The sequence below is a fragment of the Actibacterium naphthalenivorans genome, from assembly GCF_014196965.1.
GTDB classification, from domain to species: domain Bacteria; phylum Pseudomonadota; class Alphaproteobacteria; order Rhodobacterales; family Rhodobacteraceae; genus Actibacterium_A; species Actibacterium_A naphthalenivorans.
Genome location: NZ_JACIEQ010000002.1, coordinates 223,209 through 279,025, shown reverse-complemented (window position 1 = coordinate 279,025; position 55,817 = coordinate 223,209). Strand labels below are relative to the sequence as shown.

The 55,817-nt window shown below is 64.9% G+C and carries 55 protein-coding genes (2 of these 55 cut by a window edge); 23 read left to right on the top strand and 32 right to left on the bottom strand.

Annotated elements, in window-relative coordinates; genetic code table 11:
- Positions 1 to 36, bottom strand: partial view of an usg protein gene (locus GGR17_RS09720; RefSeq protein WP_054538819.1) — the beginning only. Its footprint begins 234 nt before the window's first position; only the first 36 of its 270 coding nucleotides appear in the window; its start codon is at positions 34 to 36; its stop codon lies off the left edge, out of view.
- A gap of 194 nt (positions 37 to 230) precedes the next feature.
- Between GGR17_RS09720 and gyrA the strand changes: the two genes are divergently transcribed.
- The 4 genes from gyrA to gluQRS all read left to right on the top strand — a co-directional run bounded on the left by gyrA (position 231) and on the right by gluQRS (position 5,817).
- A complete protein-coding gene (gene gyrA, locus GGR17_RS09715) occupies positions 231 to 2,966 on the top strand; it encodes a DNA gyrase subunit A (RefSeq protein WP_054538818.1) in 2,736 nt (911 codons plus the stop codon).
- Positions 2,967 to 3,142: 176 nt separating this feature from the next.
- Positions 3,143 to 3,544, top strand: coding sequence for a DoxX family protein (locus GGR17_RS09710; RefSeq protein WP_054538817.1), 402 nt, complete (start codon positions 3,143 to 3,145; stop codon positions 3,542 to 3,544).
- Between the two features lie 78 nt (positions 3,545 to 3,622).
- Positions 3,623 to 4,963, top strand: a complete 1,341-nt coding sequence (trmFO, locus tag GGR17_RS09705; protein WP_054538816.1) for a methylenetetrahydrofolate--tRNA-(uracil(54)-C(5))-methyltransferase (FADH(2)-oxidizing) TrmFO — start codon at positions 3,623 to 3,625, stop codon at positions 4,961 to 4,963.
- Positions 4,960 to 5,817, top strand: coding sequence for a tRNA glutamyl-Q(34) synthetase GluQRS (gluQRS, locus tag GGR17_RS09700; RefSeq protein ID WP_054540380.1), 858 nt, complete (start codon positions 4,960 to 4,962; stop codon positions 5,815 to 5,817). Before trmFO ends, gluQRS begins: the two co-directional genes overlap by 4 nt.
- A 46-nt stretch (positions 5,818 to 5,863) precedes the next feature.
- Here the strand turns inward: gluQRS and hisI are convergent, their stop codons facing one another.
- Positions 5,864 to 6,220 (bottom strand): phosphoribosyl-AMP cyclohydrolase, encoded by a 357-nt coding sequence (gene hisI / locus GGR17_RS09695; protein ID WP_054538815.1) that lies wholly within the window; start codon positions 6,218 to 6,220, stop codon positions 5,864 to 5,866.
- A gap of 66 nt (positions 6,221 to 6,286) precedes the next feature.
- Between hisI and GGR17_RS09690 the strand changes: the two genes are divergently transcribed.
- Positions 6,287 to 6,739, top strand: a complete 453-nt coding sequence (locus tag GGR17_RS09690; protein ID WP_054538814.1) for an iron-sulfur cluster assembly scaffold protein — start codon at positions 6,287 to 6,289, stop codon at positions 6,737 to 6,739.
- A 188-nt stretch (positions 6,740 to 6,927) separates the two neighbouring features.
- On the opposite strand, the gene GGR17_RS20495 is transcribed toward GGR17_RS09690, so the two are convergent.
- The 5 genes from GGR17_RS20495 to sciP form a co-directional block, all read right to left on the bottom strand.
- Positions 6,928 to 7,050 (bottom strand): hypothetical protein, encoded by a 123-nt coding sequence (locus tag GGR17_RS20495; RefSeq protein ID WP_255353419.1) that lies wholly within the window; start codon positions 7,048 to 7,050, stop codon positions 6,928 to 6,930.
- A gap of 108 nt (positions 7,051 to 7,158) precedes the next feature.
- Positions 7,159 to 9,249 carry an ATP-dependent DNA helicase RecG gene (recG, locus tag GGR17_RS09685; RefSeq protein ID WP_054538813.1) on the bottom strand — a complete coding sequence of 697 codons (2,091 nt, stop codon included), beginning with the start codon at positions 9,247 to 9,249 and terminating at the stop codon, positions 7,159 to 7,161.
- Positions 9,246 to 11,366, bottom strand: a complete 2,121-nt coding sequence (gene ligA / locus GGR17_RS09680; protein WP_054538812.1) for an NAD-dependent DNA ligase LigA — start codon at positions 11,364 to 11,366, stop codon at positions 9,246 to 9,248. Before ligA ends, recG begins: the two co-directional genes overlap by 4 nt.
- Positions 11,367 to 11,498: 132 nt before the next feature.
- A complete protein-coding gene (gene ctrA / locus GGR17_RS09675) occupies positions 11,499 to 12,212 on the bottom strand; it encodes a response regulator transcription factor CtrA (protein WP_037206591.1) in 714 nt (237 codons plus the stop codon).
- A gap of 97 nt (positions 12,213 to 12,309) precedes the next feature.
- On the bottom strand, positions 12,310 to 12,588 hold the full coding sequence (gene sciP / locus GGR17_RS09670; protein WP_037206593.1) for a CtrA inhibitor SciP: 279 nt from the start codon (positions 12,586 to 12,588) through the stop codon (positions 12,310 to 12,312).
- A 122-nt stretch (positions 12,589 to 12,710) separates the two neighbouring features.
- Between sciP and mnmA the strand changes: the two genes are divergently transcribed.
- Positions 12,711 to 13,859, top strand: a complete 1,149-nt coding sequence (mnmA, locus tag GGR17_RS09665; RefSeq protein ID WP_037206595.1) for a tRNA 2-thiouridine(34) synthase MnmA — start codon at positions 12,711 to 12,713, stop codon at positions 13,857 to 13,859.
- A gap of 3 nt (positions 13,860 to 13,862) precedes the next feature.
- Here the strand turns inward: mnmA and lpxB are convergent, their stop codons facing one another.
- The 13 genes from lpxB to pyrH form a co-directional block, all read right to left on the bottom strand.
- Entirely contained in the window at positions 13,863 to 15,044 is a 1,182-nt protein-coding gene (gene lpxB / locus GGR17_RS09660; protein ID WP_054538811.1) for a lipid-A-disaccharide synthase, read from the bottom strand.
- Entirely contained in the window at positions 15,041 to 15,874 is an 834-nt protein-coding gene (locus GGR17_RS09655) for an LpxI family protein (protein WP_054538810.1), read from the bottom strand. The genes lpxB and GGR17_RS09655 overlap by 4 nt, the downstream gene beginning before the upstream one ends.
- A 4-nt stretch (positions 15,875 to 15,878) precedes the next feature.
- On the bottom strand, positions 15,879 to 16,676 hold the full coding sequence (gene lpxA, locus GGR17_RS09650; RefSeq protein ID WP_054538809.1) for an acyl-ACP--UDP-N-acetylglucosamine O-acyltransferase: 798 nt from the start codon (positions 16,674 to 16,676) through the stop codon (positions 15,879 to 15,881).
- A gap of 6 nt (positions 16,677 to 16,682) precedes the next feature.
- Entirely contained in the window at positions 16,683 to 17,141 is a 459-nt protein-coding gene (gene fabZ, locus GGR17_RS09645) for a 3-hydroxyacyl-ACP dehydratase FabZ (protein ID WP_037205464.1), read from the bottom strand.
- A gap of 77 nt (positions 17,142 to 17,218) precedes the next feature.
- Positions 17,219 to 17,845 (bottom strand): OmpH family outer membrane protein, encoded by a 627-nt coding sequence (locus tag GGR17_RS09640; RefSeq protein ID WP_054538808.1) that lies wholly within the window; start codon positions 17,843 to 17,845, stop codon positions 17,219 to 17,221.
- The gene (gene bamA, locus GGR17_RS09635) at positions 17,845 to 20,175 is read right to left on the bottom strand and encodes an outer membrane protein assembly factor BamA (RefSeq protein WP_054538807.1); all 2,331 of its coding nucleotides are present in this window, start codon (positions 20,173 to 20,175) and stop codon (positions 17,845 to 17,847) included. Before bamA ends, GGR17_RS09640 begins: the two co-directional genes overlap by 1 nt.
- Before the next feature lie 130 nt (positions 20,176 to 20,305).
- The gene (locus GGR17_RS20490; RefSeq protein WP_255353417.1) at positions 20,306 to 20,434 is read right to left on the bottom strand and encodes a hypothetical protein; all 129 of its coding nucleotides are present in this window, start codon (positions 20,432 to 20,434) and stop codon (positions 20,306 to 20,308) included.
- Between the two features lie 90 nt (positions 20,435 to 20,524).
- Positions 20,525 to 21,862, bottom strand: coding sequence for an RIP metalloprotease RseP (gene rseP, locus GGR17_RS09630; protein ID WP_054538806.1), 1,338 nt, complete (start codon positions 21,860 to 21,862; stop codon positions 20,525 to 20,527).
- Between the two features lie 17 nt (positions 21,863 to 21,879).
- Positions 21,880 to 23,058 carry a 1-deoxy-D-xylulose-5-phosphate reductoisomerase gene (gene dxr / locus GGR17_RS09625; RefSeq protein ID WP_054538805.1) on the bottom strand — a complete coding sequence of 393 codons (1,179 nt, stop codon included), beginning with the start codon at positions 23,056 to 23,058 and terminating at the stop codon, positions 21,880 to 21,882.
- Positions 23,059 to 23,061: 3 nt separating this feature from the next.
- Entirely contained in the window at positions 23,062 to 23,853 is a 792-nt protein-coding gene (locus GGR17_RS09620; RefSeq protein ID WP_054538804.1) for a phosphatidate cytidylyltransferase, read from the bottom strand.
- Positions 23,853 to 24,599 carry a polyprenyl diphosphate synthase gene (gene uppS, locus GGR17_RS09615; RefSeq protein ID WP_052071258.1) on the bottom strand — a complete coding sequence of 249 codons (747 nt, stop codon included), beginning with the start codon at positions 24,597 to 24,599 and terminating at the stop codon, positions 23,853 to 23,855. The genes GGR17_RS09620 and uppS overlap by 1 nt, the downstream gene beginning before the upstream one ends.
- A 7-nt stretch (positions 24,600 to 24,606) precedes the next feature.
- Positions 24,607 to 25,173, bottom strand: a complete 567-nt coding sequence (gene frr / locus GGR17_RS09610) for a ribosome recycling factor (RefSeq protein ID WP_037205448.1) — start codon at positions 25,171 to 25,173, stop codon at positions 24,607 to 24,609.
- 58 nt (positions 25,174 to 25,231) lie between these two features.
- Positions 25,232 to 25,969 (bottom strand): UMP kinase, encoded by a 738-nt coding sequence (gene pyrH / locus GGR17_RS09605; RefSeq protein ID WP_054538803.1) that lies wholly within the window; start codon positions 25,967 to 25,969, stop codon positions 25,232 to 25,234.
- Positions 25,970 to 26,060: 91 nt separating this feature from the next.
- Between pyrH and miaA the strand changes: the two genes are divergently transcribed.
- The 8 genes from miaA to GGR17_RS09565 all read left to right on the top strand — a co-directional run bounded on the left by miaA (position 26,061) and on the right by GGR17_RS09565 (position 35,908).
- Complete coding sequence (gene miaA / locus GGR17_RS09600; protein ID WP_054538802.1) at positions 26,061 to 26,933, top strand: tRNA (adenosine(37)-N6)-dimethylallyltransferase MiaA; 873 nt, start codon at positions 26,061 to 26,063, stop codon at positions 26,931 to 26,933.
- Positions 26,934 to 27,056: 123 nt separating this feature from the next.
- Entirely contained in the window at positions 27,057 to 27,845 is a 789-nt protein-coding gene (locus GGR17_RS09595) for a helix-turn-helix domain-containing protein (protein WP_157445554.1), read from the top strand.
- Positions 27,846 to 28,092: 247 nt separating this feature from the next.
- Positions 28,093 to 29,751: an ABC transporter substrate-binding protein gene (locus GGR17_RS09590; protein ID WP_054538801.1), complete on the top strand. Its 1,659-nt coding sequence runs from the start codon at positions 28,093 to 28,095 to the stop codon at positions 29,749 to 29,751.
- Between the two features lie 119 nt (positions 29,752 to 29,870).
- The gene (locus GGR17_RS09585; protein ID WP_054538800.1) at positions 29,871 to 30,956 is read left to right on the top strand and encodes an ABC transporter permease; all 1,086 of its coding nucleotides are present in this window, start codon (positions 29,871 to 29,873) and stop codon (positions 30,954 to 30,956) included.
- A gap of 14 nt (positions 30,957 to 30,970) precedes the next feature.
- Complete coding sequence (locus GGR17_RS09580; protein ID WP_054538799.1) at positions 30,971 to 32,371, top strand: ABC transporter permease; 1,401 nt, start codon at positions 30,971 to 30,973, stop codon at positions 32,369 to 32,371.
- Between the two features lie 83 nt (positions 32,372 to 32,454).
- On the top strand, positions 32,455 to 34,539 hold the full coding sequence (locus GGR17_RS09575) for a dipeptide ABC transporter ATP-binding protein (RefSeq protein ID WP_054538798.1): 2,085 nt from the start codon (positions 32,455 to 32,457) through the stop codon (positions 34,537 to 34,539).
- A gap of 95 nt (positions 34,540 to 34,634) precedes the next feature.
- Positions 34,635 to 35,576: a DMT family transporter gene (locus GGR17_RS09570; RefSeq protein ID WP_173585961.1), complete on the top strand. Its 942-nt coding sequence runs from the start codon at positions 34,635 to 34,637 to the stop codon at positions 35,574 to 35,576.
- The gene (locus GGR17_RS09565) at positions 35,573 to 35,908 is read left to right on the top strand and encodes an antibiotic biosynthesis monooxygenase family protein (protein ID WP_054538796.1); all 336 of its coding nucleotides are present in this window, start codon (positions 35,573 to 35,575) and stop codon (positions 35,906 to 35,908) included. The genes GGR17_RS09570 and GGR17_RS09565 overlap by 4 nt, the downstream gene beginning before the upstream one ends.
- Here the strand turns inward: GGR17_RS09565 and GGR17_RS09560 are convergent, their stop codons facing one another.
- Positions 35,909 to 36,493, bottom strand: a complete 585-nt coding sequence (locus GGR17_RS09560) for a lytic transglycosylase domain-containing protein (RefSeq protein WP_054538795.1) — start codon at positions 36,491 to 36,493, stop codon at positions 35,909 to 35,911.
- Positions 36,494 to 36,639: 146 nt separating this feature from the next.
- Entirely contained in the window at positions 36,640 to 36,951 is a 312-nt protein-coding gene (locus GGR17_RS09555; RefSeq protein ID WP_054538794.1) for a PepSY domain-containing protein, read from the bottom strand.
- A 243-nt stretch (positions 36,952 to 37,194) separates the two neighbouring features.
- On the opposite strand from GGR17_RS09555, the gene ssb reads away from it, so the two are divergent.
- Both ssb and GGR17_RS09545 read left to right on the top strand, forming a co-directional pair.
- Entirely contained in the window at positions 37,195 to 37,689 is a 495-nt protein-coding gene (ssb, locus tag GGR17_RS09550; RefSeq protein ID WP_054538793.1) for a single-stranded DNA-binding protein, read from the top strand.
- 34 nt (positions 37,690 to 37,723) lie between these two features.
- The gene (locus tag GGR17_RS09545) at positions 37,724 to 38,803 is read left to right on the top strand and encodes a site-2 protease family protein (protein ID WP_054538792.1); all 1,080 of its coding nucleotides are present in this window, start codon (positions 37,724 to 37,726) and stop codon (positions 38,801 to 38,803) included.
- A gap of 109 nt (positions 38,804 to 38,912) precedes the next feature.
- On the opposite strand, the gene GGR17_RS09540 is transcribed toward GGR17_RS09545, so the two are convergent.
- From GGR17_RS09540 to GGR17_RS09530, 3 genes are all read right to left on the bottom strand, one after another.
- On the bottom strand, positions 38,913 to 39,320 hold the full coding sequence (locus tag GGR17_RS09540; RefSeq protein WP_157445553.1) for a hypothetical protein: 408 nt from the start codon (positions 39,318 to 39,320) through the stop codon (positions 38,913 to 38,915).
- A gap of 135 nt (positions 39,321 to 39,455) precedes the next feature.
- Positions 39,456 to 40,565 carry a 3-dehydroquinate synthase gene (gene aroB, locus GGR17_RS09535; RefSeq protein ID WP_054538790.1) on the bottom strand — a complete coding sequence of 370 codons (1,110 nt, stop codon included), beginning with the start codon at positions 40,563 to 40,565 and terminating at the stop codon, positions 39,456 to 39,458.
- Positions 40,566 to 40,567: 2 nt separating this feature from the next.
- Positions 40,568 to 41,113, bottom strand: a complete 546-nt coding sequence (locus GGR17_RS09530; RefSeq protein WP_082386580.1) for a shikimate kinase — start codon at positions 41,111 to 41,113, stop codon at positions 40,568 to 40,570.
- A 125-nt stretch (positions 41,114 to 41,238) separates the two neighbouring features.
- Here GGR17_RS09530 and GGR17_RS20485 point away from each other — a divergent pair, with 125 nt between their 5' ends.
- Genes GGR17_RS20485 through GGR17_RS09515 form a run of 4 tightly spaced genes read left to right on the top strand, consistent with a single transcriptional unit; the run spans position 41,239 to position 45,183 of the window.
- On the top strand, positions 41,239 to 41,373 hold the full coding sequence (locus tag GGR17_RS20485; RefSeq protein ID WP_255353416.1) for a hypothetical protein: 135 nt from the start codon (positions 41,239 to 41,241) through the stop codon (positions 41,371 to 41,373).
- Positions 41,363 to 42,892 carry a hypothetical protein gene (locus tag GGR17_RS09525; RefSeq protein WP_054538788.1) on the top strand — a complete coding sequence of 510 codons (1,530 nt, stop codon included), beginning with the start codon at positions 41,363 to 41,365 and terminating at the stop codon, positions 42,890 to 42,892. The genes GGR17_RS20485 and GGR17_RS09525 overlap by 11 nt, the downstream gene beginning before the upstream one ends.
- On the top strand, positions 42,889 to 43,821 hold the full coding sequence (locus tag GGR17_RS09520) for a site-specific tyrosine recombinase XerD (protein WP_054538787.1): 933 nt from the start codon (positions 42,889 to 42,891) through the stop codon (positions 43,819 to 43,821). Before GGR17_RS09525 ends, GGR17_RS09520 begins: the two co-directional genes overlap by 4 nt.
- Positions 43,822 to 43,872: 51 nt before the next feature.
- A complete protein-coding gene (locus tag GGR17_RS09515; protein WP_037205420.1) occupies positions 43,873 to 45,183 on the top strand; it encodes an HlyC/CorC family transporter in 1,311 nt (436 codons plus the stop codon).
- Positions 45,184 to 45,185: 2 nt separating this feature from the next.
- On the opposite strand, the gene GGR17_RS09510 is transcribed toward GGR17_RS09515, so the two are convergent.
- Positions 45,186 to 46,721, bottom strand: coding sequence for a helicase HerA-like domain-containing protein (locus tag GGR17_RS09510; RefSeq protein WP_054540378.1), 1,536 nt, complete (start codon positions 46,719 to 46,721; stop codon positions 45,186 to 45,188).
- Between the two features lie 429 nt (positions 46,722 to 47,150).
- On the opposite strand from GGR17_RS09510, the gene GGR17_RS09505 reads away from it, so the two are divergent.
- Complete coding sequence (locus GGR17_RS09505; protein WP_054538786.1) at positions 47,151 to 47,759, top strand: invasion associated locus B family protein; 609 nt, start codon at positions 47,151 to 47,153, stop codon at positions 47,757 to 47,759.
- Positions 47,760 to 47,842: 83 nt separating this feature from the next.
- Here the strand turns inward: GGR17_RS09505 and GGR17_RS09500 are convergent, their stop codons facing one another.
- From GGR17_RS09500 to GGR17_RS09485, 4 genes are all read right to left on the bottom strand, one after another.
- Positions 47,843 to 49,051, bottom strand: coding sequence for a beta-ketoacyl-[acyl-carrier-protein] synthase family protein (locus tag GGR17_RS09500; RefSeq protein WP_037205417.1), 1,209 nt, complete (start codon positions 49,049 to 49,051; stop codon positions 47,843 to 47,845).
- Positions 49,048 to 49,314: an acyl carrier protein gene (locus GGR17_RS09495; RefSeq protein WP_037205416.1), complete on the bottom strand. Its 267-nt coding sequence runs from the start codon at positions 49,312 to 49,314 to the stop codon at positions 49,048 to 49,050. Before GGR17_RS09495 ends, GGR17_RS09500 begins: the two co-directional genes overlap by 4 nt.
- Before the next feature lie 33 nt (positions 49,315 to 49,347).
- Entirely contained in the window at positions 49,348 to 50,439 is a 1,092-nt protein-coding gene (lpxD, locus tag GGR17_RS09490) for a UDP-3-O-(3-hydroxymyristoyl)glucosamine N-acyltransferase (RefSeq protein WP_054538785.1), read from the bottom strand.
- A gap of 77 nt (positions 50,440 to 50,516) precedes the next feature.
- The gene (locus tag GGR17_RS09485) at positions 50,517 to 52,130 is read right to left on the bottom strand and encodes a L,D-transpeptidase family protein (RefSeq protein WP_082386579.1); all 1,614 of its coding nucleotides are present in this window, start codon (positions 52,128 to 52,130) and stop codon (positions 50,517 to 50,519) included.
- Positions 52,131 to 52,460: 330 nt separating this feature from the next.
- Here GGR17_RS09485 and GGR17_RS09480 point away from each other — a divergent pair, with 330 nt between their 5' ends.
- The gene (locus GGR17_RS09480; RefSeq protein WP_054538784.1) at positions 52,461 to 53,027 is read left to right on the top strand and encodes a YcbK family protein; all 567 of its coding nucleotides are present in this window, start codon (positions 52,461 to 52,463) and stop codon (positions 53,025 to 53,027) included.
- Between the two features lie 63 nt (positions 53,028 to 53,090).
- On the opposite strand, the gene GGR17_RS09475 is transcribed toward GGR17_RS09480, so the two are convergent.
- Both GGR17_RS09475 and GGR17_RS09470 read right to left on the bottom strand, forming a co-directional pair.
- Positions 53,091 to 53,756 carry a cytochrome b/b6 domain-containing protein gene (locus tag GGR17_RS09475; RefSeq protein ID WP_207642701.1) on the bottom strand — a complete coding sequence of 222 codons (666 nt, stop codon included), beginning with the start codon at positions 53,754 to 53,756 and terminating at the stop codon, positions 53,091 to 53,093.
- Positions 53,749 to 55,392: a tetrathionate reductase family octaheme c-type cytochrome gene (locus GGR17_RS09470; protein WP_054538783.1), complete on the bottom strand. Its 1,644-nt coding sequence runs from the start codon at positions 55,390 to 55,392 to the stop codon at positions 53,749 to 53,751. Before GGR17_RS09470 ends, GGR17_RS09475 begins: the two co-directional genes overlap by 8 nt.
- 261 nt (positions 55,393 to 55,653) lie before the next feature.
- On the opposite strand from GGR17_RS09470, the gene GGR17_RS09465 reads away from it, so the two are divergent.
- Positions 55,654 to 55,817: the 5' end (the start) of an NAD-dependent epimerase/dehydratase family protein gene (locus GGR17_RS09465; RefSeq protein WP_054538782.1), read on the top strand. 1,057 nt of this gene lie beyond the right edge of the window; 164 of the gene's 1,221 nt are visible here — the first part of the coding sequence; the start codon lies at positions 55,654 to 55,656; its stop codon lies off the right edge, out of view.

Sequence of the window (55,817 nt, the reverse complement as noted above, 5' to 3'; positions counted from 1 at the left end):
GCCTTTCAAAAGCAACTCGGTCTCATTTCTGCTCAATGCATTTCTCCTTTGTCACATTTGTGAAATAAAGCATGCCCGAACTGATTTAGTTTTCAATTAAAACAGTATGTTATCACTCCATCCCGGCGGCTGCTTGCATTCCCCCGCCGCGCCCATTGCACCCCATATACAGGTTAAGATATAGTTCGGGTAACAATATATAGAGCGCGCAAGAACGGGCGGAAATAAACGTGAACGACACGCCGGAAACCCCTGAAAACGAAGACGAAAACACGCCAGAGCCGCCCCGGTACGACGGCCCGCGCATCTCCATCGAAGAGGAGATGAAGACGTCTTTCATGGATTACGCGATGAGCGTGATCGTCTCCCGCGCGATCCCGGATCTGCGCGATGGCCTAAAACCTGTGCACCGGCGCATTCTTTATGCCATGAATGAGGTCGGAAATACATTCGACAAACCCTACCGCAAATCCTCGCGCCCGGTGGCCGATGCGATGGGCAAGTACCACCCGCATGGCGATTCGGCGATTTACGACGCGCTTGTGCGGATGGCGCAGGATTTTTCGATGTCGCTGCCACTGCTGGATGGCCAGGGCAACTTCGGCTCGATGGATGGCGACAAGGCCGCGGCCTTTCGCTACACCGAAGTGCGGCTGGCGAAATCGGCGAACGCCCTGCTGACCGATATCGACAAGGAAACCGTCGATTTCCAGGACAACTACGATGGCAAGGACCGCGAGCCGGTGGTGCTTCCGGCCCGGTTCCCCAACCTTCTGGTCAACGGCTCCGAAGGCATCGCCGTGGGCATGGCCACACGCATCCCGCCGCATAACCTGGGCGAGGTGATCGACGCCACGCTGGCGTTGATCGACAATCCCGATCTGTCGTCAGAGCAGTTGACGGAATTCATCCCGGCCCCCGATTTCCCGACCGGCGGCATCATTCTGGGCCGCTCCGGCGCCCGCAAGGCCTATCTCGAAGGGCGCGGCTCGATCATCATCCGCGCCAAGACCCGCGTCGAAGAGATCAGGAAAGACCGCTATGCCATTGTTCTGGATGAGATTCCCTATCAGGTGAACAAGGCGGCGATGATCGAGAAGATCGCCGAACTGGTGCGCGAGAAAAAGCTGGAAGGCATTTCCCACGTTCAGGACGAATCCGACCGTGTCGGCGTGCGTGTGGTGATCGAGCTCAAGCGTGATGCCACCGCCGAGGTCGTGCTCAATCAGCTGTTCCGATTCACGCCGATGCAAACCTCCTTCGCCGCCAACATGCTGGCGCTGAACGGCGGCCGCCCCGAGCAGTTGACCCTGCGCAAATTCCTGTCCGCCTTCGTAAGCTTCCGCGAGGAAGTCGTTGCCCGGCGCACTGCATTCGAGCTGCGCAAGGCGCGCGAGCGCAGCCATATCCTGTGCGGTCTGGCCGTGGCGGTTTCCAATGTGGACGAGGTCGTGGCGACGATCCGCGCCTCCGCCGACCCGGCCGAGGCGCGCGAAAAGCTGATGACGCGCCGCTGGCCCGCCCATGACATCGCCGAATACATCCAGCTGATCGACGACCCGTCGCACAAGATGAACGAGGATGGCACCTACAACCTGTCCGAAACCCAGGCCCGCGCGATCCTTGAGCTGCGCCTGCAGCGCCTGACAGCGATGGGCGTGAAAGAGGTGACCGACGAGCTGCAGGAGCTGGCCGGCAAGATCCGCGAGTATCTGGACATCCTGCGCTCGCGCGAGCGGATCATGGGAATCATCTCCGACGAACTGCGCGAGGTGCGCGAACAATTCGCCGTTCCCCGCCGCACCGAGATTGTCGACTGGTCCGGCGACATGGACGACGAAGACCTGATCGAGCGCGAAGACATGGTCGTGACCGTCACCCAGTCTGGCTATATCAAGCGCACGCCCTTGCATGAATTCCGCGCGCAGCGCCGCGGCGGCAAGGGCCTGTCGGGCATGTCGACCAAGGAAGAGGATGTGGTCACCACCCTGTTCGTGGCCAACACCCACACCCAGCTTCTGTTCTTCACCACCGAAGGCATGGTCTACAAGCTGAAGACCTGGCGCCTGCCGCAGGGGGGGCGCACCGCCAAGGGCAAGGCGATCATCAACATCCTGCCGATTCCCAAGGGGGTTTCCGTCGCCGCCATCATGCCGGTCGACCGCCCCGAAGAGGAATGGTCCGATCTGCAGATCGTCTTCGCCACCACAGCGGGCGACGTGCGGCGCAACCAGCTTTCCGATTTCACCAACGTGAAATCGAACGGCAAGATCGCGATGAAACTGCCCGACGGCGTCAGCCTGGTGAACGCGCGCATCTGCACCGAGGATGACGACGTGATGCTTGTCACCTCCGGCGGGCGCGCCATCCGCTTTCCCACCACCGATCTGCGTATCTTCAAGGGCCGCGATTCGACGGGGGTGCGCGGCATCCGTCTGGCGGCTGGCGACAAGGTGGTGTCGATGGCCGTCATCCGGCATTTCGAGGCCACGTCGGAAGAGCGCGCCGCCTATCTGAAAATGCGCCGCGCGGTCGCGGGCCTGGCCGATGACGCCGAGGTGGAAGAGGATGAGGGCGCCGCCGCCACCGATTTCAGCCAAGAGCGTTACGCCCAGATGTCGGCGGCCGAGGATCTGATCCTGACGATCACCTCCGGCGGTGCCGGCAAGCTTTCGTCCAGCCACGATTATCCCGTGCGCGGGCGCGGCGGTCAGGGTGTGCAGGCGATGGACAAGGCCATGCGCGGCGGGCGGCTCGTGGCGGCCTTCCCGGTGGAAATGGACGACCAGATCATGCTGGCCACCTCGACCGGCCAGTCGATCCGCTGCCCTGTCGACGGCATCTCGTTCCGGTCGCGCAGCGCCGGCGGGGTAAAGGTGTTCAACACCAGCAAGGGCGAAGAGGTCGTCTCTGTCGCCTGGATCGCCGACCAGGGCGAAGACGCGCTCGAGAGCGGCGAAGAATAGCCCATCAGGGCCCACGATCCCCCGCGCCGGATACCGGCTGCGGGGGATCACAGCAGTCGCTCAGGCTGATCATACATTTTTGCGCATATTCTGTGCCTTTCTAGGCGTATCTCCACAAATCCGCACATGCCACAAGCTCCCCGTGACCCGAGAGGGCAAACATAGGGAACTGGAACATGACCGAACTCAAACCTTACGCAGACCTTCTGGCACGCGCCCTTCTGGCCGTGCTTTTCATTATCGCAGGCTTTGGCAAACTGGGCGATGTCCCGGGCTTCACCGGCTACATGACCTCGGGCGGCGTGCCGGCCTTTCTGGCCTGGCCGACGATCCTGCTCGAATTTCTTGGCGGCATCGCCATCCTCGTCGGCTTTCAGACCCGTATCGTGGCCTTCGCGCTGGCCGGGTTCAGCCTTCTTTCGGCGGTTCTGTTTCATCTGGTCCCGGCCGACCAGATGCAGATGATCAGCTTTTACAAGAACCTCGGGCTTGCCGGCGGCTTTATCCTGCTGGTGATCCACGGCGCCGGGCGTTTCTCGGCCGATGCCTATCTCGCGGCGAAATCGGCCATCGCCTGATCGCACCGAAACACGGGAAAGGGGCCGCCGGCGCGCTGCCCCTTTCCCTTTGCCGGGAACTCGCCTACATCGCGGCGCATGACAGATAAACTCCATATCATCGGCGGCGGCATGGCCGGCTCCGAAGCCGCCTGGCAGGCCGCGAACGCGGGCATCCCGGTCATCCTCCACGAAATGCGCCCCGAGACCGGCACATTCGCCCATCAGACCGGCAATCTGGCTGAAATGGTCTGCTCGAACTCCTTCCGCTCCGACGATGACGAACAGAATGCGGTGGGCCTGCTGCATTGGGAAATGCGCGCGGCGGGCGGGCTGATCATGGAAATGGCCGATGCGCATGCCCTGCCCGCGGGCGGCGCGCTGGCGGTGGACCGCGAGCAATTCGCGGCAGGCGTCACCGCCCGGCTGCAGGCGCATCCCCTGATCACGGTCGCGCCCGGTGAAATCACCGCCCTGCCCGAGGATGGCCACTGGATTATCGCCACCGGCCCGCTGACCTCCGGCGCCCTGGCAGAGGCGATCCGGGCCGAAACCGGCGCCGAGGCACTGGCGTTTTTCGACGCGATCGCACCCATCGTCTATGCCGACAGCGTCGACATGTCGAAGGCCTGGTTCCAGTCCCGCTACGACAAGGGCGAGACGGAGGAAGACCGCACCGCCTATCTCAACTGCCCGATGGATCGCGACACGTATGAGGCATTCATCGACGCCCTGCTCGCCGCCGACAAGACAGAGTTCCGCGAGGGCGAAACCGCCGGCTATTTCGACGGCTGCCTGCCGATCGAGGTGATGGCCGAACGCGGTCGCGAAACCCTGCGCCATGGTCCGATGAAACCGGTGGGCCTGACCAACCCGCACCAGCCCGAGATCAAGGCCCATGCCGTGGTCCAGCTGCGCCGCGACAACGCGCTCGGCACGCTGTTCAACATCGTCGGCTTCCAGACCAAGATGAAGTACGGCGCGCAAGCCGATGTTTTCAGGATGATTCCCGGCCTTGAGGAGGCAAGATTCGCCCGCCTGGGCGGCATCCACCGCAACACGTTCCTGAATTCCCCCACGCTTCTCGACGATCAGATGCGCCTCAAGTCCCGGCCGCATATCCGTTTCGCCGGCCAGATCACCGGGGTCGAAGGCTATGTCGAAAGCGCCGCCATGGGCCTGCTGGCCGCGCGCCTGGCCGTGGCCGAAATCCGGGGCAACGCCCTGCCGCCGCCACCGCCCGAAACCGCCACCGGCGCGCTGGTCACCCACATCACGGGCGGGGCCGACGCAAAGACGTTTCAGCCGATGAATGTCAATTTCGGCCTCTTCCCCCCGGTCGAGGGGCTCAAGGCCGGGCGGCGCGGCCGCAAGGATCGCTACAAGGCCTATACCGACCGCGCCAAGGACGCATGGAAAGGCTGGATGGCACTGTCGTGACCTACCGCACCCGCTTCGCCCCCTCGCCAACCGGGCCGCTGCACCTGGGCCATGCCTATTCGGCAATCCTGGCGCACGACCGGGCAAAGGCGATGCGCGGGCAATTCCTGCTCCGCATCGAAGACACGGACATCCAGCGCTGCCGCCCGGAATGGGAGGCGCAGATCCATGACGATCTGCGCTGGCTCGGCCTGACATGGCCAGAACCCGCGCGCCGCCAATCCGAACACCTGGCCGAATATGACAGCGTGCTGAACGATCTCGCAGAGCGCGGCCTGATCTACCCCTGCAGCTGCACCCGGGGCGACATCCGCGCCGCCCTCTCGGCCCCGCAGGAAGGCGCCCCGCCGACCGGCCCCGACGGGCCGATCTATCCCGGCACCTGCCGCCACCGGGCCATGGACACGCGACAACCCGGCGACGCCCTGCGCCTCGACATGCGCCGCGCCATCGAAAGCATTGGAAACACATCACAATTCGGATTTCAGGAAAACGGCCCGCTCTCCCCGGGCCACCATCGCCTGGATGCCGACACGCTGCTGAACGGCACCGGCGACGTGGTACTGGGCCGCAAGGAGATCGGAACCGTGTCCTATCTCCTGGCCGCCACCTGGGACGATGCCATCCAGACCATCACCGAGGTTGTGCGCGGCGCCGACCTGTTCGAGACAACCTTCGCGCAGGTCCTTCTTCAGGCACTGCTCGACCTTCCAACGCCAACCTATTACCATCACGCACTTATTCGCGATGAAACCGGCAAAAGGCTGGCAAAGCGCGACGACGCGCGCGCCATCGCCCATTACCGGGCTCAGGGCGCCACACCGCAGGACGTCCGCGCCATGATCGGCCTCTGACCCTTCATCTTTCCCGAAAATATCCCCGCCGGAGGCAAGAAATCTCCTACGCCTCCGGTGCCATAAGCTCCACCTCGCCCCCGTCGCGCACCGCCGTATAAAAGCAGCTGCGCCGATTGGTATGGCAGGCCGGCCCGGCCTGTTCCACCACAAGCAGCAGGCAATCCCGGTCGCAATCCACCCGGAAATCGATCAGCCGCTGCGTATGCCCGCTGGTCTCTCCCTTCACCCAGAACGCCTGACGCGAGCGGGACCAATAGGTTACACGCCCACTCTCCAGCGTCCGGACCACCGCCGCCGCGTTCATCCAGGCCATCATCAGAACCGTGCCGTCCGTGGCCTGCGCGATCGCCGGGATCAGACCGTTGGCATCATAGTTCAGCGTTTCTGGGTCGAAGGACATCACCGCGCTCCTTTGCAAATGCCGGTCATGGGGCTATCTATGGAAAAGCAGCCGAAAGGGAAAGCCATGAGCCCCGAGACCGACATGATCAAGCTCTACTCCCAGAGGATTCTGGAGCTTGCCGCCGACATCCCCCATCTCGGCCGGCTTGATGCGCCCACAGGCTCCGCCAAGCGGCGCGCGCCGCTCTGCGGGTCCACTGTCGCCGTCGATCTGATGGTCGAGGATGGCCGGATCACCGGTTTCGCCCAGGATGTGAAGGCCTGCGCGCTTGGTCAGGCCTCCGCCTCCGTGGTCGGCGCCCATATCATCGGACGCACACGCGCCGAGGTCGAAACCGCCCGCGATCAGCTCAACGCGATGCTCAAGGGCAACGGCCCCGTGCCGGATGCGCCCTTCGACGGTCTCGAGGTTCTGCTGCCCGCGACAGAGTACAAGAACCGCCACGCGTCGATCCTGCTGGCGCTCGACGCCACGCTCGAGGCGTTCGACGCGGCCGCCAGGACCGCCTGCGCCTGAGCATCCACCAAAAAAAGCCGCCGCGCTTCGGGGACGAAGGCGGCGGCAAGTGGCGTATCTGTGTATCCGGGCGGTTGGCAGAGCAAGAGGCACGCTCCGCTTTCTGGGACAGGCAGTGTCAGAAGCGGCGCATCCGGTGTTGGGGACAGGGATGCGCGGCCCGGAACAGACCGCAGGCAGTAAAGGGGTCAGACAAGGCCCGGCAAATGCAGGCTGACAATCAACATCACCACAAGGGCGGCGGCGCCGGCGGCATCCTGCACAAGCGTGTCGGACGAGCGGGTCAAAACGGCTTTCAGTTCACTCAGCATGGCGGGCGTTCCCTGCTTGGATTTTTCTGTTGCTTCTTTGTTCTCAAATTCTCCACTCAAAGTAAAGAACTTTTTAAGAACATTTGCGAACGTTCAGGAACAAACCCGTTAACCAACTGAAATCAAACGGATCGCCTTATCCTGTTCCATCAGCCACAGCAGCACCCGCGCGGCCTGTCCGCGCGGTGTCTCCAGCGCCGGGTCGTCGGCCAGCAGCTTGCGCGCGTCGCTTTGCGCCACCGCCATCAGCGCCGCCTGCCGCTCCAGATCCGCGATGCGGAAGCGGGGCAGGCCCGATTGCGCCGTGCCGATCAGATCGCCGGCGCCGCGCATCGCCAGATCTTCCTCTGAAATGCGGAACCCGTCCTCGGTTTCGCGCAGGATCTCCAGCCGCCGCCGCCCGCCCTCTGTCAGCGGTGGCCGGTACATCAGCAAACAGGTAGAGGCCGCGGCCCCGCGCCCGACCCGCCCGCGCAGCTGATGCAGCTGCGCCAGGCCAAAGCTCTCGGCCTGTTCGATCACCATGATAGAGGCATTGGGCACGTTCACCCCCACCTCGATCACGGTGGTGGCAACCAGCACCTTGGTCTCGCCGGCAACGAACCGCGCCATCGCGGCGTCCTTCTCGGCGGGCGGCATCTGGCCGTGCACCAGCCCCACCACGCCTTCGCCCAGGGCCGCGCGCAGGCGCTTGAACCGCTCTTCGGCGGCCGTCATCTCCACGACCTCGCTTTCCTCGACAAGCGGGCACACCCAATAGGCCTGCCGCCCCTCGGCGATGGCGTGGCGCAGATGCGCCACCACCTCATCCATCCGGCCGGCCGAGACCAGCGCGGTTTTCACCGGCACCCGCCCCGGCGGCTTTTCATCCAGCACCGACACATCCATGTCGCCATATTGCGCCAGCGCCAGACTGCGCGGGATCGGCGTGGCCGTCATCACCAGAACATGCGCGCCATGGCCCTTGGCCGAAAGCTCCATCCGCTGACCGACGCCGAACCGGTGCTGTTCGTCGATAATCGCAAGACGCAGATCGTGAAACACCACATCCTTTTGAAAAACCGCATGGGTGCCGACCAGAACCTGAATATCGCCCCGCGCCAGCGCCGCGAGCTTTGCCTTGCGCTCGGCGCCCTTGTCGCGCCCGGTCAGAAGCTCCAGCACCACGCCCGCATCCTCGGCCAGCGGCCGCAAACTCTCCAGATGCTGCCGCGCCAGGATTTCGGTGGGGGCCATCATCACCCCCTGGCCGCCCGCCTCGGCCGCGATCAGCAGCGCCATGAAGGCGACAAGGGTTTTCCCGGCCCCCACGTCGCCCTGCAAAAGCCGGTTCATCCGGCGGGGCCGGGCCATGTCATCGGCGATTTCCTGCATGGCGCGTTCCTGCGCGCCGGTCGGCTTATAAGGCAGCGCGGCCAGCACCCGCGCGCGCAGCCGCCCGTTGCCCTCGGTCGCGATACCCGCCCCGCGCCGCACCGCCTGCCGCGCCAGCGCGAGGGTCAGCTGATGCGCGAACAGCTCGTCATAGGCCAGCCTCTGCCGCGCGGGGCTTGTCGCGGCCAGATCGGCTGCGCCCTGCGGCGCATGCACGGCGTTGATCGCCGCGCGCCAACCGGGCCAGCCTTCGCGCGCCCTCAGTGCCGGGTCGATCCATTCCGCCAGATCCGGCGCACGCTCCAGCGCCGCGCCAACCGCCTTTGCCACCATTTTCTGCGTGATACCCGCCGTCAACGGATAGACCGGCTCATAGGCCGGGATCGCCTCCGCCTCCTCCACCCGCAGGATGTGATCGGGATGCACCATCTGCGCGACCCCGTCGAAAAGCTCGACCTTGCCAGAAATCACCCGGCGCTGTCCGGTCGGAAGCTGATTTTGCAAGAACGGCCCATTGCCGTGGAAAAACACCAACTGAAACCCGGTGCCGGCGTCCTGCACCTGTATCCGGTAGGGGCGCCCCTTGCTGCGCGGCGGGTGGTGGGCGCCAACCTCTACTTCCACCGTCGCGGTGCTGCCTGGCGTCACCTCGGTGATAGACGCGCGGCGGCTGCGATCCACCCCCGAATGGGGCAGAGTGAAAAGCAGGTCGCGCGGTTTTTCGACACCCATCTGCGCGAAATTCTTCGCCGTCTTGGGGCCGACCCCCTCCAGCCCGTCCAGCGCGGCGAACAGCGGAAAGAGGATATCGGGCCGCCCGCTCATGCGTCTCCGATCAGCGCGAGCCAGCCATCTTCGTCGATGGTTTCCACGCCCAGCTCGGCCGCCTTCTTCGCCTTAGACCCCGCCCCCGGCCCCGCGACCAGCAGATCGGTCCTGGCCGAAACCGACCCGGCCACCCTGGCCCCCAGCGCCTCGGCGCGCGCCTTGGCCTCGGCCCGGGTCATCTTTTCCAGCGTGCCGGTAAAGACCACGGTCTTGCCCGCCACCGGGCTGTCGACCGCGCCGCGCGCTTCCATGTCCTGCACGTTCAGCTCCGCGATCAGCCGGTCGATCGAGGCCCGTTCCGCCGCCTGATGAAAGGTGGTGACAACCGCCTCGGCCATCACCGCGCCGACCCCGTCGATGCCGATCAACGCCTCCCACTCGGGCCCTTCGCCCACCTGCGCGGCGGTCATCGCGGCCTCGAACGCCGCCCAGCTGCCGTAGTTGCTGGCCAGAAGCGTTGACGCGCTTTCGCCCACATGGCGGATGCCAAGGGCGAAAATCACCCGGTTCAACGGGATTTCCCGGCGTGCCTCTATCGCCTCAAACAGGTTTTCGGCGGATTTCTGGCCCCAGCCCTCGCGATTCCTGAGCTGCTGGAGGCCCGCGCCATAGCGCGCCTTCAGCGTGAAGATATCGGCCGGCTCCCTGATCCAGCCATCCTGATAAAAGGCCTCCACCTGCTTGGCGCCCAGGCCGTCGATGTCGAACGCGCCGCGCGACACGAAGTGCTTCAGTTTTTCCACGGCCTGCGCCGGGCAGATCAGCCCGCCGGTGCAGCGGCGCACGGCGTCGCCCTCCTCCCGGATCGCTTCCGAGCCGCATTCGGGGCAGTGGGTCGGAAACACATAGGGCGCCGCGTCGTCGGGCCGTTTCGACAGATCCACATCCGCCACTTTCGGAATCACGTCACCCGCGCGATAGACCTGCACCCAGTCGCCCTCGCGGATGTCCTTGCCGCCGCGGATCTCATTGCCCTTGGCGTCGCGCCCGGCGATGTAATCCTCGTTGTGCAGCGTGGCGTTCGACACCACCACGCCCCCCACCGTCACCGGATGCAGCCGCGCCACCGGCGACAGCGCGCCGGTGCGGCCCACCTGAATCTCGATCTTCTCCAGCCGGGTCCAGGCCAGTTCGGCGGGGAACTTGTGGGCGATCGCCCATCGCGGCGTCGTCGAACGAAAGCCCAGGCGCGCCTGAAGCGACAGGTCGTCCACCTTGTAGACCACCCCGTCGATGTCATAGCCCAGCGTTGAACGCTGTTCCTCGATCGCGCGGTAGTGGCGCAGCATCGCCTCGGGGCCATCGCACAGCACGGTCAGCGGGTTGGTCTGAAACCCCAGCTCCGCCAGCCTGTCGATCGCGCCCTTTTGCGTCGGCGCCAGCGCGGCGGAGAGTTCACCCCAACCATAGGCGAAGAAACGCAATGGCCGTTGCCGCGTTACATCCGCATCAAGCTGGCGCAGCGATCCCGCCGCAGCGTTGCGCGGGTTGGCGAAGGGCTTCTCGCCCGCCTCGGCCTGCCGCACGTTCAGCGCCTCGAAATCCACGTGGCTCATGTAAACCTCGCCCCGCACCTCCAGCACCTCGGGCGCACCGGCGAGACGCGCGGGGATATCGGCGATGGTGCGGGCATTGGCGGTGACGTTCTCGCCGGTTTCGCCGTCGCCACGGGTGGCGGCCTGGGTCAGCACACCGGCCTCGTAGCGCAGAGACAGGGACAGCCCGTCGATCTTGGGCTCGGCGGTATAGATCAGCGGCGCGTCATCGCTCAGCCCCAGGTATTTGCGGATGCGCCCGTCGAATTCCGTAATATCACCGTCGTCGAACGCATTGGCGAGCGAGAGCATGCGCACGGCGTGCCGTATCTTGGAAAACCCCTCGGCCGGGGCTGCGCCGACACTTTCAGAGGGGCTGTCGGCCCGTTTCAACGCCGGGAACGCCGCCTCGATTTCGGCGTTGCGCCGCTTCAGCGCGTCATAGGCCGCATCGGAGATTTCCGGCGCGTCCTGCTGATGATACAACCTGTCAGCGCGCGCGATCTGCGCCGCAAGCTGCGCAAGTTCCGCCGCCGCCTCTGCCGCCGTCAGCTGTTCGACGGGTTTTTCGCCTGCCATCCCGGCCTCTCCCCGAATGTCCTCCGAACGTGATAGGAGCACACCCCGGAGAGGTCCAGACGTCATGGGCGGCGGCGTGAAATTCGGGCGGCCCCTCAGCCCCGCAAGGGGCCGCCCTGCTGCATGGGGGTGTCAGGCGCCAAGCGCGATGCGGTGCTCTGCCTCGACCGGCTCGGGATCGCGCAGCACATAGCCGCGGCCCCAGACTGTCTCGATATAGTTCTCGCCCCCGGTGGCCTGGCTGAGCTTCTTGCGGAGCTTGCAGATGAAGACGTCGATGATCTTCAGCTCCGGCTCGTCCATGCCGCCATACAGGTGGTTGAGGAACATCTCTTTCGTCAGCGTCGTGCCCTTGCGCAGCGAAAGCAGTTCCAGCATCTGATATTCCTTGCCGGTCAGATGCACGGTCTTGCCGTCCACATCCACCGTCTTGGCATCCAGGTTCACGGTGGCGCGGCCCGTCTTGATCGAGGATTGCGCATGCCCCTTGGACCGGCGGATGATGGCGTGAATGCGCGCCACCAGCTCATCGCGGTGAAAGGGTTTGGTCAGATAGTCATCCGCGCCGAAGCCGAACCCCTTGAGCTTGTTCTCGGTGTCATCGGCACCGGAGAGAATCAGGATCGGCGTGTCGATCCGCGCGAGGCGGATCTGGCGCAGAACCTCATGCCCGGTCATATCCGGCAGGTTCAGGTCCAGCAGGATAAGATCGTAATCATAAAGCTTTGCAAGATCGATCCCTTCCTCGCCCAGGTCCGTCGTATAGACATTGAAGTTCGCATGGGTGAGCATCAGTTCGATGCTCTTGGATGTTGTCGGATCGTCTTCCACCAAAAGAACGCGCATCGTCAAATTACTCCGTTTGCTTCCCCAGATTTCCCCACCACGTTGGCTAACAATGGTTAATTACACGTTACCACTGCACGTAGCGTAGTAATACAATTCAAGGTTGTCTATAGCGTTGGACCTTGGTGGTTCTCAGCGCCTCTGTCCCATGACGCGAAATCGCGAGCCGCCAGCCATCCAGCTCTTCCAGCGAAAGCGAATAGCGCGCCAGCGCCTCGTCCTGCGAAATCAGGCCGGCGGCGATCGCCTTGACCACGGCGGCCTTGCGCCGCGCGACCCAGCGGACCGTGTCCACCGGCGGCAGATCGGCCCGGGTCATTTTGGTGCCATCGGGCAAGGTGACGGCCCGCGGACCTTCGATGCGCTTGATATACATGGGTCTCCCCTCACTCTTTGCGGGGCCAGCGTGAAGCGGCATGTTTAACGCGCGGTGAAACGAGGGCTTGAGACTGTCTCGCATTTTCCTATATTCCGACGGACTTCCCGAAAGGTTCCCTCATGCCACTCGACAGCAAGGATCATCCGCTGAATTCGCTGGGCTTTGCCAAGCCCCCGGCCGAAACCCGCGTGGTCGTCGCCATGTCGGGCGGCGTGGACAGTTCCGTCGTGGCGGCGCAACTGGCCGAGGAAGGCTATGATGTGGTCGGCGTCACCCTGCAGCTTTACGATCACGGCGCGGCGCTGGCCAAGAAGGGCGCGTGCTGCGCCGGGCTGGATATCCACGATGCCCGCCGGGTGGCCGAGGAGATGGGGTTTCCGCATTACGTGCTGGATTACGAGAACATCTTCAAGGACGCGGTGATCGACGAATTCGCCGACAGCTATCTGGCCGGCGCCACGCCTGTGCCCTGCATCCGCTGCAACGAGCGGGTGAAGTTCAAGGACCTGCTGCAAACCGCGAAGGATCTGGAGGCCGACTGCATGGCAACCGGCCACTATATCCAGCGCAAGATGGGCGCCACCGGGCCAGAGCTGCATTGCGCGGCGGATGCGGCGCGCGATCAATCCTATTTCCTGTTCTCGACCACGCCCGAACAGCTCGATTATCTGCGCTTTCCGCTGGGCCACCTGCCCTCGAAGAACGAAACCCGCGCCCTGGCGGCAAAATACGGCCTGCCCGTGGCCGACAAGCCCGACAGCCAGGACATCTGTTTCGTACCGAATGGCAACTATGCCAGTGTCATCGAAAAGCTGCGCCCGGGGGCCGCCGAGCCCGGAGAGATCGTTCACGCCGATGGCCGGGTGCTGGGCACGCATGACGGCGTGATCCATTACACCATCGGTCAGCGGCGCGGGCTGGGCATCGGCGGGCTGGCCGATCCGCTTTACGTGGTGCGGCTGGATGTGGACGCGCGGCGGGTGATCGTGGGCCCGAAAGAGATGCTTTCGACCCGGACCATCCCCGTGCGGGAGATCAACTGGCTGGGCGACGCGCCGATGACCGCGCGCGATGAATGGCATATCTCGGTCAAGGTCCGCTCGACCCGCCCCCCGCGCGAGGCGATCCTGCGGCCACTGTCAGAGACCGAAGCGCAGGTGGAACTGCTGACCGCCGAAGAGGGGGTCAGCCCCGGGCAGGCCTGCGTGTTCTATGAAACCGGCGGCAGCCGCATCCTTGGCGGTGGCTGGATCTGGCGCGGGGCCTGAGCTTTACGCCACCTGCGGCGGCAGACCGTCCAGAACCGCATGGGCCGCGCGCAGACCCGGCGGCGCGGTCCCCCGGCCGAGCAATGCCATGGTTTCATCCTCCGCCGCCACCTGGGCCGCGCGCGCTTGCGCGTCGTCAAGCAGCGTCAGAAGCGCGGCAGAGATCGGCCCGGGCTCGCAATCCGGGCCCAGAAACTCCGGCACCACCCGCATGCCGGTGATGATGTTGATCAGCGTCACCGTGTCAATCTTGGCCATGTAGCGGATGATCCGAAAGCTGAGCCAGTTCATGTTATAGGCGATCACCATCGGCGTGCGCGCCGCCGCCAGTTCCAGCGAGACCGTGCCCGAGGCCGCCAGCGCCACATCCGCCGCCGCGAAAGCCGCGCGCTTTTCCGCCAGAACCGCCGCACCGTCGCGCCCGCGCGGATCAAGCAGGATCGGATCGCCCGGCCAGTCGGCCACCATTCCGGCCACCTGCCCCGCCACCGATGGCGCCGCCGGAAGTACCACGCGCAGCGAAGGGTGCCGCGCCAGCACCGGGCGCAGCGCCGCGCCGAAAACCGGCGCCAGCCGCCCGACCTCGCCCAGCCGCGATCCCGGCAGCGCCAGCAGCAGCGGCGTGTCGGGCCCAAGCCCGTGCGCGGCGCGGAAGGCGGCGATCGCCCCGGCATCCGCCCGCGGCTGTGTAACCACGGGATGGCCGACGAAATCGCAGCGCAGCCCTTCGTCTTCCATATAGGGCGGCTCGAACGGGAACAGCGCCAGCACCTGGTCGATCACGCCGACCATCTTGCGCGCCCGCCCCGACCGCCACGCCCAGACCGTGGGCGCGACATAGTGAACAGTGCGGATATCCGACGCCGCCTTGACCCGCCGCGCCACCCGCAGGCTGAAATCGGGGCTGTCGATGGTAATCAGCGCGTCGGGCTTTTGCGCCAGAACCGCCGCCGCGCATTCCGCGATCCGGCGTTTGAGCTGGCGATAGCGCGGCAGCACCTCGGCCAGCCCCATCACCGAAAGCTCATCCATCGCAAAGAGACTCTCGAGCCCCTGCGCCGCCATCAGCGGACCGCCGACACCGGCAAAGGCCACATCCGGGTGCAGCTCTTTCAGCCCGGCCATCAGCGCCGCCCCGAGCGCGTCGCCCGAAGGCTCTCCCGCGATCACGAAGAACCGCCTCACGGCCGCCGCGCCCAGATGAACAGGCCTTCGGCCTGCGCCGCGGCCAGTGTCGCCTCACGCTCCAGGATCATCACGCCGCCGGCCTCGATCACGATGCCGGCCAGCCCGGCCCGCGCCACCCCCGCAACCGTGCCGGGGCCGATGACGGGCAGATCCACGCGCCGGTCCTGCCCCGGCTTCGGCGCCTTGTAGAACACGCCCTTCGCGCCAGCGGCATCGGCACGGCAGCCGCCCGCCACATCGGCCAGCCAGCGCAGCATCGCGTCGGTGCCCGGCAGGGTCTCGACCGCAAGGCACAAGCCCTGCGCCACCACCGCGCCCTGCCCGACGTCGATCGCGCCAAGCGCCGTCACGATCTGCGCCGCGCGGGCGGCATCGGCCCGGTCATCCTCCGACGGCTGATCCGGGGTCAGAACCCCGTCGCCCGGCACAAGCTCGGGCGCGATCGCATCGGCGCCGACCACATCGAAGCCGGCATCCTCGAACAGCCCGATCACGGCGCGCAGCAGCGCGTCGTCCCCGGCCTGAAACGCCGGAATGAGCGCAGGCAGCAGCATCGCCGATTTCGGATCGATCCGCCCGGGGTCCAGCGCCGGGCGGCTGACCGCCCCGGCAAAGACCACCCGCGTCATGCCCAGATCCCGCAGCCGGTCGAACAGCAGTGCCAGGCGTTCCACGATGAAGCGTTCCACCGGCCAGCCGCCGGGATTTTCCACCACGAATCCTTCCATTTCGGCCAGAACGAAGGGTGCGCCCTCCGCCTCCAGCCGCCGGGCCAGAAGCCCCGGAAGCGCGCCTTGGCCGGCGATGATGGCGGTGCCTTGTGTCATTGGATCAACCCGGTGTCAGGAAGGAACGGTCGCTCTGGCCGAGAATGAAATCAGCCACTTCGCGCACATAATCGCTGCTGGTGCCCTCGGACAGGCGGCGCGCGCGGTCCTGAAACGCGCCATCGCCCGCCGCCAGTTCCTGAAACGCCGCGCGCAGGGCCGTGATATCCTCGCGCGCCACGCCGCGCCGCTTCAGGCCGACAAGGTTCAGCCCGTCAAGCACGCCGCGCGGCCCGTGCACCAACCCGTAGGGGATTACGTCATTGGGCACCATGGTGACGCCGCCGATAATCGCGCCGCGCCCGATGCGCACAAACTGATGGATGCCCGAAAGCCCGCCGATGATCACGTCATCCTCGACCACGCAATGGCCGGCCAGCGCCGCCTGATTGGCCATCACCACCCGGTTGCCCACGCGCACGTCATGGCCGACATGGGCGCCGGTCATGAACAGGCAATCGTCGCCCACAACCGTAACGCCGCCGCCGCCCTCGGTGCCGGTGTTCATCGTCACGCCTTCGCGGATGCGGTTGCGCGCGCCGACCTCCAGCCGGGTCTTCTCTCCGCGGAACTTCAGATCCTGCGGGATGTCTCCGATATTGGCGAAGGGGAAAATCATGGTTTCCGCGCCGATGCTGGTGATCCCGGTGACGATGGCGTGGCTCTTGACAACCACCCCGGGGCCAAGCGTAACCTGCGGACCGATCACCGAAAACGGGCCGATCACACAGCCCGGTCCGATCCTGGCCCCGTCCTCGACAATGGCGGAGGCATGGATATCCGCGCTGGGATCAACGGTCATCCCGCGTTACCCCTGCAGATCCATCATGGCGCCGAACTCCGCCTCGCAGGCAAGCTCGCCCTCCACCATCGCCACACCCTTCATGCGCCAGATCTTGGTCCCCTTGCGCAGCACGGTGATGTGCAGCTCCAGCACGTCGCCCGGCACCACCATGCGGCGGAATTTGCATTTGTCGATGGTCATGAAATAGACCAGCACATCGCGGTCGGCGATCTCCATCGAGATGCCGGCCATCACCGTGGCCGTCTGCGCCATCGCCTCGACGATCAGCACGCCGGGCATGATCGGGGTCGCCGGGAAATGGCCCTGGAAGTGCGGCTCGTTGAAGGTGACGTTCTTGATGCCCACCGCGCTTTCGTTGGGAACGATATCACGAACCTTGTCGATCAGCAGGAACGGATAGCGGTGCGGGATGATCCGCTTGATCAGATGGATATCCGCAACTGTCGGCAACTGCTCGCTCATGGGTCGTCCCTTCCGGTTCTGTTGGCCGTCTCTTGCGCAGGGGAGTATCAACACTGCCGCGGGGAAACAAGCGGCGGCTATTGCTGCGGCGTGGTCTCGTCGCCGTTTTCAGCCGGATCGGAGGGCGGGGCCAAACCACCCGGAAGCAAGGGCACATTGCCGCCCTCGATGGATTGTTGCACCGTCAACGTGTCGATCCTTTCGATGGCGTCGCCGGTGATGTCGATCTGTTCGGCCGACAGGATCACCGCCCGGCTTTCCAGCACCACGACCGCGCCCCGCTCGCGCACGATCTGGGTCAGGACCGGCAGGATGGTCTGATAGAAATTCGCCTGCGCGGTATCGCGCCGCCGCCCCAGCGCGCGGGCCTTTTCATCCTGCTCGGCCCGGATCGAGACCACCCTTTCGTCAAAGGCCATGGCCCGCTTGCGAAACTCCGCCGGGTCCATGCCGGCCCGCTCGCTCGTCAGAGCGCGCTCTTCGGCGACAAGCTGTTCCTCGATTTGCCGGTTTTCGGCGGCCAGGCTGGCGCCCTCCGCCTCCAGCCCGGCGAGAATCGCCTTGCCGTAGGCGGATTCGTTGAACAGACGCTCCTGATCAATGGTAACGACAGGGCTTCGCACCACGAGATTCTGCTCCTGCGCGCCAAGCGGCCCGGCCGCGAGACCGGAGAGCAGACCCAGTGCAATGACGAGCCGGCGCATCAGAACCGGGTTGAAATCGTCAGGTCGAAATTCCGGACCTCGTCATAGGATTCCTTTTGCACCGCATCCGAGAAGTTGAAGCGCAGCGGGCCGATCGGGGTGGTCCAGAAAATCGAAAAGCCGACGGCCGCGCGCAGGTTCATCCCGTCGTCGACGCTGCCGCCATTGTCATTGTCCAGATCCCAGACAGAACCGACGTCGGCGAACAGACCGCCGCGAATGCCGTATTCCTCCGGCACACCGATCGGGAAATCCGCCTCGAGCCGGACAACCGCGAACATGTTGCCGCCAAGCGCCTCGTTCGACGGCGTGTTCAGATCGCGCGGGCCGATGCCGTTGTTGTCAAAGCCCCGCATCTTGCCGTTCAGGAAATAGCGTTCGGTGACACGGCTGTTGCCATCCAGGAAGTTCAGCAAGCCACCCTCGAACTCGGCGCGCAGCGTCACATCCTCGTTCATCACCGTGGTTTCCGAAGCCACGAGCGCCGTCGTCTCCACGAATTTGGTATCGCCGCCCAGGCCGCCGAAATTCTGGTTGAAGCGCAGCAGAACCCCGGCGTTCGGGTTCAGGCCGGTGCGGCGGGTGTCGTAGCTGTAGGTATAGCCGACACTGCTGGTCAGAAGGGCCTCTTCATCCGCCTCGGCCTGAATGATCGGCGATGCGCCGGTGTAGTTATAAAGATCGGTCTCCGCGATGGTGTAGCGCAGCGCCAGGCGGGTGAATTCCCCGGTCGGGAACTCAAGGCTCGGCGAAATCGAAACCCGCCGCGTATCGTATTTGGTGCTGTCCTGGTTGGAGGATTCGCCATAGGAGGCCGAGAAGCGGAAGGTCACGTCGCGGCTCAGAAAAGCGGGTTCGGCGAAGGTGAACGAGGTTACCGAATTGTCGACGCCGCTGGTGAGCGAGAAGCTCAGATACTGGCCGCGCCCCAGAAAGTTCGATTCCGAAAAGCTGACCGCCGCCCCGGCGCCGTTCGTCACGCTGTAGTTCAGGCCGAACGACAGCGATCCGGTCGGGGCTTCCTCGACGTTCACATCCACGATCACCTGGTCCGGCGAGGTGCCTTCCCGCGCGTTCACGTCGGCCGTCGAGAAGAACCCGAGCGCGCGGATGCGTTCGGCGGTTTCGCGGATCTCGCGCGGGTTGAACGGATCACCCTCGACGGTGCGGAACTGCCGCCGGATCACCCGGTCCAGCGTCGTGGCGTTGCCCTCGATATCAATCCGTTCCACGAAAACGCGCGGCCCCTTGACGATGCGGAAATCCACATCCAGCGTCAGGTCGCGGTCGTTGCGGGTCACGCGGGGATCGACGCGGATGAAATTCAGCCCCTGCTGCAGCGCCAGCCGCTCCAGCCGCGCGATCGTGTTGTCCACCAGCGCCGGCGAATAGGTCACGCCCGGATGCACCCGGATCGCCTCTTGAAACAGATCCACGTCGACCTCGGCCAGATCGGACGAGGCCGTGACCTCGCCGAACGTGAACGATTGCCCTTCGCGCAGGTTGAAGGTGATGAGGAACGCATCGCGGTTGCGCGTCAGTTCCGATGTGACAGAGAGCACCTGAAAATCGATGAACCCGCGCGAGACATAGAAATCCTGCAGCACCTGCTTGTCGAACTCGATCCGGTCGGCGACGAATGTGTCGCTGCGGATCAGCCGGCGCAGCAGCCCGGCCTGTTTGGTGCCCAGCACCCGCCGCAGCCGCCCGTCGGAGTAGAACCGGTTGCCCACGAAGGAGATCCGCTCCACCTCCACACCCCTGCCCTCGACGATCTCGAAGGCCAGATCCACCCGGTTGTCGGACCGGCGGATGATGCGCGGCTCGACCGTCGCGGCCAGCCGGCCGGACTGTTCATAGGCGGTCACGATGGCGGCGGCGTCGGCCTCGGCCAGGCTGGGGTTGTAGACGCGGCGCGATTGCGACTGGATGATCTGTTCCAGATCCTCGTCCTTGATCATCCGGTTGCCTTCGAAATTGATGACGTTGATCGTGGGATATTCAACGACCCGGATGAACAGCGTGCCGCCGCGCGGCTCGATCTCGACCTCTTCGAACAGGCCGCTTTCAACAATGTTCTGATAGGCCTGGTTCACCTGGGCGGCGGAGACTGTCTCTCCCCTGGCGATTCCGGCATAGCTCAGGATGGTTGAGGCATCGACGCGCTGATTTCCCTCGATCTGCACATTGGTGAAACTGTAATTCTGCGCCTGCGCCGCGCCGGGCGAAAAGACGTAAGGCCCCGCAATGACGAAGAAAAGAAAAAGTGCCACATGGGAAAGGGCCTTGCTTACGCACCAGCCCCGAAAACAGCCCGCTTTATTTGTCATTCGTCCGCCCTGCTCTGACGTATTTCTTGTTCGTCAGAGTTACCGGGAAAGCGCGCTCTTGTCAAAATACGACATGGGTTTTGCCGGGACTAATCCGCAGATCCCGCCGGCAAACCCTTGCCGCCGGAATTCAAAGCACCGTGCCAAGATGCGCGCCGGCCATCAGCGCGCCGAAAATCACCGCGACGAAAAGAACGCGGTCCCAGTTCAGCCCCACCAGCAGGGAAAGACTGCGGTAGCCATTAGAGATGGTGTACATCTGATTGCCCTCCATTCAGGACGTCCGGTATCGGTTGCGTCCACAATCTAGGCGGGCAATATGGCAGCTTTGCGGCGGGTTAACGGTGGCTTACGGGCAAAACAGATCGTTCGACAGCGCGAAGGCCATCAGCGCGAACATGATGCTCAGCCCTGCCGTCATCAGGATGCGCAGCGCCCGGTCGCTGGGCGGCCGGCCCGACAACGCCTCGAACACATGAAAGACGAGATGCCCGCCATCCAGAACCGGGATCGGAAACAGGTTCAGAAGCCCCACCGCGGTGGACAGTACGCCGATGAACCAAATGAAGCTTATCCAGCCCTGGCTGGCGGCCGCGCCCGAGGTTTCGGCGATGCCCAGCGGGCCGCGCAGGTTGCACGAACTGATCGCGCCGGTCAGCATGTTGTAAAGCCCCGAGAGGCTGGAACGCACGATATAGACGGTCTGCTCGGCGCCGTAAGTCAGGGCCGATACCACGCCCGGTGTCTGCGTCGCGGGCTCGAAGAACAGGCCCCCCGTCATCCCGATCAGCCAGCGGGTTTCGAACCCGCCCTCTGGCAGCGGCAGGTCAACCCGGCGCGGGCTGAGCGTGAATTCGAGAGGCGCGCCATCGCGCCAGACCTCGACCACAAGCGCGCGCCCGTCAGAGCCGGTCACGATCTCCTGCAACTGGCTGAAGGCGGCGATCGGGGTGCCGTCGATCGAGGTCACCACATCGCCCACCTTCAGGCCGGCGTCCATCGCCGCCGAGCCCGGCTGCAACGCGTCGATCAGCGGCGGGAACGGATACGGGCCGAACACGTCGGCCTGCGCCCCGTCACGCAACACGCGATAGTCGATCGAGGGGGCCACCGGCAGAGCGGCGACGGCATCGTAAAACGCTGCGTAATCAGTTGTTTCGATCCCGTTCATGGCCAGGATCTGGTCGCCCGGCCGCAGCGCGCCGACCTCTGCCGGCAATTGCGCCAGCGTGCTGACGGTCGGCGGCTCGATCGCCTCGCCCCGGATGAACAGAACCCCGGTGAACACCGCGATCGACAGGATGAAGTTGAACACAGGCCCGGCGGCCACGGTGGCGGAGCGCGCCCAGAGCGGCGCGCCGTGCATCGTGTGGCGCAGCATCTCGGGCTCCATGTCGGCCAGGGTTTCGCTGGCCCTGTCGCTGGCGGCGTTGGCGTCGCCCAGGAATTTCACGTAGCCGCCGAAGGGCAGCGCCGCGATCTGCCATTTCGTGCCCCATTTGTCTTCGCGCGAAAACAGCACGGGCCCGAACCCGATTGAAAAAACCTCGGCATGAATGCCGGAAATGCGGCCGATGATGTAATGACCATATTCGTGGACCGCGACAATCACGCTAAGCGCAACAACAAAAGCCCCAATTGTATAAAGAATATTCCCGAAAGACGGGATCGAAGCGACAATATCCACGCGTCATCCTTTTCGCGTTAAGATCGAATTTCCGAGATGGTCTGCCCGGCCCTGCTCCGGGCGAGATGGTCCATCTGGATGATGTTATCAAGATCGAACCGGGCATTAGTGAGACCAGATTCGCCCAAAAGCCTGTCCAAAACCGTGTCGACGACCTGCGCCATCTGCATGAATCCGATCTCGCCCGCGATGAACCCGTCCAGCGCCCGTTCCTTGGCCGCGTTGAACGCCGCCCCCGCCAGACCGCCCGCCTGCATCACGTCCCGTGCGAGATCAAGCGCGGGATAGCGCACGGGATCGGGCGCGCGGAAATTCAGCTGCCCGATCCGCGCCAGATCAAGCCGCGCCACCGGCAGCTCCGCCCGCTCGGGCCAGTTCAGCGCATAGCCGATGGCATGGCGCATATCGGCCGCGCCCAGATGCGCCATCAGCGCCCCGTCGCGGAACCCCACCAGCGCATGCACCAGCGATTCAGGATGCACTAGCACCTCGATCTTGTCCGGCGCGATGCCGAAGAATTCCTTTACTTCAATCACTTCCAGCGCCTTGTTGAACATCGAGGCGCTGTCGATCGTGATCCGCTGCCCCATGTCCCAGTTCGGATGGCTCGACGCCTGCGCCAGTGTCGCGGTGGCAAGCTTTTCCAGCGGCCAGTCGCGGAACGCGCCGCCCGACGCGGTGATGATGATGCGCTCGACCGCCTCCATCTTCTCGCCCACCAGCGCCTGGAAGATGGCCGAATGTTCGCTGTCCACCGGCAGGATCCGCGCGCCATGCGCCCGCGCCGTGGCCATCAGCAGCGGCCCGGCGGTGACAAGGCTTTCCTTGTTGGCCAGCGCCAGAGTGGTGCCATGCTCCAGCGCTTTCAGCCCGGGAATCAGCCCCGCGGCCCCGACGATGGCCGACATGAACCAGTCCGCCGGCCGCTCCGCCGCCTCGGCCACGGCGTCCGCCCCCGCGGCAACCTCGATCCCCGATCCGGCCAGCGCCTCCTGCAGCGCATCGTGGCATTCGGGATAGCAGGTTACCGCCAGCCGGGCCTTCAGCGCGCGCGCCTGCTCGGCCAGAAGCGCCACGTTGCGCCCGCCGGTCAGCGCGACCACGTCAAACGCCGCCGCCCCGCCCTGCCGCGTGAGCAGGTCGATGGTGTTAACCCCGATCGAGCCGGTGGAGCCGAAGATCGTGACACGCCGCATGGTTCAGAACCTGACCTCTGGCACATAGACAAGCTGCGCCACCAAAAGCATGAACAGCGCGGCGCCCAGCAGCCCGTCGAACCTGTCGAACAGCCCGCCATGGCCGGGGATCAGCGCAGAGCTGTCCTTGACGCCCATCTTCCGCTTCAGGGCGCTTTCGGCAATATCGCCCATCTGGCTGGCCAGCGAAAGCGCCACCGAAATCCACGGCAGATCGGGTCCGGCGTTGGTGAAGCTGCGGAAGAGCAGGCCGATCAGGGCCGCCGCCACCCAGCCCGCGATTGTGCCCGACCAGGTCTTCTTGGGGCTGACGCGCGGCCAGAACTTGGGCCCGCCGAACAGGCGGCCGGCGAAATATCCGAATACATCGGTGGCGATCACCACCAGCACCAGCCAGAACAGCCAGACCACGCCATAGGCATCGCGAAACCCCGAAAGCCCGTAGCCCGCCACCAGAATGCCAAGCGCGAAGGCCATGAAGATCAGCGGCGTCCGCTGCAGCAGCGCGACGCCCAGCAAGGCCGGTACCGCCAGCACCGGCAGCGCATAAACCCCGGGCACCTCGCGCGCGGCCAGCACGGCGACCGCGCCCAGAAGGCCCAGAACGATCGCCTCGGTCTTTTTCGCGGGAACGACGATTCGCGACAGTTCCCAGATCATCACGCCGCTGACCAGCGCCGCCAGCCCGGTGAACCACGGCCCGCCCAGCCAGATCAGCACAACCCCCGCCGCCGCCATCGCCGCGCCGGAAATCAGCCGGTTGCGCAGATCGCCCCATTGTCCCGGTTGGGTCATCAGACGCCGATCGCCCCATAGCGGCGTTCCCTGCCGGAAAAGCGCGCCACGATCTCTGCAAAGCAATCCCGGGTGAAATCCGGCCACAGGATCGGGGTGAATTCATATTCCGCATAGGCCGACTGCCACAGCAGAAAGTTGGAAATCCGCGCCTCGCCGCTGGTACGGATCACCAGATCGGGGTCGGGCAGCACGCAGGTATCCAGAAAGCGCGCAAGGGTGACGGCATCCACATCATCGGGGTCGAGCCGTCCGGCGGCCACTTCATGGGCCAGCCGCTTGGTGGCGCGGGCGACCTCGTCGCGGCCGCCATAGTTCAACGCGATGGTCAGGTGGACCAGATCGTTTTCCTTGGTCAGATCCTCCAGATGATCCATCAGGCGCACCAGCTTGACATCGAGCCTGTCCCGGTCACCGATGAACCGCACCCGCACCCCTTCCTGCAGAAGCGATTGCGCCTCTTTCTGGATATAGCGCCGGAACAGCGTCATCAGGCCGGTCACCTCGGCCTGGGTCCGTTGCCAGTTTTCGGTCGAGAATGCGAAAATGGTAAGATACTGAATACCCAGTTCCGGACAGGCGTTGACGATTTCGCGCACACGCTTGGCACCGGCCTGATGGCCAAACAGCCTCGGGCGACCGCGACGTTGCGCCCAACGCCCATTGCCATCCATAATTATGGCGACATGGGTCGGTCCCTGCCCTTGTGATAAATTGGCGGCCAACAAATTTCCTTTCCCGTTCATGCCCGGGTTAAACCTGCATGATCTCCTGTTGCTTCGTTTCCAATGCGGTATCCACCTTGGAAATGGCAGCGTCGGTCAGCTCCTGAACCTCGTCCGACCAGATCTTGTGCTCGTCTTCGCTCATCCCGCCGGCCTTGGCTTTCTTGAGCTGATCCATGCCGTCGCGGCGCACGTTGCGAATGGCAACGCGGGCGTGTTCGGCATATTGCGCGGCGACCTTGGTCAGCTCGCGCCGGCGCTCTTCGTTCAGCTCGGGGATCGGCAGCATGATGATGGTGCCGTTGGTCTGCGGGTTGATGCCCAGCCCCGACTCGCGGATCGCCTTCTCGACGGCGCCGACCAGCGATTTGTCCCAGACATTCACCGTGACCATGCGCGGTTCGGGAACGTTGACCGTGCCGACCTGGTTGATGGGGGTCGGAGATCCGTAGGCATTGACCATCACCGGCTCCAGCATCGACGCCGAGGCGCGGCCGGTGCGCAGCGAGGCGAATTCCTGCCTCAGTGCCGCCATCGCGCCGTCCATCCGGCGCTGCAGGTCGTCCAGATCAACTTCAATCTCTTCGTCTGCCATGCTCTTCACTCGCTTCTTGTCGTTCGGCGCCTCTTGGCGGGCTGCCCCTGCTATAGCGTCATCCGTGTACGATTGTATAGGTGCCTTCCCCGGCCAGGATCCCGACGAACCCGCCGGGTTCGTCCAGAGAGAAGACAATGATCGGAAGGTTGTTGTCGCGGGCCAGCGCGATGGCCGACGCATCCATCACCTTCAGGTTCTTCACCAGCACGTCGTCATACGTGATTTCGTCATAGCGTTTCGCATCGGCGTGTTTCACCGGGTCCTTGTCATAGACGCCGTCCACCTTGGTGCCCTTGAAGATCGCCTCGCAGGCCATTTCATTGGCGCGCAGGGTCGCGGCGGTGTCGGTGGTGAAATAGGGGTTGCCGGTGCCGGCGGCGAAGATCACCACGCGGCCCTTTTCCAGATGCCGCACGGCGCGGCGGCGGATATAGGGCTCGCACACCTGATCCATCGGAATGGCCGACACCACGCGGGTGTAGACCCCCACGCCCTCCAGCGCCGATTGCACGGCCAGCGCGTTCATCACCGTGGCCAGCATTCCCATGTAATCGGCGGTCGTCCGCTCCATGCCCTGGGCGCTGCCCTGAAGGCCGCGAAAGATGTTGCCGCCACCGATGACCATGCAGATCTCGACGCCCATGTCGTGAACGCTTTTCACCTCGCGGGCAATGCGCTCGACCGTGGGCGGGTGCAGCCCGAAACCCTGATCGCCCATCAGCGCCTCACCGGAGATTTTCAGAAGAACCCGCTTGTAGGTGCGCGTCGGTTTGTTGGTCCTGGCGTCACTCATATGATCCTGTCCCGGTGCTATACTTGGCCTCGGGCGCAAAATGTCGGAAAAGCACAAAAGGTTCAACGGATAACACGAGGCCAGCCGCGCATTGCCCCTGCCAAAGACAGATCCCGCGCGCCCGGTCCTGATCGCCGGGCCGACCGCCAGCGGCAAATCCGCCCTCGCACTGTCCCTGGCCGAGGCGGAGGGCGGCGTTATCGTCAATGCCGATGCGCTGCAGGTTTTCGAGAACTGGCGCATCCTGACGGCCCGCCCCGGCCCCGAGGAAGAGGCCCGCGCGCCGCATGCCCTGTATGGCCACGTGCCCTATGACGCCGACTATTCCGTGGGCCACTGGCTGCGCGAGGTGGCGCCGATTCTGGCCGGGGCGGCGCGGCCGATCGTCGTCGGCGGCACGGGGCTCTATTTCACCGCGCTCACCGAAGGGCTGGCCGAGATCCCCGAAACCCCGGCCGATCTGCGCGCCCTGGCCGACCGGCGCAGGCTGGCCGAAGGGCATCAGGCGCTTCTGGCCGAGCTGGACGCCGAAACCCGGGCGCGGGTCGATCCGCTGAACCCGATGCGGGTGCAGCGCGCGTGGGAGGTGCTGCAGGCCACCGGCAAGGGTCTGGCCGCCTGGCAGGCGCAAACGCCGCCGGCGCTTTTGCCGCTGGCCCGTGCCCAGGCCTTCGTGCTGCAGGCCGACCGTGACTGGCTGGCCGCGCGGATCGACCGGCGCTTCGACGCCATGCTGCGCCACGGCGTGCTCGACGAGGTGCGCGCCAACCTTGCCCGCTGGAACCCGGCGCATCTGTCGTCCAGAGCCATCGGCGCGCCCGAGCTGATCGCCCATCTTCAGGGCAAACTGTCTCTCGAAGAGGCAACCGCCCGCGCCAAGACGGCCTCGCGCCAATACGCCAAACGGCAGCGCACATGGTTTCGTGCAAGAATGCGGGAATGGCAGCAGATTTCGGCACAATAACCTGTCGCCGACGCACAACAGGCGTTCCAAACATCACTTTTCATACATTGTTCCGGCTTCCCTTTGGTCAGCGCGCCGCTAGACTCCGGCCATATTCAAGACGCACTGGGCCGGGGGGCCGCCATGATGCATGACACAGGAATTCGCCTGTCTCCGATTTCCCTGCTGACACAGGGCGGGCGCTGGCGCGCGGGCGCGATGCGCAGCTATTCGTCGGATCAACTCTTGTGGTTCACGCGCGGTCAGGGCCGGCTCACGGTCGGCGGCACCGCGCGCGGCTTCGGTGCCCATAACGCCGTCTTCATCCCCGCCGGCACCATGTACGCGTTCGAACTGGGCGCGCAGGTCTTCGGCACCGCGCTGTTTCTGGGCCGCCTTTCCGGCCCGCCCTTCCCCGAGCGGCCGGTTCACCTGCGCATCCGCGACGCCCAGACCCAGGCCGAACTGACCGGCATCCTGGATCAGCTTCAACGCGAGGCGGATGGCGACCGCCCGGGCCGCGAACGCTCGATCCAGGCCTATGCCGGCCTGCTGTCGGTCTGGCTGGAACGGGTGATGCAGCAGCAGGAAGACGATCTTGCCGCCAATTCGGCCAGCCGCAGACTGGCGCGCCGGTTCAGCGAACTGGTGGAAAAGGATTTTCACACCGGCCGCGGCGTGTCCTACTATGCCGAAAGGCTTGGCGTCACCTCCACCCACCTGACCCGCGTCTGCAAGCAGACCTGCGGCAGCACCGCCTCCGAATTCCTGGCGGAGCGCAAGTTTTCAGAGGCCCGACGCCTGCTGGCCGACACGCGCAAGCCGGTGAAACAGATCGCGGCAGAGCTCGGTTTCGCGTCTCCGGCCTATTTCACGCGGGCGTTTCAGGGCCGTTGCGGGCAATCCCCGCGCAGTTTCCGCACCGGCCACTGAGCCGGATAAAGGTTTTATTTTCGCTGCATTGGGTTGCAAAACGGGGTGATGTCGTTTTTGTTGCGCGTCAATGTCGTTTTCAGACCACAGCATGGCGAATCCGGGCGTTGACGCGTGTCGGGAACTGGTGCCGAATGGCGCCGGAAAGGCATTGGCATGCAACGCCGGCGCGCGGGGCACCCCGCCGAATGCGGCGGCCGGGAACGCTAGATCACAGAAATGCACAAACTCTCGCAGGGAGAAAAAGATGACTCATCCGACAATCAACGGCAAACCGCTGCACCCCGCAGTCGGCATGTATGCCGAGGAATTCAAAGCCGGCAAGCTTAGCCGCCGCGAGTTTCTCGCCCGCGCCTCCACCCTTGGCGCCTCGGCGGCGACGATCTACGCGCTTGGCGGCCTGACCGCCGAGGCCAACGCCGCGTCGCACGAGATGAAGCCCAAGATGGGCGGCAGCCTGCGCATTCAGATGCAGGTGCTGGCGGTGAAGGATCCGCGCAGCTATGACTTCAGCCAGATGGGCAACCTGACCCGCGGCTTCCTTGAATATCTGGTCGAGGTGCGCCGCGACGGTACGTTCAAGGGCATGCTGCTGGAAAGCTGGGAGGTCAATGACGACGCCACCGAGTACATGCTGCACCTGCGCCCCGGTGTGAAATGGAACAACGGCGACGATTTCACCGCCGAAGACGTGGCCGCCAATTTCCACGGCTGGACCGACAAGACCGTCGAGGGCAATTCCATGGCCGCCCGCATGAGCTCGCTCGTGGACGAGACCACCGGCAAGGCCATCGAAGGGTCGATCGAAATCGTCGATCCGCTGACCGTCAAGCTGACGCTGCCGACCTCGGACATCACCATCATCGCCGGTATCGCCGACTATCCCGCCGCCGTGCAGCACAAAGACCTGATCGGCACCAATCCGATGGATCACGGCGTCGGCACCGGGGCCTACAAGGTCACCGAATACGAGGTCGGCGTGAAGTCGGTTCAGGAAAAGAACACCGAGCACACCTACTGGGGCGAGGCCTATCTTGACCGGGTGGAGTTCATCGATCTGGGCACCGACCCCGCCGCCACCGTCGCCGGCGCCGAGGCCGACGAGTTCGACATGAACTATGATTCCGTTGGTGAATTCGTCGATATCTTCGACGCGATCGGCTGGGTGAAATCGGAAATCGCAACCGCCTCGACGATCACGCTGCGCCCGAACCAGCTGGCCGAGGTCGATGGCATGAAACCCTATGCCGATGTGCGCGTCCGCCGCGCGCTGGCACTGGCCGTCGACAACGCGGTGCTGCTGGAACTGGGCTACTCGGGCCGCGGCACCCCGGCCGAAAACCACCATGTCGCGCCGATCCACCCCGAATATTTCGAACTGCCGCCGATCAAGCAGGACGTCGCCGAGGCGCAGCGCCTGATGGAAGAGGCAGGCATGATGGATTTCGAGCATGAGCTGATTTCCATCGACGATGACTGGCGCCGCAACACCACCGACGCGCTGGCCGCGCAGCTTCGCGATGCCGGCTTCAAGGTCAAGCGTACGGTCATCCCGGGCACGACCTTCTGGAACGACTGGACGAAATACCCGTTCAGCTCGACCAACTGGAACGGCCGGGAACTGGGCGTGCAGGTTCTGGCGCTGGCCTACCGGTCGGGCGAGGCCTGGAACGAGTCCGGCTTTGCCAATGCCGAATTCGACGACCTGCTGAAGCAGGCGCTGGCCATCGCCGATCATGACGAGCGGCGCGTGCTGATGGAGCGGATCGAACAGATCATGCAGGAAGAGGGCGTGACCATTCAGCCCTACTGGCGCTCTGTCTACCGCCACACCAAGGAAGGCGTCGTCAACGGCGAACGCCACCAGAAGGATGAGATCAACATCCATTATCTTGGCTGGGCCTGAGCCTGACCAATCGGAGGGGGCGGCGCCGACCGCCCCCTTCTTTCTGATACGTCCGGCCTGACGGCGCCCGCTCGCGCCCCTCTGCAAAGGCCCGCCGCGTTTCACCCACAGGGGGACATATGGGACTGTTCATACTCAGACGGGTCGGGGTGATGATCCTAACCGCGATCTGCCTTACATTCTTGGTTTTCCTGCTGACCAACCTTGCACCAAACCTGGAAAAGCTGGCCAAGACGCAAGGCAACGCGCGGATGACCGAAGCCGAGGTCGAAGGCTGGCTGGAAAAGAACGGCTATGCCAACCCGATGCTCGTGCGCTACGGCGAATGGCTCGGCGTGGTGCCCGGCTGGACCCGGGTGGATGAGGACGGCAAGACCACCGGGCGCTGCATCGATTTCAACACACCGGTCGAATCCGCGCCCCGGTTCTGTGGCGTGCTTCAGGGCGATTTCGGCTATTCCACCGTGTTCCGCGCCGATGTTTCGGGCATCATCGGCACGCGGCTCCGGCTGACGGGCATCCTGATGTTCTGGGTCATGATCGTGATGGTGCCGCTGGCGCTGATCATCGGCGTGCTGGCCGGGATGCGCGAGGGCACCAAGCTCGACCGGTCGCTTTCCACCCTGTCCATCGCCTCCACCGCGACGCCGGAATATGTTTCGGGCGTCATCCTGATCGCGCTGCTGGCCTCGTCGCGGATCGGGTTGGGTCCGCTGCTGAACGGCTGGGGCTGGATCGAGGGGAAAACCCTGTTCAAGGGCTCTGCCACCAGCGCCATGGACGGCATCACATTCGAGAATTTCACCCTGCCCGTGGCCACCATGGCGCTCTACGGCATGGGCTATATCGCCAGGATGACCCGTGCCTCGATGGCCGAGGTGATGACGGCGCAGTATATCCGCACCGCCCGGCTGAAGGGGGTAAGCTTCCGCAACATCGTTCTGAAACACGCGCTGCGCAACGCGCTGATCGCGCCGTTCACGGTGATCATGCTGCAGTTTCCCTGGCTTCTCACCGGTGTGGTGATCGTCGAGACGCTGTTCAACTACAAGGGATTCGGCTGGACGCTTGTCTCGGCCGCATCGAACAATGACATCGAACTGCTGCTCAGCTGCTCGATCGTCGCGGTGCTCGTGGTTCTGGTGACACAGCTGATTTCCGATATCGGCTATGTCTTCCTGAACCCGCGCATCCGCATATCGTAAAGGAGGGCCCGGACATGGAGCCATTGACCTGGACAGGCAGCCTGAGCGCCCTCACCCCGTTTCTGGCGGGGCTGTCCCTGCTCTTCGTCATCGCCGTGGTGGCGCAAATCGCCCTGGCCATCGCCCTGCCCGCCCCCGCCCGCGCCGGGTATGGAGAGGAAACGGGCGGCCCGGCCGTGATGGCCGGACGCCTTGCGAAATACAGTTTCCTCGGCGTCGTCGCGGTGGTGCTGATCTGGATTGTCGGCGGCATCGCCCTTCAGGGGCCGGCCAAGGGTATCATCGGCCATGTCGTGACGCGGTTCCTGCCGGTCTGGATTGCGCTGCTGGTCACCTTCGCGCTGTCGATCACGTTCAAGCGCCGGCTGGGCCTCTATGGCAAGCTGTTCGACAGCCCGATCGGTATGGTCGGTTTCGCGCTGGTCATGTTCTGGGTCTTCACCGCATTGTTCGCCGACATGATCGCCACCCACGATCCCATTCAGGTGATTTCCGGGCTCAAGAACAAGAGCCCCGGCGTGACGGTGCCGGGCGACGGCGGGGGTTTCCCCTATTACCTTCTGGGCGGCGACAACCTGGCCCGTGACGTGTTCAGCCGCATGGTGATGGGCGCGCGCGCGGTACTGAAGATCGCGCCGGCGGCCACGCTCTTCGCCTTTATGGTGGGCATCACGCTGGGCCTGCCCGCGGGTTATTTCGGCGGCAAGCTCGACACGGTGCTGTCGTTCATCGCCAACCTGGTGCTGGCCTTCCCGGTGATCCTTCTGTTCTATCTGCTGGTCACGCCCGAGATCGTGGCCTCCGGCATCCCCACATATATGGCGGCGGTGCTGTTTCTGTTCCCGATCCTGTTTCTGCTGATCATGTGGAACTCGCGCTATTTCACCCGGCCGGTGACACGCAACATCCTGGTCGCGGTCACGGTGCTGTTCGGCGGCTGGCTCTATGTCGGTCTGGCCTTCGACGCGGATCCGTTCGGCCTGATCTCGATGCCCGGCAACGTGCTGATCGTGTTCGTGTCGGTGGTGTTCGTGAACGCGCCCACTGTTTTCCGCATCGTGCGCGGGCTGGTGATGGACATCCACACCCGCGATTACGTGGCCGCGGCCCAGACCCGCGGCGAAGGCGCGTGGTATATCATGCTGTGGGAGATTCTGCCCAACGCGCGCGGGCCGCTGATCGTCGATTTCTGCCTGCGCATCGGTTACACGACCATCCTGCTGGGCACGCTGGGCTTTTTCGGCCTTGGCGTGAGCCCCGAGAGCCCGGACTGGGGATCGACCATCAACGAAGGGCGGCGCTTGCTGTCGATCTATCCGCACCCGGCCCTGCCGCCGGCGCTGGCGCTGATGAGCCTGGTGCTGGGGCTGAACCTGCTTGCCGACGGTTTGCGTGAAGAAAGCCTGAAGGACTGAGCCATGAAGATTTTTCACGAAAAATCTTCTGCCGGAAAAATCTTCGTGAAGATTTTTCCCGGACCGCGCGAAAGGAAAAGACCATGACCAAATGGGATTATGACGGCCCGATCCTGGAGATCGACAATCTGTCGATCAGCTTTTTCACCCGGCTGCGGGAAATCCCGGCGGTGATGGATTTTTCCTGCACCGTACAACCCGGAGAGGCGATGGGCCTGGTCGGCGAATCCGGCTGCGGCAAATCCACTGTGGCGCTGGGGGTGATGCAGGATCTGGGCGTGAACGGCCGCATCACCGGCGGCTCGATCCGGTTCAAGGGCCGTGATCTGAACGAGATGAGCGCCGAAGAGCTGCGCCACATTCGCGGCTCTGAAATCGCGATGATCTATCAGGAGCCCATGGCCAGCCTGAATCCGGCGATGAAGATCGGCAAGCAGCTGATGGAAGTGCCGATGATCCACGAGGGCAAATCCGCGCAAGAGGCCCGCGCCTTGGCGCTGCAGGTGGTCGAGGATGTGCGCCTGCCCGATCCCCGGCGCATCCTCAACAGCTATCCGCATCAGCTTTCGGGCGGGCAGCAGCAGCGCATCGTCATTGCCATGGCGCTGATGTCCAAGCCCAGCCTGCTGATCCTTGATGAGCCCACCACCGCGCTGGATGTGACGGTCGAGGCGGGCATCGTCGATCTGGTCAAGGATCTGGGCCGCAAATACGGCACGTCGATGCTGTTCATCTCTCACAATCTGGGGCTGGTTCTGGAAACCTGCGACAGGCTGTGCGTGATGTATTCCGGCGAGGCGGTCGAGACCGGCTCGATCGAGGATGTGTTCGACGAGATGCAGCACCCCTATACCCAGGCGCTGTTCCGCTCGATCCCCTTGCCCGGGGCCGACAAGAACGCGCATCCGCTGGTCGCCATTCCGGGCAATTTCCCGTTGCCGCACGAGCGCCCGCCGGGGTGCAATTTCGGCCCCCGCTGCGATTATTTCGAGGCCGGGCGCTGCGATGCCCAGGATATTCCCATGGTCCGTGTCCGGGGCGACGACCGGCACGAAACCCGCTGCATCCGGTTCCGAGAGATCGACTGGACCGCGCCGCCGGTGGCCGCGCCGAAACAGGCCAAGGCCGAGGTGGGCGACGTGGTTCTGAAGGTCGAGGACCTGAAGAAATATTACGAGGTCGCGGCCAATGCCCTGTTCGGCGGGGGCAACACCCGGGTGGTGAAGGCGAACGAGACCCTCAGCTTCGAGGCGCGCGAGAGCGAGACGCTGGCCATCGTCGGTGAATCCGGCTGCGGAAAATCCACGCTCGCCAAGGTTTTGATGGGGCTTGAAACCGCCACCGACGGAACCATCCTGCTCGATAACCGCGAGATACAGGACATCCCGATTCAGAAGCGCGGCACCAAGACGGTGTCGGATATCCAGATGGTGTTCCAGAACCCGTTCGACACGCTGAACCCGTCGATGACCGTCGGCCGCCAGATCATGCGCGCGCTGGAGATCTTCGGCGTCGGCGACAGCGAGGATGCCCGCCGCGCGCGGATGCTGGAACTGCTCGATCTGGTCAAGCTGCCGCGCGCTTTCGCCAACCGGATGCCGAGGCAGCTTTCGGGCGGGCAGAAACAGCGCGTGGGCATCGCCCGCGCCTTTGCCGGCGGTGCCCGGATCGTGGTGGCGGACGAGCCTGTTTCGGCGCTCGACGTTTCGGTGCAGGCCGCGGTGACCGATCTTCTGATGGATATCCAGCGCGAAGAGAAGACGACCCTCCTGTTCATCTCCCACGACCTCAGCATCGTGCGCTATCTGTCCGACAGGGTCATGGTCATGTATCTGGGCCATGTGGTCGAGCTGGGAACGACCGAACAGGTCTTTACGCCGCCCTATCACCCCTATACCGAGGCGCTTTTGTCTGCCGTGCCGATCGCCGACACCAGCGTTCATAAAAAGCGCATCGTGCTGGAGGGGGATATCCCCTCGGCGATGAACCCGCCGCCCGGCTGCCCTTTCCAGACCCGCTGCGGCTGGAAGGACCGGGTGCCCGGCGATCTGTGCGACACAGTGGTGCCGCCGATGCGGGTGCTGGAGGGCGGGCATCAGATGAAATGCCACCTGCCGGACGACGAACTGGCCACGATGGAGCCGGTCATCAAGCTCGCGGCGGAATAACCGGCGCGCGCCTGCCCCAATGCGCAGGAAGCGGGTTGTGCGGCACGGCGTGATGGCCTTTTTGGGGAAGGACGCCCCATAGATACAGGCAAACCATGTCACAGCCCGCCGCCAGACCGATGTCTCCCGCCGAATGGGCGATGCTGATCGCGCTGTCGTTGCTCTGGGGCGGGTCGTTCTTCTTCAACGGACTCGCGGTGCGCGACTTGCCCACCCTCACCGTTGTGGTCTGCCGCGTCAGCCTGGCCGCGCTGGTGTTGATCGCGATCTGCAGGATCGCAGGGGTGCGCCTGCCGCGCGCGCCGCGGATCTGGGCCGCCTTTTTCGGCATGGGATTGTTGAACAACGTGATCCCGTTCAGCCTGATCGTCTGGGGCCAGTCGCATATCGCCTCGGGCGTGGCGTCTATCCTGAATGCCACCACGCCGCTGTTCACCGTGCTCGTGGCGCATGTGCTGACCCGCGATGAAAAGCTCACGCCGCCGCGCCTGGCCGGGGTCGCCCTCGGGCTGGCCGGGGTCGCGGTGATGATCGGCGGCGGAGCGATGGCGGCGCTGGGCCGGGATGTTCTGGCGCAGCTGGCCTGCCTTGCGGCGGCGCTGTCCTATGCCTTTGCGGGTATCTTCGGGCGCCGGTTTCGCGCGCTCGGGGTGGCGCCGCTGGCCACCGCCACCGGGCAGGTCACCGCCGCCAGCGTGATGCTGTGGCCGCTGATGCTGCTGATCGACCGGCCCTGGACGCTGCCTCTGCCCGGCCCTGAAACGCTGGGCGCGCTGGCGGGGCTGGCGGTGCTGTCGACCGCGCTGGCCTATGTGCTGTATTTCCGCATCCTGTCCAGCGCGGGGGCCACCAACCTTTCGCTTGTGACCTTCCTTGTGCCGGTCAGTGCGATTATTCTGGGAATCGCCGTGCTGGACGAGGTGCTGGCGCCGCGGCATCTGGCGGGCATGGCGCTGATCGCCGCTGGTCTGGCCGCGATGGATGGCCGTATCCTGCGGCTGCTCCCCGCCCGCCGCCCCGACAGGAGCCCCGAATGACCCTGCTTTGCCCCCTGACCCAACCGCCCTGCTACGCGGTGATCTTTGCCTCGCTGCAAGGCGATGACCTCGCGGGGTATGACGCCATGGCCGAACGTATGGCCACGCTGGCGGCGCAGCAGCCCGGCTATCTGGGCGTCGATTCCGCACGCACGACGGATGGCCCCGGTATTACCGTCAGCTATTGGGCGGATGAGGCCGCGCTTTTGGCGTGGAAGACCGTGGCCCAACACGCGCTGGCGCAGAAACTGGGCAAGGAGCGCTGGTACAGCCATTACACGCTGCGGGTGGCAAAGGTGGAACGGCAGTATGAGGGCCCCGAGGGGCGCTGATCAGCTGCCCCAGATGCGTTGAACGTAATTCATCGTCTCGCGATAAGGCGGCACGCCGCCGTGCTTTTCCACCGCTTTCGGCCCCGCGTTATAGGCCGCCAGCGCCAGCCGCCAGTTGCGGAACGTATCGTATTGCTGGCGCAGGTAGCGCGCGCCGCCGTCGAGGTTTTGATGCGGGTCATGCGGATCGACGCGCAGGTGGCGGGCGGTGCCGGGCATAAGCTGCGCCAGCCCGATGGCGCCCTTGTGGCTTTTGGCGCGCGGGTTCCAGCCGCTTTCCTGCTGGATCAGGCGCAGGAACAGATCCTCGGGCACCCCGTGCCGCCGCGCGGCGGCCCTTGCGACCTCCAGATACGCGCCCTTGTAGGCGCCGCTGTAAGACGGGCTGCTGCGGCCCGGCACATTCACGCGCGCGGGCTGAAGACGGTCGGAGCTGGAATATTGCGACGCGGCGCGCGAATCGAGCAGCCGGGTCTGGGACTGGAACAAAAGCGCGCGCGCCTTGGAACTGACCGTGGTATCGGCCCCGGCCTGCGTTGAAAACAGACCGATTGCCGCGATGGCAAGCACCTGTGCTGCGCGCATTACACCGTCCCCCGGGGTTTTTCTTGCGCGCCATCATAACGTGAAATCGCCACGCCGCCAGCCCCGAGAGCGGCGGGTTTATGCCGATGGCCCCGGGGCCGGCCGTCAGCGCGCGGCGGATCGGCTGCCGCGCGCCTTTGCCGTGATCAGTCGTCCGCCTTGCTGCGCAGGATGTTCAGCCCCTTGTCGAGGTAAAGCTCGAACCGCTTCCCGTTCTTCAGCGCGTGGGCTTCGAACCGGCCGTCTTCCTGCTCGAGCCTGCGCAGCTCGTAGCCATCGGCCTTAAGACGGGTGCGGACACGCTCGGTGTTTTCGTGGCGCATCTGTTCGGTATAGCCGCTGCGCGCCTGCCCGGCGGTCTCGCCGCGCGAGCGTTCGGCGCCGCTGGCCAGGGCGGCCCCGGCGACAAGGGTCGCCGCGGCGGTCAGGGTGATGGTGCGAAAGGTGGGAAAGCGCATGTTCGAGGCTCCTGTCATATGCAGCCGGGTCAGTCCGGCGCTGGGGCCAAACTGGCTGCCGCGCCGGGGTTCGGGAATAAACCGGAGGATGGAGGCCGGGCCGGACGGCGGCCGTATATCTTCGGTTTACGCGCGGTTTTCCACAAATGCGGGGCCCTGCCCGCGAAGTTTCACCTTCCATTAACCTTGCCGGGATGGTGTAACCGGAGCAGACAAACGGAACGGATTCTACGGGAGCGACGCATGGCTGGATCGGTGAACAAGGTAATTCTGGTGGGCAACCTGGGCCGAGACCCGGAGGTGCGGAGCTTTCAGAATGGCGGCAAGGTCTGCAACCTGCGGATCGCCACATCCGAAAACTGGAAAGACCGCAACACCGGCGAGCGGCGGGAAAAGACCGAATGGCACTCGGTCGCGATCTTTTCGGAACCTCTGGCGCGGATCGCCGAGCAATATCTGCGCAAAGGCTCGAAAGTGTATATCGAGGGCCAGCTCGAAACCCGCAAATGGCAGGATCAGAGCGGCGCCGACCGCTATTCGACAGAGGTTGTGCTGCGCCCCTACAAGGGCGAGCTGACGCTTCTGGATAGCCGCGGCGAAAGCAGCGGCGGTGGCGGCGGCGGTCAGGGTGGCGGCTATGGCGGCGGCTACGATTCCGGCCGGTCGGAGCGTGATTTCGGCGGCGGCCCCTCGGGCCCGGCGCCGGCAGGCGATCTGGATGACGAAATCCCGTTCTGAGTCCCTCCGTCTTCCCTGACAAAAGGCGCGGCCCATGACCTGGTCCTTTCCCATCGGCAGATTGTTCGGCACCGAGCTTCGGGTGCATGCCACCTTCTTTCTGCTGCTGCTGTGGATCGGCGCGGCGGCCTATATGGTAGGCGGCACGCCGGCAGCGGTGGAAAACATCCTGTTCGTGATCGCGCTTTTCGCCTGCGTGGTGGCGCATGAGTTCGGCCATGCGCTGACCGCGCGCCGTTACGGGATCAAGACGCCCGATGTCACGCTTTTGCCTATCGGCGGCATGGCGCGGCTGGAACGGATGCCGGAAAAGCCGCTTCAGGAAATCACGGTGGCGCTGGCCGGGCCGGCGGTGAACATCGTGATCTACCTTGTTCTGGCGCTGATCTTCGGTGTCGAAACCCGGCTGGAGGCGCTGGCGGCGATCGAAAACCCGGCACAAAGCTTTCTGGGCCGTCTGGCGGCGGTGAACCTGTTCCTGGCGCTGTTCAACCTGTTGCCCGCCTTCCCGATGGATGGCGGCCGCGTGTTCCGCGCGGTGCTGGCCCTGTTCATGGACCGGGTGCAGGCCACCCGGATCGCCGCCACGGCGGGCCAGTTCCTGGCCTTCGCCCTGGGTTTTCTGGGCCTCACCTCGGGCAACCCGGTGTTGCTGCTGATCGCGATTTTCGTGTTCATGGCGGCGGCGGCCGAAAGCTCCGATGTGGCCCTGCGCGACATGGCGAAAAACCTGCTGGCGCGCGAGGCGATGATCACCGCCTTCGAAAGCCTGCGGCCCGACGACGGGATACAGGCGGCGTCGGCCGCGCTGATCCGTACCACGCAGCACGAATTCCCGGTGCTGGACAGCGATGGCACGCTGAAAGGGTTTGTCACCCGCAACGCGATTTTCCAGGCCGCCGCGGGCGATCAGCCGCCGCGAAAAATGGCCGACATCGTGACCACGGGCATCCCCTCGGTGGCGCTGACCGCGCGGCTCGACAAGGCGCTCGACGGGCTGTCCCAGGGCAATGCCCCCGCCGTGGCGGTGACGGATCAGGCGGGCCGGATGATCGGTTATATCACCCGAGAGAATATCGGCGAGCTGATGGTGATCAGCGGCCGCAAGCGCTGAGGCGCGGCCTGAGAGTCGCCGCCCAGTCAATTGATTGCAAAAGAAAATGCCCCGGCGCATGGCGCCAGGGCATAACGGCATCGGCAACGTGGCGCGATGCTTCGAAAGATCAGGCCTCGCCCTTGGCCGCCTCGGCGTCCATCCGGGCCAGCTTTGCCTGCAGGGTCGCCATTTCGGCGGATTCCATGCTGGCCTTGGCCACTTCGGATGCGGCCTCGGCATAGCGCTCGGCCCGCTTGGCGCGCCCCTCAAGGCGCGCGACATCGCGCTCGTGCATCCACGCCTTTACCTTTTCCTCGGGATCGTCGAGCCAGTTGGCCACGTCATCCCGCGCGGTCTTGAGCGATGCCTGAGCCTTTTCCGCGTTCTTTTCCAACACCTCAAGCTGCTCTGCGGCCACATCGCGCGCATCCTCGGCGCTTTCGGCGATCCTGGCAGAGACCGATTTGAGCCGGGCCTCGCTATCTTTCAGAAGTTCGCGCAGTTTGATGCTGTATTTGGTGATGATGTCCGACATCGGATGTTCCATCTATGAAGTGACAGACGTCGTGCTGCCCCGCATGCCCAGTTATCGGGCTGTGCGCAAAGAGCTATCGGCGCCACCACGGGGCAGCCATGATCCACATCAAGATTTCTGCCAAGCAGCGTAGGCTCAGGCGGCAGAGTCCGCCAGCACCGACCGGACCGCGCCCAGATCCACGTCGGAGGTCACGAAAGCCGCGCCGATCCCGCGCGCCAGAATGAAGCGCAGCTTGCCGTCGAGCACCTTCTTGTCCTGCCCCATCAGCGCGATCAGCGCATCGGCATCGGGCAGCGCGCCGGGAATGTCGGACAGGTCTTTCTTCATGCCCATCTGCGCCAGATGGGCACGCACGCGTGACGGCTCTTCCTGGCTGCACAGCCCCATGCGCGACGACAGATCAAAGGCCAGCGCACAGCCTATGGCCACGCCTTCGCCATGCAGCAGACGATCGGAATAGCCTGTGGCGGCCTCCAGCGCGTGGCAGAAGGTGTGGCCCAGGTTCAAGAGCGCGCGGTCGCCCTGCTCCGTCTCGTCGCGCACCACGATGTCGGCCTTCATCTCGCAAGACCGGCGCACCGCACGGGCGCGCGCGGCGCGATCGCCCCGGGCCAGCGCCGGACCCTCGGCCTCGAGCCAGTCAAAGAACGCCGCATCGCCCAGCAGCCCGTATTTCACCACCTCGCCGTATCCCGCCAGAAAATCGCGCGGTGGCAGGGTTTCCAGAACGGCAATGTCGGCCAGCACCAGCGAGGGCTGGTGAAACGCGCCGATCAGGTTCTTGCCGTGGGGCGAGTTGATGCCGGTCTTGCCGCCGACCGAGCTGTCGACCTGCGCCAGAAGCGAGGTCGGGATCTGTACGAACCGCACCCCGCGGCGCAGGACGGCCGCCGCGAACCCGGCCAGATCGCCGATCACCCCGCCGCCAAGCGCCACTACCACGTCGCGGCGCTCGACCTTCTGTTCGATCAGCCATTCGACGGCGCGGGTGAACTGCGGCCAGCTTTTGGTCGCCTCGCCCGGCGGCAGGATCAGCGCGGCCATGTCGATGCCGGCAGCCGCCAGCCCGGCGCGCAGCGGCTCGAGATGCAGGGCGGCGACATTCTCGTCGGTCAGCACGGCAACGCGCGGCCGGTGCAGCAGCGGGGCGATCTCGGCCCCGGCGCGGGCGATCAGCCCGGTGTCGATGCGAATGTCATAGGCCCGGTCGCCCAGCGGCACTTGTACGGTTTCCAGCGCCATGCTCAATCCTTCCCCAACACGTCGGGCCGTTTCTTCAGCGCGTCGATCACCGCGTCGGCCATGTCATCCACGGAGTATTCGTCGCGCGCCTCCACCACCAGATCGGCCGTCGCGTAGAATGGCACCCGCGCCTCGTAGATCTCGCTCAGGGTGCGGTAGGGATCGGAGGTGCGCAGCAGCGGTCGGGTGTCCTTGTGGCGCACCCGGTTCCACAGCAGCGGCAAATCGGCCTTCAGCCAGACCGCCACCCCCTTTTCGGAAATCGCCCTGCGGTTCTGCTCCGACAGGAACGCGCCGCCGCCGGTGGACAGAATGCAGCGCTCGGTTTCCAGCAGGCGGGAAATCACCTGCGATTCCTTGCGCCGGAAGAACGCCTCGCCATCGCGTGCGAAAATCTCGGCGATCGACATGTTGGCGGCTTTCACGATCTCTTCGTCACTGTCCAGGAACGGAACCCCGAGACGCCGCGCAAGGCTGGTGCCGACCGCTGTCTTTCCGGCCCCCATCATGCCGACCATCACCACCGTTTTCTTCAACCGCCAGCCCAAGTTGGGCAACCTCTCGCCAAGTATTTCAAATTTCGTTCCTCAATGGCGTGAACTCGGCCGGAATTCCATATATAATCGGCATTAATTCATCACACCGCAGAAGCGGGGCAATAAAGGCAGGCATTATGGGGCGAATTCTGAAGGCGCTTGTTCTTCTTCTTCTGTTGGGCTTTGTCGCGCTTGTCGGCTTTGCCTATCTGGGCGATCTGCGTCCGGACAGACAGGAAGTCAGACAACCGGTGACACTGGATGCGGACTAACATCGCGGTTCTGGCGCTTGGCCTTGCCCTTGGGGGCACCGGCCTGAGGGCCGAAGAGCCGCTTTCGGCGATCGACTGGCTGTCCAACTCGGTCTCCGCGCCGCGGGCTCCGGCCCCTTTGGGCGAAGCCGATGTCGCCGACAGCGCCGCGCCCGAAACCATCACCGTCACCGCGCTCGACGCGCCCAGCCGCGATGCTGTGGGCCTGTTGCCCGCCGCGGCCACCGGCCTGCCCCGTGGCCTGTGGGGCACCACCCCCGAGGCCGAGCTTGCCCGCCTGATCGGCGCGGCACATGTAGAGGCACTGCCCTCGGTGCAGGCCCTGCTCTACACGCTGTTGCTGGCCGAGCTTGATCCGCCGGCGGATGCCGATGGCAAGGATCGCCTGCTGCTGGCCCGGCTCGACAAGTTGCTGGATCTCGGCGCGGTGGAGGCGGCGCAGGCGCTGCTGGAGCGGGCCGGCCCGACCGACCCGGCGCTGTTCCGCCGCTGGTTCGACGTGTCCCTGCTGACCGGGCACGAGGATCGCGCCTGCGCCGCCATGCGCGCCGCGCCGGGCATCGCCCCCACCTTTCCCGCCCGCATCTTCTGTCTGGCCCGCGGTGGCGACTGGAATGCCGCGATGCTGACGCTGGAGACGGGCAAGGCGCTGGGATATATCGCGCCCGAGGATGACGCGCTGCTGCTGCGCTTTCTCGATCCCGAATTCGCCGACGGGGCCGACCCGCTGCCCGCCCCGCCCCGGCCCAGCCCGCTGGTCTTTCGGATGATGGAGGCGATCGGCGAACCGCTGCCCACCGCGCCGCTTCCGCTGGCCTTCGCGCAGGCCGACCTGCGCTCCACCGCCGGGTGGAAACCGCGGGTGGAGGCCGCCGAACGCCTGGCCCGCAGCGGCGCCATCGCCCCCAACCGGCTGCTGGGCGTCTATACCGAACGTCTCCCGGCCGCCTCCGGCGGGGTCTGGGACAGGGTTGAGGCGGTTCAGCAATTCGACGTCGCCGTGCTGTCGGGCGATCCGGTCGCGGTGGCCAACGCGCTGCATCCGGCCTGGGAACAGATCACCGGGGCCGGGCTCGAGGCGCCTTTCGCGCAGCTTTACGGCGAGCGGCTGGCCCGCATCCCGCTGAGCGGCAAGGTGGCGGCGCTGGCCTTTCGCATCGGGCTGCTGTCGGACGGGTACGAAGCCATCGCCCGCGCCCACACGCCGCAGGACAGCACCGAGGCGTTTCTGAAAGCGCTGGCCATGGGCGATCTGTCGCAACAGCGCGCCGCCGGGCAAACCGCGATGGCGGTGCAGGAGGCCTTTGCCGACGCGCCGCTTGCCCCCGCCTTCGCCGCGAATCTGCGCGACGGCAATACCGGCGAGGCCATTCTCAAGGCGATCCGCCTTGTCGGCGACGGCGCGCGCGGCGACGTGACCGACGTGACCGACGGCCTGGCGCTGTTCCGCCGGGTCGGGCTGGAAGAGGTGGCGCGCCGTGCCGGGCTGGAACTGATGATTCTGGAGCGGCGCGGATGACCCCCGAAAGCGCGCGCTGGGTGCAGAGTTTTCTGGAAGCCCAGGCCGCAGAGCTGGATGCGGCCACCAATACACAGCTCGCCTATGCCCGCGATCTGAAGGATTTCGCGGGCTGGCTGGAAGGCCGGGCCAAGGCATTCGACACGGCCGGCCGTGAGGATGTCGAGGCCTATCTGATCTTCTGCGATGCCCAGGGGCTGGCCCGCGCCACCCGCGCCCGGCGCCTGTCGGCGATCCGGCAGCTTTACCGCTTTGCCTTCGACGAAGGATGGCGCACCGACAATCCGGCGCTGCAGATCAAGGGCCCCGGCAAGGAAAAGCGCCTGCCCAAGACCCTGAGCCTCGAAGAGGTGGACAGGCTGCTGGATGCCGCCGGGACCGGCCGCGACCGGCTGCGCAACACCTGTCTGATGCAGCTTCTCTACGCCACCGGCATGCGGGTCAGCGAGCTGGTCTCGCTGCCGGCGTCGGCGGCGCGGGGCGATCCGCGCATGCTGCTGATCCGCGGCAAGGGCGGCAAGGAACGGATGGTGCCCCTGTCGCCGCCGGCGCGCGCGGCGCTGGCCGCCTGGCTGGCGCATCGCGACGCGGCCGAAGAGGCCGCCAAGGCCGACGGGCGCAAGGCCAGCCGGTTCCTGTTTCCCACACGGTCGAAAGACGGCCACCTGACCCGGCACCGCTTCTATGCGCTGATCAAGGAGCTTGCCGTGGCGGGCGGGGTCGATCCCGCCAAGGTCACGCCGCACACGCTGCGCCACGCCTTCGCCACCCATCTGCTGGCTGGCGGCGCCGATCTGCGGGTGATCCAGACGCTGCTGGGCCACGCCGATATCTCCACCACCGAGATCTATACCCATGTGCTGGACGAGCGGCTCAGGCAACTGGTGCTCGAACATCACCCGCTGGCGCGCGATCCCACAGTCTCTTGATCGCGCGGCGCGGCGCGCCCATAAGTCGGATGAACAGCTTCCGGAACCCCCATGACCACCATCCCTGCCCTTGATACCGCTTTCTGGCTGACCTGCGCCGGCATCCTTGGCCTGCTGATCCTGTCTGCCTTCTTTTCCGGCTCCGAAACCGCGCTGACCGCCGCCTCGCGCGGCAAGCTGCGCGCGCAGGCCGACAGGGGGTCGAAGGGCGCCGAGGCGGCGCTGAAGATCACCGAGGATAACGAGCGGCTGATCGGCTCGGTCCTGCTGGGCAACAACCTGGTGAATATCCTGGCGGCCTCGCTGGCCACCTCGCTGTTTACCCGGATGTTCGGCGATACCGGCGTGGCGCTTTCGACGCTGGTGATGACGCTGCTGGTGCTGATCTTCGCCGAGGTGCTGCCAAAGACCTATGCCATCACCAATGCCGAAACCGCCGCCGCGCGGGTTTCGCCGGTGATCCGGCTGATCATCCTGATCTTCTCGCCCGTCGTCGGGGCCGTGCGCGCGCTGGTGCGCGGGGTGCTGTCGCTGTTCGGCGTGCGGATCGACCCCGACAGCCACATCCTGGCGGTGCGCGAGGAAATCGCCGGCGCGCTTCAGCTTGGCCATTCCGAGGGTGTGGTGGAAAAGGAAGACCGTGACCGCATCCTGGGCGCGCTGGATCTGAGCGATCGCACGGTCGAGGAGATCATGCTGCACCGCTCCAACATCGAGATGCTGGACGCCTCCGAGCCGCCCGAGGTGCTGCTTTCGAAATCGCTGGAAAGCCCGCACACCCGCCTGCCGGTGTTCCGTGACGAACCCGAGAACATCGTGGGCGTGATCCACGCCAAGGATCTGCTGCGGGCGATGAACAAGCTGATGCGCGGGCCCGATGCCTCGGCCGACGCGCTGGCGGCGTTCAAGGTGCTGGACGTGGCGATGAAGCCCTACTTCGTGCCCGAGACCACCACGCTCGACGATCAGATGCGCGAATTCCTGCGCCGCCGGACCCATTTCGCGCTGGTGGTCGATGAATATGGCGCGCTGCAGGGGCTGATCACGCTGGAGGACATTCTCGAAGAGATCGTGGGCGAAATCACCGACGAATTCGACATCGACGCCGAGCATCCGATCCGCCGCTCCGACGACGAGGGGCATTTCCTGGTGGATGGCGCCATGACGATCCGCGACCTCAACCGCGCCACCGACTGGAACCTGCCCGATGACGAGGCCAACACCGTCGCCGGGCTGGTGATCCACGAGGCGCAGATGATCCCGTCCGAAGGGCAGGTCTTCAGCTTTCACGGCTTCCGCTTCGAAGTCTGCGCGCGCAAGGACAACCGGATCACCCGGCTGAAGATCAGGCCGCTGGAGTGATCCTAGCGCCCCTTGAACAGCCCGCCCAGAATGCCGCGCACGATGCGCCGCCCGGTGGTGCCCTTCAGCTCTTTGATAACGGCCTCGCTCAGCGCCGATCCCAGGCTGTCGTCCCGGCTGGAACGTGATGATGACCGGCTGACGCGCGTGCCCGAATAGCGCCGCCCGGCCTTGTAGTCACGCTCGGCGGCGCTGGCCTCTTCTTCCGCGCGTTCGGCCTCCTGCGCTGCGCGGGCGGCGTCTTCGGCGCGTTGGGCCAGCATCTCATGGGCCGACAACCGATCGAGCGTCGCCTCGTATTTCCCCGCCACCGGCGAGGCCGCCATCACCGCCGCGCGCGCGGCCGCGTCCAGCGGGTCGAGCTGTGACGAGGGCGGGCGGATCAGGGTGCGCTCCACCACGCCCGGCACGCCCTTCTTCTCGAGCATCGAGGTCACCGCCTCGCCCACGCCGACCTCGCGGATCGCGTCTTCGGTCGAGAAGCGCGGGTTGTCGCGATAGGTCTCCGCGGCCATGCGCAGCTCCTTGCGGTCTTTCGCGGTAAAGGCGCGCAGCGCGTGCTGAAACCGGTTGCCAAGCTGGCCGAGGATATCTTCGGGGATGTCGGCCGGGTTCTGGCTGCAGAAATAGACGCCGACCCCCTTTGACCGGATCAGCCGCGCCACCTGTTCCACCTTGTCCACCAGCGCCTTGGGCGCGTCGTCGAATAACAGATGCGCCTCGTCGAAGAAGAACACCAGCTTCGGCTTGTCGGGGTCGCCCACCTCTGGCAGTTCCTCGAACAGCTCCGACAAGAGCCACAGCAGAAAAGTCGCGTAAAGCCGGGGCGAGCCCATCAGCCTGTCGGCCGCCAGCACGCTGATCCGGCCGCGCCCGTCGGCATCGCATTGCATCAGGTCCGCCAGATCCAGCGCCGGTTCGCCGAACAACAGCGCCCCGCCCTGGTTTTCCAGCACCAGCAGCCGCCGCTGGATTGCCCCGATCGAGGCGGTGGACACGTTGCCGTAGCGCAGCGACAGATCGCCCCGGTTTTCCCCGACCCAGACCAGCAGCGCCTGCAGATCCTTGAGATCCAGCAACGGCAGCCCCTGTTCGTCCGACACGCGGAAGGCGATGTTCAGCACGCCCTCCTGCGCCTCGGACAGCTCCAGCAGGCGCGAGAGCAGCAGCGGGCCCATCTCGGCGACCGTGGTGCGCACCGGGTGGCCCTGTTCGCCGAACAGATCCCAGAAGGTGACCGGAAAGCCCGCGTATTCGAGGCTCAGACCGATGGTCCTGGCCCGTTCGGTGAAGGCGCCATGCAGCTTGAAGTTTTCCGATCCGGGCGCGGCCAGCCCCGAAAGATCACCCTTGATGTCGGACAGGAACACCGGAACGCCCGCCGCCGAAAACCCTTCGGCCAGGATCTGCAGGGTCACCGTCTTGCCGGTTCCGGTGGCCCCGGCGATCAGCCCGTGGCGGTTAGCGTAGCCCAGCTTCAGGGTCTGGGGGGTGCCGTATCCCTCGCCACCGCCGCCGATGAAAATTCCGTCGCTCACCACCAAACACTCCCTCTGTCGGCATTTTTGTTGCGGTCAAAATACTTACTTAACGTTTCTGCGCCAGTGTTGATCTGTCCCCGCCGTCGCGGGGGCTGGACTTCCTCCCTGTCAGACTGGCCGCGCCCTCTTTGGCGCGGCCATTTTTCCGGCCAGTTCCCGACGCCGTGAGCGGGCGGAAATTCCTGTTGACCCATGCGACCATTCGCCGTAGCGTTTCGCCCAATGACTAAGTCGGCCAGTCCGACGGGGAGCAAAAACAAGGGAAAGGGGTCTTTCGGGGCCCTTTTTTCATGCGCGTTTTCAGCCACCCGGCCAAGCGGCGCAATTTTGCCGAAACCGCGCGGGTTTCCCCGCGCTTTCGGCCTGACACCGGCCTGGCCCCGTGTTAAATGCTCCGGCAACGACCGGAAAACCCGAAGGACCAAGATGCGAAACCTATTCAAGACCCTGGCCCTGGCAATGCCGCTGGCGATGGCGAGCCCGCTCTTTGCCCAGGATAGCGACACCCCGACGGAACAGCCCGGTGCGGCCACGCCGGCCGACCCCGGCATCTCGATGGGCGAGGAGGCCGCCGACGATAAGGTCGGCGAAACTTATATCAAGCAAAGCTTCGAAGACTGGCACATGCGCTGCGTCCATGCCCCCGAAGGGCAGGAAGATCCGTGCCAGCTCTATCAGCTTCTGAATGATGAAACCGGCAACCCCGTCGCCGAGATAAGCATCTTCACCCTGCCCGAAAGCGCCGGCGCCGCGGCCGGTGCCACCATCGTGACGCCGCTGGAAACCCTGCTGACACAGCAGGTGCGCCTGTCGGTCGACAGCAACCCCGCCAAGCGCTATCCGTTTTCCTGGTGCAGCGCCGCGGGCTGTTTCGCCCGCATCGGGTTCACCCCGGAAGAAATCAGCGGGTTCAAGCGCGGCGCGAAGGCCAAGCTGACGATCGTGCCGGTCGTCGCACCGGATCAGACCGTGGACCTGTCGCTGTCGCTCAAAGGTTTCACCGCGGGCTATGACGCGCTGGTGGCCTCGAACTGAGCCGCTCCCGCGCCGCCGGAATGCAGAACGCCGCCCCCGAGAAGGAGGGCGGCGTTTTCATTTGTCGCGGCTTGCCCGCCCGATCAGATCCGGCGCAGCGCCAGAACCGCGTTCAGCCCGCCAAAGGCAAAGGCGTTTGACAGCGCCACGTTGACCTCTGCCCGGCGCGCCTCGTTCGGCACCACGTCGAGCGTGCATTCCGGGTCCGGCTCCTCATAGCCGATCGTGGGCGCCACGATGCCGTCGCGCAGCGCCATGATGCAGGCCAGAAGCTCGACCGCGCCGGTGGCGCCGATCAGGTGGCCGTGCATCGACTTGGTCGAGGAAATCATCAGCCGGTCGGCATGGGCGCCGAACACATCAGCCACCGCCGCGCATTCGGTCTTGTCATTGGCGGCGGTGCCGGTGCCATGAGCGTTGATGTAATCCACATCCTCGGGCTTCAGCCCGGCGTCACGGATCGCCCCGGCGATGGCCCGTGCCGCGCCCTGTTTGCTGGGCATCACGATGTCGGAGGCGTCCGACGTCATCGCGAAACCGATCACCTCGGCCAGCATCGTGGCGCCGCGCGCCCTGGCATGTTCGTATTCCTCGAACACGAAAATCGCCGCGCCCTCGCCCTGAACCATGCCGTTGCGGTTGGCCGAGAACGGGCGGCAGGCATCCTTCGACATCACCCGCAGCCCTTCCCAGGCCTTGATGCCGCCGAAACACAGCATGCTTTCGGTGCCGCCCGTCACCATCACCCGGCTGGCGCCGGAACGGACAAGCTGAAACGCCTGGCCCATCGCGTGGTTGGACGAGGCACAGGCGGTGGCCACCGTGAAACTCGGCCCCTTGAGATTGTATTCCATCGACACGTGGCTGGCCGCGGCATTGTTCATCAGCTTCGGCACGACGAAGGGATGAACGCGGTTCTTGCCCTCTTCGTAGACGCTGCGGTAATTTTCATCCAGCGTGTTCATGCCGCCGCCGGACGTGCCCAGAACCACGCCCGCCTGCGCCGCAAGCTCGCCCGAAAAGGTCAGCCCCGACTGGCCGATCGCCTCTTTCGCGGACAGCAGGGCAAACTGCGTGAACCGGTCATAAAGCGCGATCTGCTGGCGGTTGAAATGCTCTTCGGGCAGGTAGTCATGCACCTGGCCACCGATGCGGATCGACAGCCGTTCGACATCGCGCATCACCAGATCGCCGATACCGCAGCGGCCCTCGGCCATGGCGGCGAAGGTGTCCGGGGCGGAATGGCCGAGCGCATTGATCGTGCCCTGACCGGTAATGACGACGCGCTTCATGCCTTCTGTTCAGCCACGAGGCCCTCGACCGCTGTCACGATGGCCGCCACCGACGAGATATCGAAATCGCTTTCGCTCGGGTCGTTGGCGTTGAACGGCACCTGAATGTCAAAGGCCTCTTCGATGGCGAAAATCGCCTCGACCAGCCCCAGACTGTCGATTCCCAACCCCTCCAGAGTGCTGTCCATCGTCACGTCGGACACCTCGAGAACGGCCTGATCGGCAATGATCCGAAGAACCTGATCCTTTACAGTATCTGACATGCGCGCTTCTCCCGCTCAGGCTTTGCCGTTGATTTAGTCTTTCTGCTCGGGCTTTGAAACCGCTTTTTGCAGCTCCGCCACCTGGGCGAACAGGCGCGGCAGGCGGCGCAGGTCCTTGTAGGCCTGTACCTGGCTTTCCATCTTCATCGCCGGATAGCCCAGCAGCGCCCGGCCGGAAGGCACGTTCGACAGGATCTTGGTCGCCCCGCCGGCCACCACATCGCTGCCGATCGTCAGATTGTCACTGACCCCGACCTGCCCGCCGAACACCACCCGGTCGCCTACCGTGGTCGAGCCCGCGATACCGACCTGCGCGGCAAAAAGGCAATCCTCGCCCACCACCACGTTATGGGCCAGATGCACCAGATTGTCGATTTTGCAGCCGTTGCCGATGCGCGTGTTACGGATGGTGCCGCGGTCGAAGGCGGCGTTGGCGCCCACCTCGACATCATCGCCGATCTGCACCGAGCCGAGCGAGTGGATGCGGGTCCAGCTTTGCCGGGCGGCCTGCGCCACCTGGCCCAGGTTTTCGCGCACGGTTTCGACGGTGGATTTTTCCGGCGTCACGAAAGACAGCCCGTCGGCGCCGATCACCGCGCCGGGCTGGGCGATGAAACGGTCACCGATCTTCACCCGCGCGCCGATGCGCACCCCCTGCATCAACAGAGCGTCGGCGCCCAGCACCGCATCCTCGGCGATGCTGACATGCGACGCGATCCGCGCCCCCGCCCCGAGTCTCGCCCGCGCGCCGATCACCACGAAGGGGCCGATGGCGGCGCCCGCGCCGATCTGTGCGGAGGGGTCGATCACCGCGCTGGGGTGAATGCCGGCGGCGATTTCGGGGCCCTTGTCGAGCATCCGGGTCAGCCCGGAAAGCGCATAGCGCGGGCGTGGCACGAAGATCGCGGCCGCCAGCCCCAGCGCGCGCCAGTCGGCGCCGTCCCACAGCACCGCCGCGCGGGCCTGACCCTTTGCCAGACCTTCGGCATATTTCGGCGCCATGGCGAGCGCCAGATCGGATGTGGCCGCCTCGGCCGGTTCGGCCACGCCGGTGACCGGCAGGGTGTCATCGCCCTCTGTCCGCGCGCCAAGCGCATCGGCGATTTCCCGGATCGTATAAGACATGAACCCCCTTTTCAGCGGCAAGCCGACAGGCCCCGGCACAAGACCGGCGCCCGAAATCCGCGCGTCTGGCCCGAGGCTTAGCCCCGAACGGCCCGAAGCGCTACCCCGGCCTGGTTGAGCGCGGCGAAAATTCTGGCGTCGCGCCCGTACACATCCCGGCGGAACTGCACCCGGCCCTTGGGCTGGGTCTGCGCCGTGCGATAGATGATGTGCACCGGCAGCGGCCGCGCCAGATTGACCTGGGTTTCACGCCGCGTTTCCAGCTTTTCGTGGAAAAACGCCTCGGGGTCGGCGACCTGTCCGTCCAGCAGCGCATAGGCGAAATCGAACGGATCGTTCAAGCGGATGCAGCCGTGCGAAAACGCCCGCGCCTCACGCGCGAACAGCGATTTCTGCGGCGTGTCGTGCAGGTAGATGTTGTAAGGGTTGGGGAACATGAATTTCACCAGCCCCAGCGCATTGCCCTGCGAGGGGGGCTCTTTCATGTTGAACGGAAAGTTGCGCTCGTTGAACTGCGAGAAATCCACCGCCGAGCGGCTGACGACCTGCCCGCTGGCATTGATCAGCCGCAGATGGTTCACCGCATGCGGGTTCTTCTTGAGCAGCGGCAGGTATTCCTTGGTGGCGATCGAGCGCGGCACGTTCCATGTCGGGTTGATGATCATGTGATCCATCACGTCGGAGAATTCCGGCGTGCGTCGATCATCGCTGTTCTGGCCGACGACCGAGCGGGTCTGGAACAGCACCTTGTCGTTTTCCATGATCCGGGCGTGGTAGTCGGTGATGTTCACCAGAACGTGCCGACCGCCACGATCGTCCCCCATCCAGCGTTCCCGTTCCATCGCGACGATGACCTGCTGCAGGCGCAGGCTTGCGGGCTGGTTGATCTCTTTCAGCGTAACCTCGCCGGCAACGCCATCGGCGAACAGGCCGTGATCAAGCTGGAATGCCTGAACCGCCTTTTGCAAGGTGGCGTCATAGGTCTGGGTCGCTGTGCGCTTGAGATAGCCCATCGCGATCAGCCGGTCGCGCAGGGCCACCACGCGCGCGCCGTTTTCGCCGGGCTTCAGCGCGCCGGTGCCCGGCACCTCCGCGCCCCAGCCGCCCTGCCCCAGCACCCGCTCCAGGCGCAGCTTTTCGGCCAGAAGCCGGTTATATTCCGGGCTTTTCGGGGTCAGGTTCCGCAGATAGCCGCGCGGCGAGCTTTTCGAAAACGCCACGAGCTGCGCCAGACGGTCGCGGCGCGGCGGGCGGCGTTTGATGTCATCATCCACGGCAGAGGGGGTCAGAACCCCGGTCTGGATGTCCTGCGCGTATTGCACGAACATCCGGCTCGCCTCGACTTCGGCGCGGCCGCGGTCCTGATCGGTTCTGGCGCTGCGGAACAGGGCGGCAAGCTGATCGCCATCATAGCGTTTGACCGGAAGCCCGTGATCGGCGGCCCCGCTCAGCGCCTTGAGGAAGGCGGTGCGGCGGGCCCGATCGGCGGAGGATGTCCAGAGCGGCTTGTAATCGCGCGCGCGATAGAATTCCGCCAGATCCTTGTCCGATGCGGCGCTTTCGGCCACGGCGATCTTGAAGCCCGCCGACTGGGCCACGGCGGATACCGCCAGCCCGCCGGACGATACCAGAACAAAGGCCAACAGGGCCAGAACACGAACGAAGACCGGCCGTGCCGCTACGATAACCATGGTTTATTCACCCTCACACACATTCCATTTCACGCCGTTTCGCGCGCAAACCACATCTACCCCGAAGCGCCGCGCGGATGTCCACTCACATCTTCGCGCGACGTAAAATGTAAATTTCAACTGTTGCATATGATCCGCGCCGGCCCGGAATCCACATAAACACGAAAATTGGGCGGGAATTTGCCGGTTCCCCTTGAAAATCGGACCGGCGAACAATTGCCAACTTGGCCCAAGATTCGAATTGTGGCATAAACTGTACACGCTTGGGGATTATTCAGCTTTCACGTCGCACATAAGTGACGGAGCAGAGACGGGGCAGACGCACAACAAATGAACTTCTCGACATCCGGCATCACGCGGCGCGGCCTTCTCGGCGCTTTCGCCGCCACCACGGTTGCAGCCGCACCCACCTATTCCAATGCGTTCGGCCTTTTGCGCGGCGCGGGCGACATTCGCTCCATCGCGATGTATTCGGGCCGGACGGGCGAACGGATCAACACGATCTACTGGATCGAAGGCAGCTACATCAAGGAAGCCGCCAAGGAAATCAATCACTTCATGCGCGACTGGCGGGTCGACAGCGCCAAGGTGATGGATCTGCGCACGATCGATATCATGGCCGCCGCGCACCGGCTGATGGACACGACAGAGCCCTATATGCTGCTGTCAGGCTATCGCAGCCCGCAGACCAACGCGATGCTGCGCTCCAAATCGCGCAACGTGGCCAAGAACTCGCTGCACATGAAGGGCCAGGCGGCGGACCTGCGGCTTGAGAACCGGTCGGTCAACCAGATCTACAATGCCGCCACCAGCTGTAACGCGGGCGGGGTGGGCAAATACTCCGGCTCGAACTTCGTGCATATGGATTGCGGCGATATCCGCACCTGGGGCCGCTGACCCCCGCTAACGGGGAACACATTCAAAAAGCGCCGCGGTTTCGCGGCGCTTTTGCTTTGCGGATCAGGGTTTGATCCGCGCCGGTTCGTCCGCCTCCAGATAGGCCACCTCTTCGGGTGTCAGTGCCACGGTATCATAGCCGGTGATCATCGGGCGCACATGTTCGCGGAACGAATGGCCCACCGTCAGCAGATAGACATGCGCCACCACGAAGGCGGCAATGGCATAGGCGGCCAGGATATGCAGATTGGCCACCACCTGCAGCCAGAACGACGCGTCGGGCGTGGTTTCCCAGAAGTTATAGGTCAGATAGATCAGCCCGCTGATCCAGATCGCCGGGAACAGGATCAGCTTCAGCGCCAGATAGGTCAGTGCCTGCAGCGGGTTGTGCTTGCGCCAGTAGGCCTTGCGGTAGGGATGATGCTCGCCCTTGAAGATCCCGTAGGTATAGAATTTGGCGACCTGCCACAGCCCGTTGGTGCTGGGCACGTAATGCACCCAGGTGCCGGTGGTGAAATGCCAGAAGATCGCGAAGACCCACAGCACGATCAGCGCCAGCGCGGCGATCGTATGCAGCATCACCGCCGGGCCGAAGGGAACAAGCCCGTGCAGCCCGTTCAGCCCCAGCCCGGTGAACAGCAGCACGAAGATCAGCGCCATCTGTGTCCAGTGCCAGAACCGTTCGAACCGCGGATAGACCTTGACCTTGCGTTCCGTCAACTCACTCATGGGTGCCTCCCTTGCGGCCGGTGAACAGGCGGATCGCGGCATGGCCCGCGACGCCCACGATGGCCAGCGCCAGAATCGCCAGCCCCAGGATGCCGCCCGGCCCCATTGGATCCCGCCCCGGCATGTAGAATCCGGCCAGATTGGCCAGCCGCCCCTCTCTGGCATGGCAGGCGTCACATTCCAGCGCATCCTCGGCCGGCGCCACCATATGGGTGATCGGCCAGTACATATGCGTGTCGACAAAGCCGAACTTGCCGGAATACTCCGCCCCCGCCGCCTTCATGCCGGCGTCGATCGCCTTGGCCCAGTCGAAATTCGTCCAGAAGGCGGTGTCGGTCGTCGGCCCCCAGACATGGCTGTAGACCAGCCTGTTCAGCTCTGAATCATAGGCCTGCCGCCCGATCATCCGCTTGAACGGCCAGATCCGGGAAACGCCATCCCCGGCCTCGCCGAAGATCTTGTTCACCTCGACCACCTGCGACGGATCTATGGTCTGATCGCCGGTGGTGTATTCCACCTGCCCGTCGAACCAGCTGTAATAGGGCACCACATTCTCGCCCCACTCGAAATCACCCTTGATGGAAAGATAGGTGTGCAGCTCCTTGCCATCGCTCTGGGTATAGCCCTCGATGCTCATGGGCTGACCGTCCGCCGTCAGCTTGCCGGCGGTGGACCAATCCCATTTGGTCTTGGTGGCCACGCCGCCGCGGGCGAATTCCGGGATGTGGCAGGTCTGGCAGGCCACCTTGTCGGTGTGGTCGTTCAGCTTCATGCCCTTGATGTTCACCGGGTGCGGTTCATTGCCATGGCAGCTTTCACAGGTGGCCACGTCGCGGCGCATGCCCGGCAGGCCGGTGCCTTCGGTATCATGGGCGGTGACGTTGTAGCGGCTTCCGGCAAAGACATGCTTGTCGCTGACATGGCAGGTGGAACACTGAAAATTCAGCCCGTCGGAGGCCATGTGCACATCCACCGACCGGTCCGGCTCATAAAGCGCGGATGACAGATCGCCGTGTTTCACATTGTCGCCGCCGCCGCCGTAGAAATGGCACTGGCCACAATTCTCGCGCCCCGGCAGGCCGACGCTTTGCGCCGATTTCGCCAGATCCACGGCCCAGGCGGGCTCTCCGGTGATGGTGGTGCCCTTCGGCTCCATCGGCGGGTGCCCTGCCCCGGTGGCCAGTTTGGTATATTGCCCGGATGTGTCATGGCACACCAGGCAATCCACCCGTGCCGGATCGGCCGGCGGCGGGCTGGACATATCGTCCCAGCCATAGCCGGTGTGGCAGCTGGTACAGCGGGCCTCGTTCGACACCACGTTGCCGCAGAAGGCGTTGATCACATTCTTCTTGCCCAGAAGCTGCCCCGTCGCCGGGTTGTCATATTCCCATTTCCAGTGGATCGAGTGCATCATCTGATCGCTCGCCTCGGTGTGGCAGGTCAGACAGGCGGCCGTCACCTCTGGGCCGGAGGTGAATTCCTTTTGCAATATCTCGAATTTGCTGTGGTCAGCGGTGCTTTGGCCGGCCGTGCTCTGGTCAGCGGCGCTCTCTGCCTCCTGCGCGGCGGCCGGACCCGCCCATGCCACAAGCGCCGTCAGCGCTAAGGCCACGAACCGGGAACAGATATGTCGCATGCTGGCACCTCCCAAACAGCAGGGGGCGCGTTTCCATCCATAAGCCTAATTGAATATGTGTGATTTCGCCAACCCCTTTTACGCAGCAAAATGCCGCGCCGCCCTCCCGCCGCCCGGCAAACCGCCGCCGAGCCCCGCCACCGCCCTTGCAATCGGGCGCCTGACACAAAACTTTCAAATGACATTTACATGCGTCATCCTTATCGGAGACGGAAAATCATGCCCGCGGGCAAGAAGAGCAGCATCCGAAAGGAGAGACCCATGAAAATTGCAGTACTCGGCGGAGACGGTTTCTGTGGCTGGCCCACATCGCTTCACCTGTCTGAACAGGGGCATGAGATCCACATCATCGACAACCTCTCGCGCCGCTGGATCGACACCGAGCTGGGGGTGCAATCGCTCACGCCTATGGATTCGATCCAGGA

Bases quoted from the DNA above. Each gene is read 5' to 3' on its own strand.
- GGR17_RS09570 (WP_173585961.1), top strand. From the start codon at position 34,635: ATGTCACAGCCCGCCGCCAGACCGATGTCTCCCGCCGAATGGGCGATG.
- GGR17_RS09580 (WP_054538799.1), top strand. From the start codon at position 30,971: ATGGAGCCATTGACCTGGACAGGCAGCCTGAGCGCCCTCACCCCGTTT.
- GGR17_RS09595 (WP_157445554.1), top strand. From the start codon at position 27,057: ATGATGCATGACACAGGAATTCGCCTGTCTCCGATTTCCCTGCTGACA.
- lpxD (WP_054538785.1), bottom strand. From the start codon at position 50,439: ATGTCTTATACGATCCGGGAAATCGCCGATGCGCTTGGCGCGCGGACA.
- GGR17_RS09575 (WP_054538798.1), top strand. From the start codon at position 32,455: ATGACCAAATGGGATTATGACGGCCCGATCCTGGAGATCGACAATCTG.
- GGR17_RS20495 (WP_255353419.1), bottom strand. From the start codon at position 7,050: ATGCTGAGTGAACTGAAAGCCGTTTTGACCCGCTCGTCCGACACGCTT.
- ligA (WP_054538812.1), bottom strand. From the start codon at position 11,366: ATGGCAGGCGAAAAACCCGTCGAACAGCTGACGGCGGCAGAGGCGGCG.
- GGR17_RS09565 (WP_054538796.1), top strand. From the start codon at position 35,573: ATGACCCTGCTTTGCCCCCTGACCCAACCGCCCTGCTACGCGGTGATC.
- GGR17_RS09655 (WP_054538810.1), bottom strand. From the start codon at position 15,874: ATGACACAAGGCACCGCCATCATCGCCGGCCAAGGCGCGCTTCCGGGG.
- GGR17_RS09480 (WP_054538784.1), top strand. From the start codon at position 52,461: ATGAACTTCTCGACATCCGGCATCACGCGGCGCGGCCTTCTCGGCGCT.
- GGR17_RS09525 (WP_054538788.1), top strand. From the start codon at position 41,363: ATGCGGACTAACATCGCGGTTCTGGCGCTTGGCCTTGCCCTTGGGGGC.
- ctrA (WP_037206591.1), bottom strand. From the start codon at position 12,212: ATGCGCGTTCTTTTGGTGGAAGACGATCCGACAACATCCAAGAGCATC.
- GGR17_RS09585 (WP_054538800.1), top strand. From the start codon at position 29,871: ATGGGACTGTTCATACTCAGACGGGTCGGGGTGATGATCCTAACCGCG.
- aroB (WP_054538790.1), bottom strand. From the start codon at position 40,565: ATGGCGCTGGAAACCGTACAAGTGCCGCTGGGCGACCGGGCCTATGAC.
- pyrH (WP_054538803.1), bottom strand. From the start codon at position 25,969: ATGAGTGACGCCAGGACCAACAAACCGACGCGCACCTACAAGCGGGTT.
- GGR17_RS09640 (WP_054538808.1), bottom strand. From the start codon at position 17,845: ATGCGCCGGCTCGTCATTGCACTGGGTCTGCTCTCCGGTCTCGCGGCC.
- uppS (WP_052071258.1), bottom strand. From the start codon at position 24,599: ATGAACGGGAAAGGAAATTTGTTGGCCGCCAATTTATCACAAGGGCAG.
- GGR17_RS09710 (WP_054538817.1), top strand. From the start codon at position 3,143: ATGACCGAACTCAAACCTTACGCAGACCTTCTGGCACGCGCCCTTCTG.
- GGR17_RS09545 (WP_054538792.1), top strand. From the start codon at position 37,724: ATGACCTGGTCCTTTCCCATCGGCAGATTGTTCGGCACCGAGCTTCGG.
- GGR17_RS09485 (WP_082386579.1), bottom strand. From the start codon at position 52,130: ATGGTTATCGTAGCGGCACGGCCGGTCTTCGTTCGTGTTCTGGCCCTG.
- GGR17_RS09520 (WP_054538787.1), top strand. From the start codon at position 42,889: ATGACCCCCGAAAGCGCGCGCTGGGTGCAGAGTTTTCTGGAAGCCCAG.
- GGR17_RS09500 (WP_037205417.1), bottom strand. From the start codon at position 49,051: ATGAAGCGCGTCGTCATTACCGGTCAGGGCACGATCAATGCGCTCGGC.
- GGR17_RS20490 (WP_255353417.1), bottom strand. From the start codon at position 20,434: ATGTACACCATCTCTAATGGCTACCGCAGTCTTTCCCTGCTGGTGGGG.
- GGR17_RS09495 (WP_037205416.1), bottom strand. From the start codon at position 49,314: ATGTCAGATACTGTAAAGGATCAGGTTCTTCGGATCATTGCCGATCAG.
- frr (WP_037205448.1), bottom strand. From the start codon at position 25,173: ATGGCAGACGAAGAGATTGAAGTTGATCTGGACGACCTGCAGCGCCGG.
- GGR17_RS09555 (WP_054538794.1), bottom strand. From the start codon at position 36,951: ATGCGCTTTCCCACCTTTCGCACCATCACCCTGACCGCCGCGGCGACC.
- dxr (WP_054538805.1), bottom strand. From the start codon at position 23,058: ATGCGGCGTGTCACGATCTTCGGCTCCACCGGCTCGATCGGGGTTAAC.
- sciP (WP_037206593.1), bottom strand. From the start codon at position 12,588: ATGTATATCAAGCGCATCGAAGGTCCGCGGGCCGTCACCTTGCCCGAT.
- fabZ (WP_037205464.1), bottom strand. From the start codon at position 17,141: ATGAGCGAGCAGTTGCCGACAGTTGCGGATATCCATCTGATCAAGCGG.
- GGR17_RS09475 (WP_207642701.1), bottom strand. From the start codon at position 53,756: ATGAGTGAGTTGACGGAACGCAAGGTCAAGGTCTATCCGCGGTTCGAA.
- trmFO (WP_054538816.1), top strand. From the start codon at position 3,623: ATGACAGATAAACTCCATATCATCGGCGGCGGCATGGCCGGCTCCGAA.
- GGR17_RS09590 (WP_054538801.1), top strand. From the start codon at position 28,093: ATGACTCATCCGACAATCAACGGCAAACCGCTGCACCCCGCAGTCGGC.
- ssb (WP_054538793.1), top strand. From the start codon at position 37,195: ATGGCTGGATCGGTGAACAAGGTAATTCTGGTGGGCAACCTGGGCCGA.
- GGR17_RS20485 (WP_255353416.1), top strand. From the start codon at position 41,239: ATGGGGCGAATTCTGAAGGCGCTTGTTCTTCTTCTTCTGTTGGGCTTT.
- recG (WP_054538813.1), bottom strand. From the start codon at position 9,249: ATGAGCGGGCGGCCCGATATCCTCTTTCCGCTGTTCGCCGCGCTGGAC.
- GGR17_RS09515 (WP_037205420.1), top strand. From the start codon at position 43,873: ATGACCACCATCCCTGCCCTTGATACCGCTTTCTGGCTGACCTGCGCC.
- mnmA (WP_037206595.1), top strand. From the start codon at position 12,711: ATGCCACTCGACAGCAAGGATCATCCGCTGAATTCGCTGGGCTTTGCC.
- GGR17_RS09620 (WP_054538804.1), bottom strand. From the start codon at position 23,853: ATGACCCAACCGGGACAATGGGGCGATCTGCGCAACCGGCTGATTTCC.
- GGR17_RS09560 (WP_054538795.1), bottom strand. From the start codon at position 36,493: ATGCGCGCAGCACAGGTGCTTGCCATCGCGGCAATCGGTCTGTTTTCA.
- hisI (WP_054538815.1), bottom strand. From the start codon at position 6,220: ATGTCCTTCGACCCAGAAACGCTGAACTATGATGCCAACGGTCTGATC.
- bamA (WP_054538807.1), bottom strand. From the start codon at position 20,175: ATGACAAATAAAGCGGGCTGTTTTCGGGGCTGGTGCGTAAGCAAGGCC.
- GGR17_RS09540 (WP_157445553.1), bottom strand. From the start codon at position 39,320: ATGTCGGACATCATCACCAAATACAGCATCAAACTGCGCGAACTTCTG.
- GGR17_RS09505 (WP_054538786.1), top strand. From the start codon at position 47,151: ATGCGAAACCTATTCAAGACCCTGGCCCTGGCAATGCCGCTGGCGATG.
- GGR17_RS09470 (WP_054538783.1), bottom strand. From the start codon at position 55,392: ATGCGACATATCTGTTCCCGGTTCGTGGCCTTAGCGCTGACGGCGCTT.
- lpxA (WP_054538809.1), bottom strand. From the start codon at position 16,676: ATGACCGTTGATCCCAGCGCGGATATCCATGCCTCCGCCATTGTCGAG.
- GGR17_RS09690 (WP_054538814.1), top strand. From the start codon at position 6,287: ATGAGCCCCGAGACCGACATGATCAAGCTCTACTCCCAGAGGATTCTG.